Consider the following 56337-nt stretch of genomic DNA (forward strand, 5'->3'; position numbering starts at 1 on the left):
TTGACGTACTCGGCCTGCAGGCGGCGGAGGTCATTCCTGAGCTCCTCCGCCTCGGCAGCGGGCGCGCCCTGGGCCACAGATTCCGCGGCGGGCACCTCAACACTGTTGAGGATGTCCTCCGCCTGGGACAGTGCGTCCCCGGAGTCTGCCGCGGCAGCTGCGTGCTCCTGGCCGGGGTGGCGGGCCTGGCCGGTCTTCGGATCAACCTTGCGGTTGTCGTGGATCACCGGCTTCTGCGGCTCGTTCTCCTGCTGTTCCGCGTCGCGCCGGCTCTCGGAAGAACCGTGCTCTTCTTCGTTACCGTGATGCGGCATGATTACTTCTTCTCGTCTTCGTCAACGATTTCGGCGTCGACGATGTCCTCGTCGGAGCCGGCTGCCGGCTCGCCTGCGGGGGCACCCTGCGCACCGGCGTGGCCGTCGGGGGAACCGGCCTGGGCGTAGATGGCTTCGCCGAGCTTGGTCTGGGAAGCCTGCAGCTTCTCGAACGCGGTCTTCACGGCGGCGTCATCGGTGCCTTCGAGGGCCTTCTTGAGGGCGTCGACGTCGGCCTTGACCTCGGTCTTGACCTCTTCGGGCAGCTTGTCGGCGTTGTCGGCGATCAGCTTGTCCACGGAGTAGGCGAGCTGCTCGGCCGTGTTGCGGGTGTCGGTTGCCTCGCGGCGGGCCTTGTCCTCGGCTGCGTGCTCTTCGGCGTCGTGGACCATGCGGTCGATGTCTTCCTTGGACAGCGCGGTGCCGCCGGTGATGGTCATGGACTGTTCCTTGCCGGTGCCCTTGTCCTTCGCCGAAACGTGCACGATGCCGTTGGCGTCGATGTCGAAGGTGACCTCGACCTGCGGAACGCCGCGGGGGGCCGGCGCGATGCCGGTCAGCTCGAACGTGCCCAGCGGCTTGTTGTCGCGGGTGAACTCACGCTCGCCCTGGAAGACCTGGATGGCCACGGACGGCTGGTTGTCATCCGCGGTGGTGAAGGTTTCGCTCCGCTTGGTCGGGATGGCGGTGTTGCGCTCGATCAGGTGCGTCATGATGCCGCCCTTGGTTTCGATGCCAAGGGACAACGGGGTGACGTCGATCAGCAGCACGTCCTTGCGCTCGCCCTTGAGGACACCGGCCTGCAGGGCGGCGCCGACGGCGACGACCTCATCGGGGTTGACGCCCTTGTTGGGCTCCTTGCCGCCGGCCAGTTCCTTGACGAGGTCGTAGACGGCCGGCATGCGGGTGGAGCCGCCGACGAGCACGATGTGGTCGATCTCGGAGAGCTTGATGCCGGCTTCCTTGATGACGTCCTGGAACGGCTTCTTGGTGCGGTCCAGCAGGTCCTTGGTGAGGTCTTGGAACTTGGCGCGGGTCAGCTGCTCGTCCAGGTGGACCGGGCCGTCGGGGGTGACGGACAGGTACTGGAGGGAAACGTTGGTGCTGGAGGAGGAGGAGAGTTCCTTCTTGGCCTGCTCCGCGGCTTCACGGAGACGCTGCAGGGCAATCTTGTCCTTCGTGAGGTCGATGCCCTTGACCTTGAGCTGGTTCAGCAGATATTCCACGACGCGCTGGTCCCAGTCGTCGCCGCCGAGGTGGTTGTCACCGGCGGTGGCGCGGACCTGGATGGTGGAGAAGTTGTCCTCATCCTTGCCGACCTCCAGGAGGGAGACGTCGAAGGTTCCGCCGCCGAGGTCGAAGACCAGGATGAGTTCGTCTTCCTTGCCCTTGTCCAGGCCGTAGGCCAGGGCGGCCGCGGTGGGCTCGTTGACGATGCGCAGGACGTTCAGGCCGGCGATTTCTCCGGCCTCCTTGGTGGCCTGGCGCTGGGCGTCGTTGAAGTAGGCCGGCACGGTGACGACGGCGTCGGTGACCTTTTCACCGAGGTAGGACTCGGCGTCGTTCTTAAGCTTCATGAGGATACGGGCGGAAATTTCCTGCGCCGTGTACTTCTTGTCGTCAATGGCGACGGTCCAGTCAGTGCCCATGTGGCGCTTGACGGAGGCGATGGTGCGGTCAATGTTGTTGACGGCTTGGCGCTTGGCGATCTCGCCGACCAGGACCTCGCCGGACTTGGAGAAGGCAACAACCGACGGCGTGGTGCGGCCACCCTCGGCGTTGGCAATGACGGTGGGCTCGCCACCTTCGAGAACGGAGACGACGGAGTTAGTGGTTCCGAGGTCAATACCTACTGCACGTGACATGGATTGTTTCCTTACTTCCTTGGAATCTTGCGGAGATGGCCGCGGACCCGCAGTGGCTCCAACCGCAAGGGCTCTAACCGCAGTGGGTCCGACCGTTATTGAGCGATCTACACTCAACTTTACCCAGAGGGGGACATAAGTCAATTTAAAGTTGAGCGAAGTCGACTCAACTTTGCTTTCCCGCTTCGCCCGCGGCAGCTCCTCGCCGCCTAAATTCCCCTCAATCCAGCCCTTCCGGCGCGTCCCGGGCGGCGTTTCGCCCTGCGCGAACCTGCCCGCTGGGCGCAGGGGCGCAGACCTGGGCAGGGGACCAGCCGGCGCCCGCGCCGGCTGGTCCCGCCAGCTTTGATCCCGTTAGTTGTCGCCCCGAGCCGCGTCGCCGTCGGCAGGTTCTCCTGTTGCCGGCCGGGCGGATCGCTCGGGACGGGACATACCGGCGCTCCCGTAGTCACCCTCGGGGTATTCACCTTCCTCGGCGACGCCGGCGGGCTCACCGGAGACCCCGCCCTCGCCGTAGTCGCCCTCGGGATAGTCGCCTTCCACGTCGCCGACGACGGCGGCTCCGGCCACGCCGGCCTCGCCGTAGTCCCCCGCGGCGTACTCCCCCTCGACGGCGGTGGGCGGGACTTGGCCTGCCGTGCCGGCGGAGCCGTAGTCGCCCTCAACGTATTGCCCCTCAGGTGCCGCGGCCTCTGCCTCATCTTCCGCGGGACCGGTATCGACGTTCCGCGGCGCCGCTTTTCCGGGGACATTCTCTTCAGGCGTGTTCTCTGCAGGCCTGTTCTCTTCAGGCCTGGTCTCTTCAGACATGGATGGATCCTTCCTGGACGCATCTGGCGCGCCCGTGCGGGCGCAGGGGCAGTCTATCGAGCGCCACGGCAAGGCAACAGGGGAACCTGGTTTACCGGGCAGCGCCGGCCGCCGGCAGACCCGCGACGTCGGCCAGCACCGCGAGGTGGTGGCCGAAGAGCTCCTCCCGGGCTGTGAACGTGTCTGGGCCATACTGGCCGAAAACCTCGAAACTGACGGCACCGAAGAGCGAGGTCCAGGCCAGTGCACCGCCGGCCAGGAGGTCATCCGGCACCGCCAGGCCGAACTCGGCGCGGATTTTCGCCAGGTCCCCCGCCAGCCCGGCGGCCACGGCAGGACCCCGCTGGCCGGTCACGGCGAGCCGCCCGGCCCGGAAGGCGCCGTCGAGGATTCCCATGAGGGCAGTAATCACCCTCGTCCCGGGGCCGGTGGTCCGCCCCGCCGGAGCCTGGTAACCGGGCACCGGACTGCCGAAGAGCAGGGCGTAGCGGGAGGGCTCGTGCAGCGCCCAGTCCCGCACCGCGCGGCCCAGCGCCGTGAAGCGCCCGCCGAAGTCATCCTCCGGCACTGCCCCGACGGCGGCATCCACCGCATCGCCAAGTTCGTTGTACGCATCAATCAGCAGAAGGGTCAGCAGCTCATCGCGGCTCTCCACGTAGCGGTAGACCGCCGAAGAGACAACCCCGAGATCACGGGCCACGGCGCGGAGGGACAGCGCGGCGGCCCCGTGCAGCGCCAGATGCTCCCGGCCCAGCCGGACGATATCGGCCACCGTCTGGGCGCGGGCACGCTCGCGCGGGGTGCGCAGCCGCGCCGCCGCCGGGGCCGCTCCGGCCGCTCCGGCCGGGCCTGCCGCAACGCCGACGTCTATCGCGCCCGCAATCCTGTCCTCTGGCATGAGTCCAGCATTCCACATCCAAGAGCACTGTCAACAAATGTGAGCACCGCTCTTGACTTGCCGGCCACGGCGGCGCATCCTGAATGGGAGAGCACTGCTCTCGTTATTTCAAAAGGAGATCGGAATGTCCCAACCTGCAGCCTCCGGACACCAACCGTCCAGGCTCTATGTCGTCACAGGGGCCGGCCCGGTGGGCTGGACCGTCGCCGAACAGTTGGCAGCGGCGGGCCACCGGGTGCGCCTCCTGACGAGGTCCGGCAGCGGACCCGCCCACCCGCTGGTGGAACGAGTGTCGATCGACGTGTCCGAGCCCGCCCGGCTCGGCGAGGCCGTCCAGGGCGCCGCGGCCGTTTTTCACTGCATCCACGGCTCGCGCTACAACGCCGAGGTGTGGGCCAGGGAACTGCCGGCCGCCGAGCTGAATGTGCTCGCCGCGGCGGGCGCTGCGGGCGCCGTCGTGGTCTTCCCGGAAAGCCTGTACTCCTACAGCACCCCGGAAAACATCATGACCGAGGACAGCCCCCGGCAGGCGCAGGGCGGCAAGCGCGGAGTCCGGACCGCACTGCTCGCGGCCCGGGCGGCCTCCCCCACCGCCACCGTGAGCATGGTGGCCGGCGATTTCTTCGGGCCGCGGGTCCGCAACTCGCACGCCGGCGAGCGCATGGTCCGGCCCGTCGCGGCCGGCAAGCCAATGCAGGTGATCGGGCGGGCGGACCGGCCGCATTCCTTCACGTACGTCCCGGACCTCGCGGCCGCCATGATTGCGGCGGCTGGCAGGCCTCAGGTGTGGAACCGGGTATGGCATGCGCCCACCGGACCTGCACTGACCCAGCGCGAGATCGCGGGGGCATTCGCCAAGGCGGCCGGCGCCCGGGCACCGCGTGTCACCGGCGTTCCCGGGTGGGCGGTGAGGGCAATGGGAGTGTTTTCTCCGGATATGCGGGACCTGGCCGAGACCCTGTACCAGTTCGAGCACCCCTTCGTCATGGATTCCACGGCGAGCCAGGCCGCGCTGGGGCTGACACCGACCCCGCTGCACGAGGCAGCCGCCGCCACCGTCGCCTGGTGGGGGGACCAGGGACAGTGACGGCGGCTGCGGTTTTCGGTTCCGCCTAGCGGACCCCGGCCTCCTCGTTTTCAGCCGGATCTGCCTTCGGATTTTCGGCGGACAGCGTGGCCCGGGCGCCGTCGCGGGCCACAGCCCCGCTCCCTGGCCGGCCGAGCTTGCCGGGCCACCAAAGCCGCGGGCCGATGTCGTAGGCCAGCGCGGGCACCAGCAGGGAGCGGACCAGCACCGTGTCCAGCAGGACGCCGAACGCGACGATGAAGGCGAGCTGGACCAGGAACATGATCGGGATGACGCCGAGGGCCGCGAAGGTGGCCGCCAGGACCACCCCGGCAGAGGTGATGACCCCGCCTGTCACTACGAGGCCGCGCAGGATGCCGGCCCGGGTGCCGTGCTTGAGGGATTCCTCCCGGACCCGGCTCATCAGGAAGATGTTGTAGTCGACGCCCAGTGCCACGAGGAAGACGAAGCCGAACAGGGGCACCGTCGCGTCCGCGCCCGGGAAGCCGAAGACATTGTTGAACACGAAGGCGGAGACGCCCATCGCCGCGGCATAGGACAGGACCACGGAGGCGACCAGCAGGACCGGCGCGAGCACCGAGCGCAGCAGCAGCATGAGGATGACCAGGATGACGCCCAGGACCACCGGGATGATGGTGACGAGGTCGCGCTGGGCAGTGGTGTTGGTATCCAGCGCCGTGGCCGTCACACCGCCGACCAGCACACCGCTGTCTATCTTCTTCAGGTCCTGGCGGAGCGACACCACGGCGTTTTCGGCCTCGGCGGAGTCCGCGGCGTGGTTCAGCGTCGCGTTGATCAGGACCTTCCCGTCCCTGATTGCGGGGGCAGCCGGCGCGCCCGGGGCGCCGGTGATGACCGGGGCGCCGCCTTCGGCCAGCAGATAGGCGTCTCCGACGCCGTCGCTGGTCTGCAGCTTCGCCAGAACGTCCTGGGCGTTTGCCTCGTCGGCCACGATCACCGCGGGGCTGCCGGACCCGGCGTCGAAGTGCCGGCCCAGGGCATCCTGCCCGTCGACGGCATTGGAGGAGGTGAGGATGACGTCGGTCTGGGCGACGCCGTTGGCTTTAAGCTGCAGGAGGCCGGTAGCGGCTACCAGGAGCAGCAGCACCGAGGCGACCCAGACCGTGCGCGGCCGGCGGGATACGAGCGAACCGGTGGCCCGCCAGAGTCCCTTCTGGCCCTCGAGGCCGGTGACCAGTTCCGGTTCCCGATCGGTTTCCGGGAGCAGTTTGGGCCGGAACGGCCAGAACGCTGCCCGGCCCAGCAGTGCCATCAGGGCCGGCAGCAGGGTCAGGGCGGCGAAGAGCGCGCAGAGGATGCCCGCCGCCGCCACCGGGCCGAGGGCCTTGTTGGAGTTGAGGTCGGAGAACAGCAGGCAGAGCAGCGCGATGATTACGGTGGCGCCGGAGGCCAGGATCGGTTCCCAGGCCGCCTTCCATGCGGTGACGGCGGCGGCCGTCCGGTTGGTGGTGTGGGTCAGGGCTTCGCGGAACCGGGCCACATACAGCAGGGCGTAGTCGGTGGCTGCGCCGATCACCAGGATGGACAGGATGCCCTGGCTCTGGCCGTTCAATTGGATCCAGCCGGCCTTAGCCATGCCAAACACCAGCAGGATCGCGGCGCACAGCGCGAAGACCGACGTGAACAGCACCATGACGGGCAGCAGCAGGGAACGGTAGACAATCAGCAGGATCAGGAACACGGCGCCCAGGGCCACGAGCAGCAGGATGCCGTCAATGCCGGCAAAGGCACTCACAAGGTCCGCGGTGAGGCCGGCCGGTCCGGTGACGAATGTCTGCATTCCGGCCGGCGCGGACGCCCGGACCTCGTTGCGCAGTTCCTTGACGACTGTTTTCACTTCCGCCGAGGAAGCAATGGGCACCACGAACTGGACTGCCTTGGCGTCCTCGGAAGGGATGGGACCGATAACCGTGCTCCCGGCCTGCAGGGCCTCTAGCTTGCCCTTGAGGGCCGCGGTCTCGCGGAGCTGGGCCGGGGTGAAGGCGGAGTCGCTCTCAACCACGATCACTGCCGGGATCTCCTTGGAGTCCCTGAACTTTGCCTGCCAGTCCGCAGCCTCGGTGGCCTCGGCCCCGGCGGGAAGGAACGATGCCTGGTCATTTGATGACACCTCGCTCAGGCGGCCGAATGTAGGGCCGCCGACGCCGGCGATCGCCAGCCAGGCCAGGACGAGCACTGCGGGGACCAGCCAGCGCAGCCAGAACGGGACACGGGTCGCCGCGGACGAAGTCGTTTTCATGTTTCCTTCCAGGGTGCGCCTCGGAGTGGGAGCAGAGATCAACTCCATAGTAGACTATCTCCATCATGGAGATAACCCATTTGCCAGGGGCACCGGAGGAGAATGGAAAGACAGCCGGCGTCAGGCCTCTCCGCAGACCCTGCAGTAGACTCCCGAAGGCGCCGTCGACAGCGCCGACCTGCCGCGGTCAGACCACCGGGGCAGGATCAAGGGACGAAGGAGGTCCGCCGTGTCAGCCGAATCCCCGGGCCTATCCGAAGACGCGGTCTCGCCCAAGAACACAGTCCCGCCCGAAGCCGCCGGTCCGCCGCCCCTCGTCCGGCTCCTGCAGGAATTCACCCTCGAAGCCAACCGCTACGTGGACTCCGCCGGCGGCCGCAACGACATGCACCGCACGGACCTCAACGCCCTCGCCGTCATCATGCGGCACGCGGCGCGGGACCAGATTGTCACTCCAGGGGTGCTGAGGAAAGAGCTGAACCTCAGCTCCCCGGCCACCACCGCACTGATCGACCGGCTCCACAGTTCCGGCCACGTGGTCCGTGAGCGCGAGGGCGCGGACCGCCGCCAGGTGCAGCTGCGCATGACGCCCAAGGCCTACCGGGACGGCGGCGCAATGTTCCTGCCGCTGGCCCGCCACATGGGTGCAGCCATGGCGACCTTCACGCCCGAAGAACTGGAGATCGCCACCCGCTTCATGAACTCCATGATCGATGCCACTGTCCGGGCCGGTGAGGAAGCGGCCCGCGGCCCCGGGCCGGAGCAAGCGCCGGGGCAGCGCCCCGGCTGACTCGCGGCCCCGGCGCAGCGGCGACTAGTACCATCGGGACCATTAGGGCCAGCCGCTGAAGAGCAGGACGGCCACAGCCCCGATCTGGAATCGCATGTCGGTGACGACGGCGGCGACGCCGGTGAAGGCTCCCTTTCGTCGATATATTGCTGGTCAGTAACCTAGTCGCTCATCCCAGCCACAGTGAGATCGAGTGAGCAGAGCCTTATTGGAATGGGCTTCGGCATCATCCACCTGAGCTACGGTGCACTCGTCGAAAATACAGGCAGGATGCTGAATTGGTGACGTCGACGAATGATGTCGATGCCATCTAATTCGCGCTGGGGGCGGATTTACCACCGCGCCGCACTCTGCGCAGGCGCTTCACCGTGCGAGAAAGCACTCGGGTTCCGACGAGGAAGCCAAGAAAATGTACAGGTTGGATACCTAGCCTTGCGACGTGGCACAGCAACGCAGCCAACGTCACGCCACAACGTCATTTTCCCCCCAAGAATAGCGAGGCTCGACCCCGGCAAAGCGAGCTCTCCGCACCCACCCAACCAACATGCCGCGACTCAAGCGACTTGACAGCTTTCTTTCGATGTGACGAATCCGGCGAAATTCTGCATGACAATTCGGGCACTTCATTATCTTGCGTGGACACTCTCGACATACTTTGTCGACTGCAATAGCGCAAGTACACAATTCAGGGGGACAAATTGGCATCACATGGGATCGGCGCCATACGTCGCATTTTCAGTCCGGCACGCACAGCACTCATAGCACTCCTGGCGGTGCTTCTTTCACTTCTGACAGCTGCGCCCTCCCTGGCTGCGACGTCCGAGGCTGAACCCAACGGCACCACCGCAACCGCAACAGTGGTGCCCCTGGGAACCACCATTTCCGGTTCAACACTCAGCGCAAACTACTACGACACCGATTACTACGCGATCGACCTGCCCAAGGCAGGCAGGGCCSGCCTGAACTTCAAGTTCCCCACCGGGCTCGGCACCGGAACCACCTACACACTCAGCATCTACAGCGCYAACGGCACCGAGCTCTWCGCCTTCGACCTCGACAGCACCGACGCTGACGGAACCTCGCTCGCCAGCCTGGGCACGTTCCTGCCCGCAGGCCGCGCCTACATCAAAATCTACGGCGAAAACAGCCAGGCAAGCTGGGGCAAGACCTACACCCTCAACACCACCCTGACCGCGGGGACCGTCGAACTCGAACCCAACAGCACCACCGCAACCGCAACAGTGGTGCCCCTGGGAACCACCATTTCCGGTTCAACACTCAGCGCAAACTACTACGACACCGATTACTACGCGATCGACCTGCCCAAGGCAGGCAGGGCCGGCCTGAACTTCAAGTTCCCCACCGGGCTCGGCACCGGAACCACCTACACACTCAGCATCTACAGCGCYAACGGCACCGAGCTCTACGCCTTCGACCTCGACAGCACYGACGCTGACGGAACCTCGCTCGCCAGCCAACAAATCAACCTCCCTGTTGGACGCGCCTACATCAAAATCTATGGCGAAAACAGCCAGGCAAGCTGGGGCAAGACCTACACCCTCAACCTGGGCTGGATTTGGTCGACAACTCCGGCACCAGGCATCTCCGGGACTGCCCAGGTGGGCCGGACCCTGACCGCGGTTACTGGAACCTGGTCGCCCACGCCGGACGTACTGCGTTTCCAGTGGTTCCGCTCCGGAACCGCCATCACGGGGGCGACAGGGAAGGCCTACACCCTGCTTGCCGCCGACTACGGCAAGACAATCACCCTGAAAGTAACCGGGAGCAAGGCCGGGTACCCCAGCATCACCAAGACCTCCGCCGCCACAGCAGCAGTCGCGAAAGGCTCCCTCGTAGCGCCTGTACCGACCATCACGGGCTCGGTTAAGGTCGGCTCGCCCCTTACCGCGGCCCCGGGAACCTGGGGACCATCACCGGTGACCCTGACGTATCAGTGGAAAGCCAACGGCGTCGCTATCACCGGCGCGACCGCCACAACATACAAGCCAATTGCAGCCGACGCCGGCAAAACCCTCACCGTCACCGTCACCGGAACCAAGACCGGCTATACCACCGCCGCGAAGACCTCCACCGCCACGGCAGTGGTCGCGAAAGGCTCGCTCGTAGCGCCTGTACCGACCATCACTGGCACGGCTAAGGTCGGCTCGACCCTTACCGCGACGCCGGGAACCTGGGGACCATCACCGGTGACCCTGACGTATCAGTGGAAAGCCAACGGCGTCGCCATCACCGGCGCGACCGCCACAACATACAAACCCGCCGCAGCCCAAGCGGGCAAGACCCTCACCGTCACCGTCACCGGAACCAAGACCGGCTACACCACCACCGCGAAGACCTCCACCGCCACGGCCGCGGTCGTTTGACGGCGGTAGATGGATCCGGCCGCCTAAATTGACGGTCAGCCCCACTGATACCTGCGGGTCCAGATCAAGGCGTAGGAGCCAGCCCGATTTGCAGCTCGTAAGCCTTCCCTCGGAGTGGAAATCTGTGGTGCTGCGTCGGCGCCGCCTGGGCGAGCCGCACGTGCATGCCTTGGCCGCCCAGATCCAATCCCACCGTCTGGGCGGGGCCCGCCTCATCGCTGCGCTACCCCGGCACTTGTCGGGAATGGCGGTGGTTGGGGTTCCACCCTTTTCCGGGCAGGGGAGGGTAGCGTTCCATTATGAGTGCGCAGCAGCCTGACGATGTGTACACGCACGGCCACCACGAGTCGGTGGTCCGTGCCCATGCCTCCCGCACGGCGGAAAACTCGGCAGCGTTCGTGCTCCCGCATCTGATGCCCGGGACCTCCGTCCTCGACGTCGGCTGTGGGCCTGGCAGCATCACCTGCGACTTCGCGGAGCTGGTGGCGCCGGGCAGGGTCACAGGCTTGGACCGCTCCCCCGACATCATCGCCCAGGCCGCGGCCCTCGCCGTCGAGCGCGGCGTGGACAATGTCGGCTTTGCCGCCGGCAACATCTACGACCTCGATTTCCCGGACGAATCCTTCGACGTCGTCCACGCCCATCAGGTCCTCCAGCACCTCACGGACCCCGTCGCGGCGCTGCGGGAGATGCGGCGGGCGGCCAAGGCAGGCGGGATAGTGGCGGTGCGCGACGCCGACTTCCACGGCATGAGCTGGTACCCGGCCATCCCCGAACTCGACGACTGGATGGAGCTCTACCAGCGGATCGCCCGCCGCAATGGCGCCGAGCCCGACGCCGGCCGCCGGCTCGTGTCCTGGGCGCAGGCCGCCGGCTTCACGGATGTGGCGCCGTCCAGCAGCAACTGGCTCTACGCCACTGGGCATGAGCGGCGCTGGCAGGCCCGGGTGTGGGGCGAGCGGGTGCTGCATTCGTCCTTTGCCGACCAGGCGCTCGAGTACGGCCTGGCCAGCGAGGCGGACCTGGCCCGGATTTCCGCGGGCTGGCACCGGTGGGGCTCCACCGACGACGGCTGGTTTCTGATTCCCAACGGCGAGGTCATCGCCCGGGCGTGAGCGGCGGCCAGCGGTCACAGCACCGGCACAGCCCGCCGAAAGTGCAGCCATAACTCCGCGCCTGAGGCTGGGTACAGGCCGAATCCTCGGCCGGCCCGGAAGCCCGGGCCCCAGCAAAGGAGTTTCAGCATGGCAAAGATCAACAAGACCACCGCGGGCATCATGCTCGCTGCGGTGATCGGCGGCGGCGCCATCGGCGCATCGGCCATCCCCGCGATGGCTGCCGATTCCACCGGCAGCTCGTCCTCGACCCAAGCCACCGACGGCTATGGCACCGGGGCCCAGCGCGGCCCACACCAGGCCAACGGAAAGACGGAGGAGGTCCTCACCGGCGACACCGCCACGAAGGTCGAGGCGGCGGTGAAGGCCGCCCAGCCGGATGCGGCGATCGAGCGGATGGAGACCGACGCCGACGGCGCCACCTACGAAGCCCACATCACGAAGGCGGACGGCACGCGCGCCACTGTCCTGCTGGATGCGAACTTCACGGTGACCGCAACCCAGGAAGGCCAGGGCGGACCCGGCGGCGGCCATGGCGGCCCAGGCGACACCGCCACGGATGGCTACACGTCCAACGGCTAACCCTTAGCGGGTCTTGGGCGTGCCCCTTGCACGCCCAAGGCCCGCGATCCTTGGCGGCACAGCCGACCTCCGGGGCGTTCGCCGTCGAGTTGCCGGCAGCCATTCCCTGCTTCCGGGTCTGCGGATAGGGTGCATTAGATATCTGCACTGGAGACCCACGGCAAGGAGATACCCATGCGCAAATTGACGGCCGGCCTTTTCTGCTCTGTGGACGGCGTGGTTGAAGACCCGTTCAAGTGGCAATTCGACAGCTTCGACGAAGAGCTCGGTGCCGGGATGGGCGAGATGATGGGCCGGATCGACACCGCGCTCCTCGGCCGCGTGGGCTACCAGCAATGGGCAGAATACTGGCCCAACGCCGAAAGCGACGCGGACTTTGCCGGATTCATCAATCCGCTGCCGAAATTTGTCGCGTCCCGGACCCTGACAGGCGAGCTGGAATGGCAAAATTCACGCCTGGTCCAGGGCCCGCTGGAAGACTTCGTCGCGGCTCTGAAGAACAGTGACGGCGGCGAAATCGGGATCTTCAGCAGCATTTCGCTGGTCCACCAGTTGCTGTTCGCCGGGCTGCTCGACACCTTGATGCTGATCGTCCATCCGGTGATCGCGGGCAGCGGGCGGCGGCTGTTCAACGACGGCGATGCCCTCACCCGGCTGGAGCTGCAGTCGTCCCAGCAGACCAGCAAAGGCAACATGATTCTCAGCTACGGCCTCCGCCGCGACTGACTCCCGTCATCAATCGGACCCGCCACGGCCGGGACCGTAAACTTACCTGGTGCAACCCTCCCTTTGGCTGGCCCTGGCCGGCGCCGGCGTCCTGATCAGCTTCACTCCCGGCGCGGGCGCCATCAACACCATGAGCAACTCCCTGAACTCGGGATTCCGCCGGTCCCTTTGGGGCATCCTGGGCCAGCAGGCCGCCCTCGTTGTGCACATCCTGATCGTGGCCCTCGGCGTCGGGGTGCTCGTGGCGAGCTCACCGGTTGCCTTCAACGTGATCCGCTACGCCGGCGCCGCCTACCTGGTCTACCTGGGCATCCGGCAGTTCCTGCACAAGCCGGACCTGGACCAGGAGAAGGCCGCGGCCCTGCGCAACGAGCCGGGCCTGTCCATGTTCCGCCGTGGCCTCTGGGTCAATCTGCTCAACCCCAAAGCCGTGGTCTTCTTCCTGGCCTTCATGCCGCAGTTCATCCGGCCGGAGCAGCCGCTGCTGCCGCAGTACTTGGTCCTGGCCGCTACCGTGATCGTGATCGACGTGGCGGTCATGTGGTTCTTCTTCGCGGCTGCGGCCCGGTCCTTCCAGCGCTTCACCCGCGACGCCCGCGGACAAAAGGTCCTGAACCGGACGTTCGGCGGGCTCTTCGTCGGCGTCGGCGTCCTGCTGGCCGCAATCCACTAGGCACCGCGGCCGCCGGCGTCCCGGCACCGGCGGCCGGCTCACCGTCCGGGACCGCTCCCCTGTCAGACGTGGCCGGGCGCCAGCTTCCGAAGGTCCGCTTTCCGGATCTTGCCGCTCGCTGTCCGGGGCATCTCGTCCACGAAGACGACTGATTTGGGGATCTTGTACCTCGCCAGCCGGCCCTCCAAGTGGGAGCGCAGCTGCTCTTCCGTGAGCCGGGCGCCCTCCCGCAACAGCACCACGGCCCGCGGCACCTCGCCCCATTTCTCGTCCGGCACCCCGATCACCGCGACGCTTCCGACGGCGTCGAGCTCGGCGATCGCCTGCTCCACCTCGGCGGGATAGATGTTCTCCCCGCCGGAGATGATCATGTCCTTGAGCCGGTCGGAGATGAACACGAAACCGTCCGGGTCCTTGTAGCCCATGTCGCCGGACTTGAACCAGCCGTCCCCTGTGTAGGAGTCCGACGAGGCCTCGGGCCGGTTCCAGTACTGGTGGATGACGTTGGGACCCTTGATCTGGATCTCCCCCACCATTCCAGGCGCAGCGGGCCCGGACGCCGGGTCGAGGGGATCGGCCACCCGGACATCGGTGAAGAAATGCGGCAGTCCGGAGGACCCGGCCTTGTCCCGGGACCTCGCCGCCGGCAGCGTAGTGGCGCCCGGTGCCGTCTCGGTCATACCGTAGCCGTTGGAGAAGCGCAGCCCCCTCCGCTCGTAGGCTTCCAGGACCCGCATCGGCACCGCGGATCCGCCGCAGGTCAGTTTGTTCAGCGAACTGAGGTCCGTGGCGTCCCAGTCCGGGTGCTCGCACAGCATCTGGTAGGTCGTGGGCACCCCGCTGATAGTCGTTGCGCGGTGCTGCTGGATCAGCTCGAGCGTCCGGCGGGGATCGAACTTGGCCTCCAATATCACGGTGCCACCTTTGAGGAGCGTGGGCAGGACGCCCATGTCCAGGGAGGCGACGTGGAACATCGGGGAGATCATGAGGGCCACGTCGGTGGAGGCAAAGTCGAAATCGACCAGCACGTTGATGCAGTTCCACGTGATGTTGCCGTGGGTCAGGAGCGCGCCTTTGGGGTTTCCGGTGGTTCCGGAGGTGTAGAGGATCATGGCGGCGTCGTCCAGGCCCACGGGCTCGTCCGGCGCCAGCGCCGCACCGGAGGCAATGACGGCCTCATACGCCTCCACTGCGGTTCCCCGGCCAACGCCGCCGTCGGCCCCGCCGTCGGGCAGCGTTGAATCGGGCAGCGTTGGATCGGGCAGCGTTGGACCGGGCACCGTTTCGGCTGGCACTGTTGACTCGTCGACGACGATCCGCGAACCCACGGCGGTCTCCGCCGAGCCGCGTTCGGCGAGCACCGCGAGCGACGCCGAGTGGACCAGCACGACCGCGCCGCTGTCCCGGAGCTGGAACTGGATCTCGGGCGGGGCGAGCCGGGTGTTCAGCGGGACGAAGACCGCCCCGGCCAGGCCGGCGGCAAAGAGGGTCTCCAGGAAGGAGGGATCGTTTTCGCCCAGGTAGGCCACCCTGTCGCCTTTTACTACGCCGCGGTCCCGGAGGGCGTTGGCGAGCCGGGTGGAGCGTTCCGCGAGCTCGCTGTAGCTGAGACTGCGTTCCCCGGCGATGATTGCGGTCTTGGTGCCCGACTTCGGGCGGCGCCGTTGCAGCCACGAGCCGATGCCAAAATTCTCCACGGAAAATCCTTTCTAGTTAGACGGTAGCGCCAGCGGGCCTGGTTAGGACCGGACAGTCTGCAGATCGTTGTTCTTGGGCTCTCGCGTCAGCAGGATGAAGACGATCGACACGACGGACATGATGGCCAGGTACCAGACCACGGCGGCGGTGTCCTGTCCGGAATCCTTGAAGATCTGCGCCACGATGCCCGGCGTGAATCCCGCGCCGAGGAGCGTGGCGAGCTGGTAGCCCAGCGAGGCGCCGGTGTAGCGCGATGTGGTGCCGAACTGCTCGGACACGAACGCCGCGAGCGGGCCGAACAGGGTGGAATGAATCATGAGGCCCACGGCGAAGGCCACGAAGATCAGCCCGATGTTGTTGGAGGACAGTAGCTGGAACATCGGCGTGAGGTACAGGATGAAGAGCACCAGGCCGCCGATCATGACGGGCCGCCGTCCCAGCTTGTCGGAGAGCCGGCCGCCCATGATCACGAAGGCGATGGACACGAAGGAGGCGGCCGCGAAGGCGTAAAGAACGCCCTGCCGGTCCGCACCCTTGGACACGGCGTAGGTCACGGAGAACGTGGCCAGCACCACCTGGAGCGCAAACCCGGCCGCGCCGGCCAGCATGGTGAAGATCAGGGTCTTGGGCCGGCGCAGGACCTGCAGGAGGGGAATCTCGCGGCGCACCGGCACGCGGCCCTGCGCCGCCTGCCGCGGCTGGGTGTTGTCCCGTTCGGCCTGTTCCCGCTCGGCTTTCTCTTGTTCCAGTGCCGCCTTGAAGATGGGGCTTTCGGAGACCTTGAGCCGGACGAACATGCCGATGCCCAGCAGGACGAAGGACAGCAGGAACGGCACGCGCCAGCCCCAGGCCAGGAACTGCTCGTTGGGCAGGGCCGCGAACGCGCCCATGACCAGGGTGCCCAGCACCGCGCCGGTGGGGGCGCCGGCGTTGACGAACGAGGCCGCGAAGCCGCGCTTGCCCGATTCCGAATGCTCCAGCGCCATGAGGGCGGCGCCGCCCCACTCCCCTCCGACGGCAATGCCCTGGCAGACCCGAAGGATGACGAGCATCACGGCACCCCAGGCTCCGGCCACCGCGGCCCCGGGCACCAGTCCGATCAGGGTGGAGGCGATGCCCATGACCAGCATCGAGACAATCAGCATGTTCTTGCGTCCCAGCCGGTCGCCGAAGTGGCCGAAGATGATGCCGCCGAGGGGCCGTGCCACGTAGCCGGCGGCGAACGTCCCGTACGCGGCCACCACCCCCACCCATTCGTCCGCGCCGGAGAAGAACACCTTGGGAAAGACCACCGCGGCGGCCGTGGCATAGAGCAGGAAGTCGTAGTACTCGATGGTGCTGCCGAGATAGCTGGAGGCAATGACGGTCCGTGCTTCACGGCGACGCGTACCCGCGTCCATGGCCTGCAACTGCGAAATTTGGGACATCGTTGTTCCTTATGGCAGAGGGGGGATGGTGAAGGGGTGTGGCGGTTTACTTGTAGAAGCGGGCGAGGAACTCGGCCACGACGGCCGGGCGTTCCTGGCCTTCGATCTCGATCGTGTTGGCCACCTTGATCTGGGCGCCGCCCTTGACCTCGGTGACTTCGGCGATGGTGGCCCGCATGCGGATGCGCGAACCCACCTTGACGGGGGAGGTGAAGCGGACCTTATCGAGGCCGTAGTTGACCTTGGTGGTGACGCCGTCGACGTCGAACAGCTCGCCCCAGAACGGGATGATGAGCGAGAGGGTGAGGAAGCCGTGGGCGATCGGGGCGCCGAACGGGCCGTCCTTGGCGCGTTCCGGGTCCACGTGGATCCACTGGTCGTCGCCCGTGGCGTCGGCGAACTTGTTGATCTGTTCCTGGGTGATTTCGCGGTAGTCGGTGGCGCCGAGGTCGGTGCCGGCGAGGGTGAGGAGTTTGTCGAAGTCGACGACGAGGTTGGGCATCTTTGGCTCCTGGAGCGGTTGGGTTTGGTTGTACGACGACGGCGGAACGCCGTCAGCGGGTAAAGAGCGTCAGCGGGTGAAGGCGCTGTGGCCGGTGAGGGCCCGGCCGACGATCAGGGCATTGATCTCGTGGGTCCCCTCATAGGAGTAGACGGCCTCTGCATCGGCATGGAACCGTGCGACGTCGGCCGCGAGCGTGATGCCGTTGCCGCCCACCACTTCGCGGGCCAGCGCCACGGTCTCGCGCATCAGCAGGGAGGTCTGCATCTTGGCCAGGGCCGAGTCCTGGTCCCGGTAGATGCCCTTCTCCTGCTGTTCGGTCAGCCGGACCACCAGGGACAGCGCCGAGGTGACGTTGCCGAGCATCCGGGCGAGCTTTTCCTGGACGAGCTGGAAGGACGCGAGCGGGCGGCCGAACTGCCGGCGCCCGGAGACGTAGCGCAGCGCGGCTTCGAAAGCTCCTGCAGCGATGCCGGCGGCGATCCCCGCGACGTCCGAGCGCATGGCCCGCAGCATCGCCGCCACGTCCCGGAACGAGTTCACGTTGTGGAGCCGCCTGGCCTCGGGGACGCGGACGCCGTCGAGGGTGATGTGGGCGTTCTGCATCATCCGCAGCGCGGTCTTGCCGTGGATCTTCTCCAGGGTCACGCCGGCCGCCTCGCGGTCCACGAGGAAAGCCTTGACCTGGCCGTCGGCGACGTCGCGGGCGAAGACGGCAAGGACGTCGGCCGTTGCCGCGCCGCCGATCCAGCGCTTGGCGCCGTCCAGGACCCAGGTGTCGCCGTCCGGGCCGGCCTCACGCCCCTTTTCCCTGCGGGCCGTCGTCGCGAGTCCGCCGGCGATGTCGGAGCCGGATTCCGGCTCCGTCAGCGAGAAGACGCCCTTGAGCGAGAAGTCGATGACCCTGGGCATCCATTCGGCCTGCTGTTCCGCGGAGGCCCCGACCCGGATGGCGGTCCGGAACAGCCCGGCCTGGGCCGTGTACCAGGTGGCCAGCGAGGCGTCCGTGCGGGCGAGTTCGAAGATCCGGAAGCCCTGGTAGATGCCCCGGGCCGGTGTCTGACCCGCACCCGGGGCGCCGGTCAGTTCCGCCGGTTCCATGAGGTCCAGGTCGATCAGCGGCCGCGCGAGCTGGTCCGGGAACTCGCCGCGCTCCCAGTAGTCTGCCAGGAGCGGCCGGGCCTGGGTGTCCAGGAACTCCCGCAGCCGCCCCAGCACTTTCCGCTCCGCGTCGGCGAGGAGGGATTCGGCGTCGTAGTAGTCGCATACGCCGTAGAGGCGCTCCTGGGCTGTTGTCTGGGGCGCGGTTTCCACGGACACCTCAGCCACCGAGCCCGAGCAGGCGGACGGCGTTGTGCTTGAGGATCTTGGGCCGGACCTCGTCCTTCAGCGGCAGGTCCGCGAAGGCGCCCAGCCATTTCTGCGGGGTGATGAGCGGGAAGTCGGTGCCGAACAGGACCTTGTCCTGCAGGACCGAGTTGGCCATCCGGACCAGGGACTCCGGGAAGTACTTCGGGGACCAGCCGGAGAGGTCGATGAACACGTTGGCCTTGTGCGTGGCGATCGAGTTGGCCTCGTCCTGCCACGGCACCGAGGGGTGGGCCATGATGATTTGCAGCTCCGGGAAGTCCGCGGCCACGGCGTCGAGCAGGAGCGGGTTGGAGTAGGCCAGTTTGATGCCGTACCCGCCCGGGAGCCCGGCCCCCATGCCGTTCTGTCCCGTGTGGAAGATGGCCGGCAGGCGCAGTTCCTGCAGGGTTTCCCAGAGCGGGTAGAACTGCTCGTTGGAGGGGTCGAAGCCCTGCAGGCTCGGGTGGAACTTGAACCCGCGCGCGCCGAGGTCGATTGCCTGGTGCTTGGCGCCCTGGATCGCCTCGGCGCCGGTGCGGGGGTCCACGCTCCCGAAGGGGATCAGGACGTCGTTGTTCCGCGCCGCCCCGGCAATGAGGTCCGGGATGCTGTTGGGCTCGTGCTTGAGCTGGGTCCGGGCGTCGACGGTGAAGACGACGGCGGCCATGTTCAGTTCACGGTAGACCTCGGCGATCCGGTCCAGCGAAGGGCTGCGGTCCTCGGCCTTGAAGTACCTGGCGGAGGCCTCGGTCAGGGCTGCCGGAAGGGACTCGTGGCCGTGGCCGTCCACTTCGAGGTGGACGTGCATGTCGATCGCATCGAGTGAGGCGGCGTCGATGCCGGGTTCGTAGCGCTGGGCAGCCATCTCAGCGGACCTCGGCCGGTTCGGGCTGCAGTTCCGCCGGCAGCGGCAGGAAGTCCTCGCCGACGCTTTGCAGCTTGTCCCCGAAGAGCGCGCCGAAGTTGTCCACGAGATCCTGGTAGCCCCAGCCGCCCTCGCGGTATTCGGTGGCGGCGGCGTCGGGGTGGGTCCAGAGTTGCAGCCGGTCACCGCCCGCCCCGATTGCCTGGCCGGTGACGCCGGCGGCCGCGTCGGAGGCCAGGAAGGCCACCAGCCCGGCGACGTCGCCGGCCGTGCCAAACCCGAGGTCGTGGCGGAAGAAGGCCGGCATCGCCTCGCCGCGCTCGTCGGCCTCGACGGCCTTCTGGAAGTACGGGACGGTCTTGGTCATGGCGGTGGCGGCCACGGGAATGACGGCGTTGGCGGTGACGCCGGCTTTCTTCATTTCCAGCGCCCAGGTGCGCACCATGCCCACGATTCCGGCCTTCGCGGCGGCGTAGTTGGTCTGGCCGAAGTTGCCGCGCTGGCCCGTCGGGGAGCCGATGGTGATGATGCGGCCGGGAATGCCGTGCTCCTTGAAGTGGCCGAAGGCCTCCCGGGCGCAGGTGAAGGTGCCGCGCAGGTGGACGTTGATCACGGCGTCGAAGTCCTCGTCCGTCATCTTCAGCAGGCTCTTGTCCCGCAGGATGCCGGCGTTGGTGACCAGGATGTCCAGCCGGCCGAACTCCGTGACGGCCGCCTGCACGAGCTTCTTGGCGACGTCGGAGCTGCCCACCGGGGCGACGACGGCGGCTGCGCGGCCGCCGTCGGACTGAATCGTCCGGACAGCGTCGGCGGCGACCTCGGCGTCCACATCGTTGACGACGACGGCGGCGCCCTGGCGGGCCAGTTCCCTGGCGTAGGCCAGGCCGAGGCCCCGTCCGCTTCCGGTGACGATTGCTACTTTTCCTGACAGGCTCATTGCCGCTCCTTTGCTAGCTGCCTTGTGCATCCGGCCCCGCGGCGTGGGATGCTGTTCTGTATCCATGAAAATATGGATAGTTGAAAAAGTCAACGATTTATTTTTTGGACTATTGGAGTTGGGCATGGCGACCGAAGTTGACGACGGGCCGGGCACCGAGCCTGCGGAGAAGCTCACGGCGGCAACCATCAGCCTGGACGCGGGTTTCCTGCTGGCCAAGCTGCATGCCGGCGGGTCGGTCCTGAACAACCGCGCCCTGGCCGTGTTCGATCTCAAGGAGCGTTCCTATTCGGTGCTGGCCCTGGCCAACAGCGGGCTGGAACCAACGCAGCGGGAGATGGCCGAGTTCCTCAGCCTGGACCCGAGCCAGATTGTCGCCCTGATCGACGAGCTGGAGAAGCGCGGGCTGGTGATCCGGGCGCCCGGGAAGCTGGACCGGCGCGCCAAGATTGTTTCCTCGACCCCGGAGGGGGAAGCCCTCTTCCGGCGGGCCGAGGCCGCGGCGCGGGACGCGGAATCCGCCGCCCTGGCCGGCCTCAGCGCCCCGGAGATCGCAACCCTCAAGGGGTTGCTCCGCAAGGCGCTGTGGGGGCCGGCGGCCTGATCGCGGCCGCTCAAGCACTGGGGGAATACCCTTGGGGCAGGAGGGAGCCATGACCGTTCGCAGCGCCGGCCTTCTGCTGTACCGGCTAAGGGGTGCATCACCGCCCGGCGGGGCGCCGCCATCCGGCAGCACACCGCAGCTTGAGCTCTGGATAGCCCACATGGGCGGACCGTTCTGGGCCCGCAAGGACTCCCGCGGCTGGTCCATCCCCAAGGGGGAATACCTCGCCGACGAGGACCCCCTGGCGGCCGCGCACCGCGAGTTCACGGAGGAAATCGGCACACCGGCACCCGCCGCCGACTACCACCGGCTTGGCGACTTCCGCCAGCCCTCCGGCAAGATCATCACGGTCTTCACGGCGGAAGCGGACTTCCGGCCCGAACGCATCGTGAGCAACACCTTCGAGCTGGAGTGGCCGAGGGGATCCGGCACGATCGGCAGCTTCCCCGAGATCGACCGCGCGGAATGGACCGCCGAGCCCGCAGCCCGGTCCAGGCTGGTCAAGGGCCAGCTGCCGGTCCTCGACGCGCTGGTCCGGCACCTCGGGCTGGAGCCGGCCGCACCCGGGCCCGGGCATGACAACAAGTAAAAGTCAGTTGACATCTTTTGTAATACTTCGCGGCGGCCAGCTAGCCAAGAGGCCCGGGATCGTTCATGCTTAGCTATGACCTCAATGTCGAGCCAGTACCGGATCATCGCGGTCTGCACCGGAAACATCTGCCGGTCCCCGATGGCGGAACTTATGCTGGCGGAGGCATTCCGGGCCGAGCGCCTCACGGGGGCCGTGGTCGATTCCGCCGGCACCACCGCGTATGAGGCCGGCCGGCCCATCGATCCCCGGGCAGCGCGCAAACTCACGGCGCAGAACATCGCTTCGGACCGCCACGTGGCGCGCGAATGGCGGCCCGAATGGTTCGCGAGCCGGGATCTGATCCTGGCCCTCGACGTCGACCACTACGGCTGGCTCCGGCAGGCAGCACCGGACCGGGTCTCGCTGGCCAAGATCCGCATGCTCCGCAGCTTCGACCCCGCCGTGGCCGACGAGGACCCGCTGGAGCAGGGCATCGAGGACCCGTGGTACGGCGGCCACACCGACTTCGACACCACCTGGAACCTCATCCGGGCCTCCCTTCCGGGGATTGTGCAGCACGTACGCACCGAGCTTGGGCGGCAGGACGGGCAACATCACGGCAGTGATCAAGCCAATGCACAGCAGCCGGTACGCTCTATTTCATGAGCCCCGCACCCGTCATCATCGCAATCGACGGGCGCTCCGGCTCCGGCAAGACCACCCTGGCCATCGAACTGGCGGCGCGGTTGAGGGAACACCACAAGGTCTCGCTCTTCCACCTCGAGGACATCTATCCCGGCTGGAACGGGCTGGCGGCGGGGATCGAGCGCTACGTCACCACCGTGCTTTCGCCCTTGCGGCGCGGGGAGAACGCGGAATGGGTCAGCTGGGACTGGGCACGGCACTACGACGGCGAGGCCCGCACCACACGCCCGGCCGAAATCGTCCTGGTGGAGGGCGTCGGTGCCGCCGCGGCGGCCGCAGTGCCCCTGCTGGACGCCGTGATCTGGGCGGACTCCTCCGACGCGGACCGCCGGGCCCGGGCGCTGGCCCGGGACGGCGACACCTACGAACCGTTTTGGGACCAGTGGGCTGCGCAGGAAGCGGAGTGGCTGGCGGCCGATGACGTCCCGTCCCGCGCGGATCTGCACGTGCTCAACCTGGCGGACGGCACCGCCCCGGACGACGTCCTGCAGGCCCTTCAGTACCTTCCCGCCGTCGCCCCTGCCCTGCTGCCCGAACTCGCCGCCCGGCGCGGGCTGCAGTTGCTGGCAGAACGGATCGAGGCCCGGCCCGAGGCCGGGCAGCTGTTTGCGGCGCTCTTTGGCGGTTCACCCAACGCCGTGTGGCTCGACTCCTCCCTGGACCCGGCAGGGCTGGCCCCGGAGGCAGCGGAGCGGAGCCGCTTCAGCATTTTGGCCGACGACGGCGGCCGCTTCGGCCAGGCCGTCCGGCACAGTTCCGGACGGACCCGCGTCAGCACGGGCCAGGCCACCGTGACCACCGATGGCCCGTTCTTCCGCTGGCTCGACGGCGTGTGGGGCCGCCGCGCGCTCCGCGCACCCGAGGCCTACCCGTGCGAGTTCACCCTGGGCTGGCTCGGGTACCTCGGCTACGAGCTCAAGCGCGAAACCGGCGGGAACGACGTCACCGCCGCCACCCCGGACGCCTGCCTGATCTTCGCCGGCCGTGCCGTGGTCCTTGACCATGCCGAGGGCACAGCCTGGCTGCTGACCCTGGACGCACCCGACGCCGGGGACTGGCTTCAGACGGCACGTACGGCCGTCACCGCGGCCGCGTCGGCGCAAGCGGCCGCTCATGCCTCCCCGGCCCAGCGTGTCAGCGCCCCGCAAACCACCGCCCCGCGCTTCGCCGCCCGGGACACGGAAGTCGGCTACAAGGCGAAGGTCACCGAGGCCCAGCGTGAGATCGCGGAAGGAAACACCTACGAGGTCTGCCTGACCACGGTGCTCACGGCGCCCTCGCCCGCGGGGCCTCACGGCGTGGATCCGTGGCCGGCCTACCTGGACCTGCGGCACCGGAACCCGGCCCCGTTCGCCAGCTTCCTGCGGTTCGGCGGGCTCGCCGTGGCGAGCACGTCGCCGGAGCGGTTCCTGCAGATTGCCGCGGACGGCAGGATGCGGGCCGAGCCGATCAAGGGCACGCGCCGCCGGGACACAGATCCAGGCACGGATGCCGCCCTGCGCCAGGAGCTGGAGTCTTCGGCCAAGGACCGGGCGGAAAACATCATGATCGTGGACCTGTTGCGCAACGACTTGAGCCATTTCGCCGTCCCGGGTTCGGTGGCCGTCAGCCGGCTGTGTGCGATCGAGAGCTACGCCACCGTGCACCAGATGGTGAGCACCATCGATGCCCGGCTGCGGCCCGGGATGCCGCGGGCAGAGGCGGTTGCGGCCTGCTTCCCCGCGGGTTCGATGACCGGTGCCCCGAAGGTCAGCACCATGGCCATCCTGGACCGGCTGGAGGCCGCGCCGCGCGGCGTGTACTCCGGGGCGATCGGTTACTTCTCCCTGAACGGGGCCGCCGACCTCGCCGTGGCAATCCGGACCCTCGTGGTCAGCGCCCTCGGCGAGGGTGCCGCGGAACTGAGTCTCGGCGTCGGCGGCGCTGTCACCGCCGACTCGACCCCGCAGGAGGAGTACGACGAAATCCGGACCAAAGCGTTCGGCGTCCTCTCGACGCTCGGCGCCGGGTTTCCCACGGGCTGAGTCGGCTGTCCCGCCGGCCCCGGCTACTGCAGGGTGGCCGTCAGCCGCGCGACGTTGTCCACGTATTTGACGCCCATCGGACGTTTCATCCAGTCCTCGAGCGTAAGTTCGCGCGAAATGCCCCGGTAGGTGTCCTCCACGGCGCTGATCCGCCGCACGATGTCCTCCCCCAGGAGCATCACCGAGACCTCCAGGTTCAGCGAGAAGGAGCGCATGTCCATGTTGCTGGAACCCAGCACGGCAACGTCGTCGTCGATCGTGAAGTGCTTGGCGTGCAGCACGAAGGGGGCCTTGTAGAGGTAGATTCGCACCCCGGCTTCAAGCAGCGCCTCATAGTAGGACTGCTGGGCGTGGTGGACCAGGAACTGGTCGCCTTTTTCCGAGACGAAGAGTTCGACGTCGACGCCGCGCTGCGCCGCCGTCGTCACCGCATACAGCAGCGAGTCATCAGGGACGAAGTACGGGCTGCAGATCGAGATCTTGCGCTGAGCCGAGTAAATCAGCGTGTTGAAGAGCCGCAGATTGTTTTCGGTGATGAAGCCGGGGCCGCTGGGCACCACCTGGGCGGTGATGTTGCCGGCGTGCAGTTCGGGCCGGTGCGCCAGCTGTTCCTCAATGGATTCGTCGGTCTCGCTGAGCCAGTCCGTGGCGAAGACGACGTTGAGCGTGGTGACGATCGGTCCACGCAGGCAGGCCATCAGCTCGACCCATTCGCGGCCGATCTTGCGGTGCTTGGGGTTGTTGTAGGAGGGCTCGATCAGGTTCTGCGATCCGGTGAAGGCGATCTCGCCGTCGATCACCATGATCTTGCGGTGGTTGCGCAGGTCCGGTCGGCGCCACTGCCCCTGCAGCGGGCTGAGCGGCAGCATGGGCCGCCAGCGGATCTTGCTCGCCTTGAGCCGGGCGATCAGCTTGCGATAGCCCTTGATGCGAAGCGTGCCAAGGTGATCGAACAGGACACGGACCTCGACGCCGCGCTCGGCGGCCTCTTCCAGCGCGGTCAGCAGATCGTCCGTGACGTGGTCCGAGCTCATGATGTAGAACTCGGCGTTGACGAAGGACTTTGCGCCGCGGACCGCCGCGGCCATCGCCTTGATGGAGTCGGGGTAGCCGGGCAGCAGCTCCACTTGGTTACCGTCCACCATCGGCAGCGAGCCCAGCGTCTTGTTCAGTTCCGCGGCGGAAGCCACCCATTCGGGTCCGGCGTAGCGGCTTTCCAGCATCGCCAGTTCCGAGGTCCCGGCGCGCACTCGGGTATTGACCGCGTCCTGCTGCGCGCGGCGCTTGCGGGAGAGCCGGAAGTTGCCGAACAGCAGGAACAGGAGCAGGCCGATGGTCGGCACGATGAAGATGCCCAGCAGCCACGCCATCGCGGTGGTGGGCCGCCGGTTTCCGGGGATGATGCCCAGTGCCAGCACTCGGATGGCGAAGTCGATCACCGTCAAAATCAGAATCGCCCAGGACGGTAAAGTCTCCGCCAGCGGAAATGGCCACAGCACAGGCGAACCCCTCAACGTACAAGCCACGCGGAACAGTTCCGAACGGGCAGTGACCAAATCCTATCCCGGGACCACCGAGACTAAGCTTTAGCCATGACCACTCCTGCCCCTGTTCCCGCGCCCGCGACCGTTCTGGTCTTCCTCGACCCGGCGTTCGACGGCGGCCGCGTTGCCGACGCGTCGCAGCCGCAGCTGATGGCCACGGACCTGGGCGCCACCCGCGGCGACGGTGTTTTCGAATCCCTCCTGGCCGTCGGCGGCCGGCCCCGCAAGATCCAGGCACACCTGACCCGTCTGGCCGGCTCTGCCCGGCTTCTGGAGCTGGACATCCCCGCCGAGGATGCATGGCGACGGGCGGTGGAAACCGCCATCTGCGAGTTCCGCGGGCAGGAACCCGCCGCGGCTGCACCGGGCGGCGCGGCGCAGGACGAGGTGGTGGTGAAGCTGATTGTCACCCGCGGGCCGGAGGGCGCGGCTGCCCCCACGTGCTGGGTCCAGGCCTCCGCCCCGGCCGCCGCGGGACGGCGGCAGCGCGAGACCGGGATCGACGTCATCCTGCTCGACCGCGGCTACGACAGTGAAGTCGGCGAGCGCGCCCCGTGGCTCCTGCTCGGCGCCAAGACCCTTTCCTACGCCGTGAACATGGCGGCGCTGCGCTACGCCCACCGGCAGGGCGCCGACGACGTCATCTTCACGTCCGCGGATGGCCGGGTGCTGGAAGGTCCGACGTCGACCGTTTTGCTGGCCCATCTGGAAACCTCGGACGACGGCGCCGGCGGCGTCAGCACCATCCGGCGGCTCATCACGCCCCAGCTGGACAGCGGCATCCTGCCCGGCACATCACAGGGCGCCCTGTTCACCGCCGCCAAGGCCGCCGGCTGGGAGCTGGGTTACGGCCCGCTGGAGCCGAAGGACCTGCTGGACGCCGACGCGGTCTGGCTGATCTCCAGCATCCGGCTCCTGGCCCCGGTCAACCACATCGACGGGCAGGAAATCGGCACCCCGGAACTCCGGCGCCAACTCACGGCCGAACTCAACGCCCTCTTCGCGACCATCGAATAGCAACGCGGGGTCAGTTACGGCCCATCCCATGTCCCCGGATGGGCCGTAAGTGACCCCGCGTTGGTGTTGCGCTCACCCCAGGGCGTCCGCGGGCACTGCCGGGCACAGGCGGAACGAGGCCGGGTTGAACGCCGGGAGCATGAACGTTGCGAGCACGGCGCCGAGCATTTCCGGGGCCCAGGTGCTGTTCTCCCCCAGGGTCGCGCAGACACCCAGCACCACGGGCGTTCCGTCGGTGCGGCGGCGGATCTGGACCTGGACCGGCCCGGTCAGCCCGAGCGCGCGGACGGCGGCCAGGCCCAGCTTGCGCACATCCCCGGCCTGGTTCGCCGGCACCCTGCGGCTGACCTCGTCGCTGCCGGCGCGTCCATACGGAGTCCTGGTCTTCTCGAGGACCACCGCCACCGGCGCCATCGCGTTGCGTGCCGGGGTGCCGAACACCAGGCACACATAGTCGGCGCCCGGGATAAATTCCTGGACCAGTTGCCCCGCCGGCATGTTCTTCCAGCTAACGGAGTCGGTTCCGGCCAGCAGGTGGATACCATGGGAGCCTTTGAAGACCCGCGGCTTGACCACCACGGGGCCGCTGAGGCCGGCGAGGGAAGCCGGCGCGGCGGCGAGGTCGCCCGGAACCGCGAACCGGGGCACCGGGATGCCGGCCGCTTGCAGCGCCCAGGTGGCGAACAGGTGGTCGTTGGCGAGGGCAACCGCGGCGGGGTCGGCCACGATGATCCGCACGTCCTGGGCGAATCCCGCGCGGGCCGCGGCCAGGACCGGGAGTTCCACGGTGAGGGTCGGAATGATGACGTTGATGGCTTCGCGGTCCACCACCCGGCGCAGGTCCAGGACCATGTCCGGGTTCGTCGCCGGCAGGAGCCTGACCGCGGCGGCGGGAGCCTCCCCGGCCTGGCGGGTGTCGGCACGGGCGTCGGAGCCGAGGTACGGGAGGCCCCGGGCTTCGAGCTGGGCCGCGACGGCCCGTCCGGCGGCGCTTGTAATCCCGGTAACGAGTATGCGCGGGCCCACGATTGCTCCATTCCGCCGTCACCGGCCGGACCGCGGCTGCGGCTCCGACCGTTCCAGCCTCCGATTCCCAGACAGCTTGTTGATGGACAGACGAGTCGATTCCGGGACTGCTTGATTCACACATTGCTCGAATCACCTGCAGCTCCGGCCGACTCGTCGGACCTAATCCCCCCAGTAAACGGCGAAACGTCCCGGCAGACACGAGTGGGCTGTACCCGAAACTGGAGCCCGCCACTACTCGCCCGGGCCGCGGTCCGGTTACGGAACATGACGACGGCGGCGGTGCGGGCCGGCGTCGCAGGTGTTACGTTTTTGGGGAGTAATGAGAACCGGTGCCAAGCCCTGACTGGCCGGTCGGCAACCCTCCCTTTCGCGGCGGGGTGCCTCAGGTGAATACTCGGCAATCGAGAATTCGAGCTGCAAGCGTGAAAGAGGAGATCCGTCGTGACCGACACGTCAATACCCACAACAGCCGCGCCCGGCACAGCACCCGGTACCGCACCCGGGGGCGAGGAGAGGCTGGCCTACCGCCTGTTCACCGGGGCGGATGACCGCGCCTTTTGCGAGCGGGTGTCAGCCGCCCTGGCCGAGGGCTACGTGCTGCATGGAAGCCCCGCCGCCAGCTTCAACGGAAGCACCGTGATCGTGGCGCAGGCGCTGGTCCTGCCGGCCGCGATTGCCAGTGCGGACGCCGCCGTGGCCAATGCGGTTGATGAGCTCGACGCCGACGAATTTGGCGCCGACGGGGCCTTCGCGGGCCACGCATGAGCTACGCCGGAGACCTCAGCCCGCAGGAGGCGTGGGCCAAGCTGGAGGCCGGAGCCATCCTGGTGGATGTCCGGACCGAGGGCGAATGGGCCCACATCGGCATCCCGGACACCGCGGCCGCGGGCGAGAGCCGCAACGATCCGCTCTTCATCCAGTGGAACCTCGCTGGCGGCACGCCGAACCCGCACTTCGTGGAACAGCTAAGGCAGCAGGCGCCGGAGGACACCGCCGTCGAACTGGTGTTCCTTTGCCGTTCCGGGGCCCGGTCGATCGCGGCCGCGACGGCCGCGACGGCCGCCGGCTACACCTCGTACAACGTCCTTGAGGGCTTCGAAGGCGAGACCGACCGCTTTGGCGAACGCACCGTCAATGGCTGGAAGAACCGCGGCCTGCCCACCAACCTCGGAAAGATCTAAGTGACTTTCAATCCCGACGCCGCCGGCTGGGCGGCCGACACCCAGGCCGTCCGTGGCGGCCTTGACCGCACCGGCTTCCAGGAAACCACCGAGCCGATCTTCCTCAATTCAGGATTCGTCTACGAGTCCGCGGCCGCCGCCGAGCGCGCCTTCACCGGTGAGGACGAGCGCTTCGTCTACTCCCGCTACGGCAACCCCTCCGTCGCCACCTTCCAGGAGCGGCTCCGGCTGCTCGAGGGAACGGAGGCGTGTTTCGCGACGGCGTCCGGCATGTCCGCCGTCTTCACCGCCCTGGGCGCGCTGTTGGCGGCCGGCGACCGGGTGGTCGCGGCCCGCTCGCTGTTCGGCTCGTGCTTCGTGATCCTCAACGAAATCCTGCCGCGCTGGGGTGTCGAGACGGTCTTCGTGGACGGCCCGGACCTGGAGCAGTGGAAATCCGCGCTGTCCGAGCCGACCACGGCGGTGTTCTTCGAGTCGCCGTCGAACCCGATGCAGGAAATCGTGGACATCGCCGCCGTGAGCAAACTGGCGCACGCGGCCGGCGCCACGGTGGTGGTTGACAACGTCTTCGCCACCCCGCTGCTCCAGCGCTGCGGCGACCTCGGCGCGGACGTGGTGGTCTACTCCGGCACCAAGCACATCGACGGCCAGGGCCGCGTCCTGGGCGGGGCCATCCTGGGCACCAAGGAATTCATCGACGGGCCCGTCAAGCAGCTCATGCGGCACACCGGTCCGGCGCTTTCGGCGTTCAACGCCTGGGTGCTCACCAAGGGCCTGGAGACCATGGCCCTGCGCGTCAACCATTCCTCGGCCTCCGCGCTGCGGCTGGCCGAATGGCTCGAGGGACAGCCCGCGGTCGGCTGGGTAAAGTACCCGCTGCTGCCGTCCCACCCGCAGTACCCGCTCGCAGTGCAGCAGATGAAGGCCGGCGGGACCGTGCTCACCCTGGAGCTGCAGCCCTCCCCCGGGCGCACGGCGAAGCAGGCCGCGTTCGCACTCCTGGACGCGCTGCGGATCATCGACATCTCCAACAACCTGGGGGACGCCAAGACGCTCATCACGCACCCGGCCACCACCACGCACCGCGCGATGGGCCCGGAAGGCCGCGCGGCGATCGGGCTCAGCGACGGCGTGGTCCGGCTCTCGGTGGGCCTGGAGGATGTGGAGGACCTGATCCGCGACCTCGGCCAGGCGCTCAAGCAGGTCTAGGCGCTCAAACAGGTCTAAACACTCAAGCAGGTCCAGGCGCTCAAAGCAGGTCCAGGGCCATGGCCGCTCAGGCCCAGGCCGCCTTGAGCGCCCGCCAGGCGTCGTCGTCCAGCATGCTGGACGGTGTGACGGCGACGGCGGCCGCCCCGCCGGAGACAGACGCCTCCAGCCCGGCCGCCAGGTCCGCGGCGGAGATGCGCCCGTCCTTGGCCCACATCCCGACCGAGATGGCGAACTTCCCGGACCGCTTCGCCATGGCCGCGGCCAGCTCGGCGGAATAGGCGGGAGCGGCGTCGTTGAGCCCGAAGTAGTCCCACAAGACCAGCCGGTCCGCGGCCGCGGCGAGCAGCCCGTAGTCATGGCCGCTCTCCGGCCGGTCGCCGGCGGGATCGTCCCACGGCGCCCGGACGTCCATGTCGAGCGTGGCACCGTTCGCGTGGGCGGCCGCCGCCGCCTTGGCCACGATGGCCGCCACCGCCTTCGACCGCCAGGCCCCAAGGCTCGGGTGTTCGACGTCGATGTCCCCGTTCGCGAGCCGCGGCCAGTCCGTCCCGCCGCTGGCCAGCCGGTAGGAATCGCGGTCGTCGCCGCCGTAGGTGTTGTTATCGAACATCAGTTCCGTCAAGGCCACGGCGTCCGGCTGGTACCGCCTGGTCACCTCGGCCACCAAGTCGACCAGCCGCTCCCCGACGGGTCCCGTCGTGAGTGCGCTGACGCTGGCGAACTCCGTGGAGCGGGTGCCGTCGAAGTTGATGCCGGCCAGGCCCGGGTTGGTACGGATCCAGCCGGGGATCAGCAGGTCGATGGTCAGTGTGATCCTGCGTTTCCTGCCATCACCGCCGGTCCCCAGTGCCTTGACCGCTTCGGCCACGTGGTCACGGCCCGGGACGGCCTCCACCTCGGGGTGGGCGTCCCAAGGGAACGCCGTCCAGTCCAGCCGCCCCACGCTGATGGTGACGCTGTTGGCGTTGACCTCATCGAGCCGTCTGGCCAGTTCCGGCAGCGTCGAGGCGGCGTCGACCACAGTTTCGTAGCCGACGCCGACAGTGCGCTCCGCGGCGGGCGCCGTGGGTCCCTGCGGCCCGCCGCACCCAGTGGCAGAAAGGGCCAGCACCGACAGGAGCACGAGGGCAGGGAAGGCAGCCGGTCTGCGCCTCAAACGCTGACGTCCGGGCGCACCGCCGGGGCGGTGACGCTGACCACACCGGTCCGCGTCAGCTTGTTCCAGTGCGCCTCCTTGCCACGGAGTTCCTGCACCAGCGCGGCCACCATAGTCAGGCTCGTAAACACGGAATAGAGCGGGATGAGCGGGAGCGCCCAGGCGTGCCGCAGGTCCTTCCACGCCCTGTTCATGGCCAGGGCAAACACCGTGAGCAGCAACGTGATGAACAGGCCCACCCAGCCAAGGATTGCCCAGACGTCCGCGCCGAACGGACTGCGGCCCAGCGCCGTGAGGAAGACCAGATCCACGAGTACCAGGATCTGGAGCACCGGGAGCACCACCATGGTGATGGTGTTGAACAGCAGGTACGCGCCGAACTGTCCGTGCCGGAGGTTGCCGATCATGCGCTTGTGCACACCCATGGTCTGCAGCAGCCCGCGGGCCCAGCGGACGCGCTGGCGCCAGAGCGCCCGGACCGTTGACGGCGACTCGGCATAGACCAGCGCGCGCGGGGCGAAGACCACCCGGTAGCCTGCCTTGTGCACCCGCCAGGTGAGTTCCAGGTCCTCGCCTACCGTGTCTTCGCGGAACGGCCCGATCTCCTCCAGGATCCGGCGGGGGAACGCCCCAATGTTGCCGGAGACGATCGGGAGGCAGCCGATCATGGTCAGGGCGCGCCTGACCATCCCGGTGCCGACATGGCTGATGAAGGCCAGCATCCGGGTCTGGACCCGGTCCAGGTTTACCGGCCTGTCGTCGCCGCACACGGCCCCGGTGCGCTGGTCAGTGAAACCCTGGAGCATCCGCTTGACGGTGTTCTGGGAGAAGATCCCGTCAGCGTCGACAAACATGAGGACCTCGCCCGTGGCGTGGCGGATGCCCAGGTTCAGGGCCGCCCCCTTGCCGGCATTGGCCTGGGTCAGGACCGTGATCCGGGGATCCGTCGCGGCGAGCGCGCGCATCAGCCCGGCCGTGTTGTCAGTGGAGCCGTCATCCACGAGCACCACCTCGTACCGCTCGTACAGGGTGAGCTGAATGGAGCGGACGCAGTTTTCGATGACGGTCGCCTCGTTGAAAGCCGGGACGATGATCGACACGCTGGGCCGCTCATCCAGCAGGGTGGGCGTTGCGCGGCGGCGGCGCCCCGCACGGAGTTCAAACCAGACGGACAGCGGCAGCACGAGCATCTTCACGAGCCCGAACACCAGAATCGGCAGGCCGATGAGGAGCAGGAGGTACTCGGCCCCGGGGACGGCTGATGCGGAGGCGGAACTAAACCAGGACATGGGCGTACGCTCCTGTGCTTTGCCGGAAAGAGGCCGGGTTGAAGGAGGGAAGGGCAAACGACGCCAGCACGGCGTCGAGCAGTTCCGGGGCCTGCCCGCTGTTCGCGCCGAACCGTGCGTTCACTTCAAGGACCACCGGGGTCCCGTCGGCACGCCGGCGGACGTCGACGTCGACCGGGCCCGTGAGGCCCAGCGAGCGGACGGCCGCCATCGCCAGATTTCCGACGTCCATGGCCTCGCCGGCTTCGGCGCGGCGGGTGCTCACGGCGTTGCCCACGTTGCCCTGCGCCAGTTCGGTCTTCTCCACGACGACGACGAACGGCGCGGCCCCGTTGTGCGCCGGGGTGCCGAAGACCATCGGGCCGTATTCGGTGCCCGGGATGAACTCCTGGACAATCAGTCCTTCCGGCAGGCGGTGCCAGTCCACCTGTTTGCTGCCGTCGATGACCATCACGCCGCGTCCGCCGCGGGAGACCCGCGGCTTGAGAACTATGGGGCCGCCGAGCGCGGCCATGGCGGCACCGGCATTGGCGAAGTCCCTGGGCACGCCGAATCTCGGCACGGGGACCCCGGCGGTCTGCAGCTGCCAGGCCGTGAAGAGCTTGTCGTTGGCGAGAGCCACCGGACCGGGATCGCCGATGATGACCCGGACGTCGGTCCCGAAGGCGGCACGGTACCCCGCAAGCTGCGGGAGTTCCTCACTCACCGTGGGGATGACCAGGTTGATGCCCTCCTGGACGACAAGCCGGCGCAGAGCCGAGACCATGTCCGGGTCCGAGGCCGGCGGCACCGGGACGACGGTGAGGCCCGCCCCGGCGGGCAGTTCGCGGATGTCCGTGCCCAGGACGGGAACGCCACGGGACTTCAGCTGGGCAGCTACGGCGCGGCCCGCGGGGCCTCCGGCGCCGGTGACCAGCACGCGGGGCATCACAGCTTTTCCATTTCCGTGCTCAGTAGACGGACTGGTTCGTAGGCTTCGGCGACCCGGCGCCGCGCCTGCCCGCCGCGGAACGAGGCGATGCCGCGGACCCGCTCGGGCGTCATGTACGGCTTGGCGAGCTGGTCGCTGTGCATCCTCACGGCCTGGACCTTGGCGTCAAGGTAGTCGTCGATGTCAATGAAGACGCTCGGGCTGAAGTCCCGCGTTGCCGACGGGCTTTCATAGCAGAGGATTGAGTGGTGCTGGCGGGCGGCCCGCAGCGTCGCCATGTGGACGGCCTGATGGTCCTGGTGCTGGTCGTGGTTGGAATGCGTGAGGATGATGTCCGGGTTGTAGCGGGCGATGGCGGCTTCAATGACACCCACCATTTCCTGGCTGTGCCGGAACAGGTCCGTGTCTGTGAAGTTGTAAAGGGTCATTCCGGTGAGGCCCATGAACGCCGCGCCGCGCCGCGCGTCGAGTGAGCGCTCCAGGGGATCCCCTCCACGGGTGCCATCGCTCATGACGAGCCCCTGCACCTCGTGTCCGGAGTCTACGAACTTCGCCAGGGTACCGCCGCAGGCAAGTTCAAGGTCGTCGGGGTGGGCGCCGATGGCCAGAACTCTGCGCGGCTGGCGGGCCGGGGCTCCCCCGGTGCGCAGGGCCGTCAAAGCAACGCCCAGGGACGCGAGCGCGCCAAGGGTGAGCGTGAGGTCGGCAGTCCGCCACAACTCGGGCGCATCGAGGAAAACGCTGGCCAGATTTGCCACCAGCAGCGTTGAGCCGGCAAGAAGGCAAATCCTGCGGAGCAGTTCGGGACGGCGCAGGCGGCGGTGGAACCAGGACCGGCCAAGGGCGGCGGCGGCCACAAAAGTAATCAGGAAAACGATGAGCAAGACATAAATCGAGACCATGTGAATTCAATTCCTATGTTGTTCGGCACCCCAGTGCCGGGCCGGATTTGATCTTCAGGGCCGGGCGCATAAGCGAACCTGGCTTTGGGAAGTGGGAGGGGCAATTTTCTGAATCGGTTTGCGGCACCCTTGGCAGGGTGCCGCGTCGGCGAAAGGTGCAGCCGCTGCGGGCTGTGCGAGCATTGCAGGACGTTGACCAGCGCATATGTGGCACAGCACAACCGCCCCCCGGCGTGTTACGTGACATTGTGAGACCTTCTGGGAAACCTTCGGAAAACCTTGAACTTGCTCTTCCAGTAAAGGCGAGGGGCCTATCAGGGCGCCCGAGTAGGCAATACCCGAACCTCAGTGAATGGAATTAAAGGCGGTCACGGGTAGTACTCATATTTCTTGTTTCGACTACCCGGCTCCGGCTTTCGCAAGGCGAACGGGGGCGTGCCGCCCTTGCCCGGAACGGTTAACTGAAAAGGGCCGGGCGGCAATCATTAAACAACCGTGATTCCCTATCAGCATTCGGCAATAAATGCGGCGACTCTTCGGCCTTTTTTCTTTTGGCATCCCGCACCCGCAACTGTTGCGGGCTCCCGGTCAGGCCGGGCGCAACCGGCCCAGGGCCGAACGATTGTCTGCCGGCCCCTCGGTGACGGGCCCCTGGGTGGTCAGTTCGATGGCCCGCTCGACGACGGCGGGCAGGCCGCCGGCCCGGAACGGGCCGCGCTGCAGCTGGGAACCGGTGCCCTCTGCCAGAATCCGCTCGACGCCCTCGCGCGCCAGCTCCAGCTCGCCCTGTTCCTCAAGCACCGGTGCCACGAAGTCCACGAGCGCCCTGACCACGTCCGCGGCCGGGGCCGGGGTGAAGGTTCCGAAGTCCAGGAGCTCCCCGCGCAGTCCGCAATTGCTGGCCTGCCAGGCGGCCATCCGCAGCAGCAGCGTGGGCACCGGGGCGGGATCGACGCCGTCGTTCCATTCCCGCGCGGCCGACTCCACGAGGGCGCGCACCAGTACGGCAATCAGGGCAGCATCCTCGGCCCGCAGGCAGACATCCGCGACCCGGATCTCCACGGTGGGATGCTGCCGGGCCAGCCGCGCGTCGAAATAGACCATCCCCTCATCCATCAGGACGCCGCTTTCGACCAGCCGAGTGACCACGCGGCGGTAGACGGGCAGGCTGCCGAAGATCATCGTGGGACCCGAGCCCGGCCAGCGGTTCCAGGCCTGGGTGCGGTAGCTTTCGAATCCGGTCTCGGCCCCGTTCCAGTAGGGGGAATTCGCGCTGAGTGCTATCAGCACGGCCAGCTTGTCGCGGATCCGGTCCATTACCGCCACGCCCTCCTCCGGGGACTCCACAAAGGTGTGGACGTGGAGGCCGCAGGTCAGCTGGTTCCGGACGGTGAGCCCGAAGCGCTGCTGCATGGTCATATAGCGCGGATTCGGCGTCAGGTGGGTGGCTGAGCCTTGGGGCGACGTGGCCAGGGCCGCGACCCGGCCGCCGTGCGCCCGGGCGGCCTGGTCCGCAAGGGACCGGCCACGCCTGAGCTGCCGGAGCAGTTCCGTGTATTCCAGGCACGGATGCGTCTGGGTCTCGATCTGTTCGAGCTTGAGCTCGTAGCTGAAGTCGGCGCCTTCGTGGACCGGTTTCTGTGCCGGGAGAACCCTGGCGGCTTCCTGTTGCGGCGGCACCAGACTCGGCAGCATGAGGTCAGCGAGGGCAAGCAGCATCCCCGATTCGGGGTCCACTATCAGCAGTTCTTCCTCCACGCCGAAGGTGCGCATGAATCTATTGTGCGTCAGGATCCGCCGAAACGCCCCACACCAACGCGGGGCTCAGTCCTGGAAATACTCGATCTTCGCCCCGATGGTGTTCAGCCGCTCAGCCAGGTCCTCATAGCCGCGTTCAATGACATAGATGTTCCGCAGCTCCGAGACGCCACGGGCCGCCAGCATGGCCAGCAGCAGGCAGGCGGCGGGGCGGAGGGCAGGCGGGCAGCCCACCTCTGCCGCTCGCCACTTGCTGGGCCCGTTGACGTAAATGCGGTGCGGATCGAGCAGCTGGACCTGGGCGCCGAGCTTGTTGAGCTCGGTCAGGTAGATGGCCCGGTTCTCGTAGACCCAGTCATGGATCATTGTCTGGCCGTGGGCGTTGGCGGCGATCACCGCGAAGAAGGGCAGGTTGTCGATGTTCAGCCCGGGGAAGGGCATGGGGTGGATCTTGTCCTCCGGCGCCCGCAGCTCCGAAGGCTTGGTGGTGACGTCCACCAGGCGGGTGCGGCCGTTGCGGGCAAAGTACTCCCCGGAAACCTCGAGCCGCTGGCCCATCTGCTCGAGCGTGGCGAGTTCGATTTCCATGAACTCGATCGGGACGCGGCGGATGGTGACTTCCGAGTTCGTCACGATGCCGGCGGTGATGAGGCTCATCGCCTCGATGGGGTCCTCGGACGGGAAGTATTCGATGTCGGCGTCGATCGACGGGCGGCCGGTGATCTTCAGCGTGGTGGTGCCAACCCCGGCGATGTCCACGCCGAGCATCTGCAGGTAGAAGCACAGGTCCTGCACCATGTAGTTCGGGCTGGCATTGCGGATGATGGTGGTGCCACGGCGGTGGGCTGCGGCCATGATGGCATTCTCGGTGACGGTGTCGCCGCGTTCGCTGAGCACGAAGGAGCGGTCGTGACCGTCCGACGGCGGCGCCTGCACCGCGTAGAACCCGGACTTCGCCTCCACGCTAAGGCCGAACTGGCGCAGTGCCTGCATGTGCGGCTGCACGGTGCGGGTGCCGAGGTCGCAGCCGCCGGCGTAGGGCAGCCGGTAGGTGTCGGCCTCGTCCAGCAGCGGGCCCAGGAGCATGATGACGCTGCGGGTCCGTCGGGCCGCCTCCACATCCATGGAGGCCAGGTCCAGGACGGCGGGGCGGCGGATCTGGAGGTCGTTGGCGTTGAGCCAGGTGCACTCGACGCCGATGCTGGTCAGCACCTCCACGATCCGGTTGACTTCCTCGATCCGGGCAAGCCTGCGCAGCGTGGTGGTGCCGCGGTTGATGAGGCTGGCGCACAACAGCGCGACGCCGGCATTCTTGCTGCTGTTGACGTCCACCGCGCCGGCGAGGGTGCGGCCGCCCTCGACGCGCAGGTGGGTCATCTGGGGCCGGCCCACCTTGACAATGCTGTGCCCGACGATCGCCTCCAGGCGCTGGATCATCTTCAGGCTCAGGTTCTGCTTGCCCTGTTCCATCCGGGCGATGGCGCTCTGGCTGGTGCCCAGCTCGGCGGCGAGTTGCCCCTGGGTCCAGCCCTTGGCGCCGCGCGCCTCGCGGAGCAGGATGCCTACGTGTTCAGCAGTCGGTTGAGTCATGCTCCCGAAAATATCACGCATGATTTATAAACCACGGCAATTCCGGCCGGAATGGCGCCAATCTCACACGGATACCCACGCCATGCGATAACCGGCAGGCCACCGGAACTCCCGGGCCGCCCCGCCGAAACTCCCGGGCCGCCCCGCCCCGCCGGGCTGCCCGGGCTGCCCGGCCGGCGGCGCCGGTCTACTGGCGGGTGAGGAAGACGAGGTTCCAGGTGCCCGCGCCGAGGGCCGCGGCGACGGCGGCGGCGGCGATGCCGAGCCCGCCCAGCAGCACCCAGGCATCGAGTCCGCTGAACGTGGAGGGCCGCGCCCAGGTCCGGGCGGCACCGCCGAACCCGCGGGCCTCCATCGTCACCGCGAGCCGCGAGGCGCTCCGGATCGCCTGCACCAGCAGGCCGAAACTCTGGCCCAGCGTGGCGCGGAACCGCTGATAGGGGTTGCCGCTCGAGCCCACGCCGCGGGCCCGCCGGGCCATGCCGATGGTCTGCCATTGCTCGGCCATGATTCCGACGAGCCGCATCGCGGCCAGGGTGCCCAGGACGAACCGGTGCGGCAGTTTCGCGTTCTGGGCCAAGGCATCGGCCAGGTCCGTGGGGTCGGTACAGCTCATCAGCAGCACCGCGGGCAATGCGATCGCGAGCCCGCGGAGCATGAAGCCGATCCCCAGCTGCAGGGAACCGGCGCTGACGGACCAGATCCCCGCATTGAGCAGGACGGGTCCGGAATCGGCCGCCAGGATGGCCGTGCTCCAGCCGCCCAGCGCCGCGGCGAGGATCAGCGGCCAGCCGCGCTGCCACAGCAAGGCCACAGTCAGGCCCGCCAGCGGCAGGAGCAGCAGTTCGAACGCCAGCGCCACCGACGCCGACACCCAGTCAATGGAGAGCGCCAGGACCAGGGTGATCAGGGTGACCGCCGTGAACTTGGCGAGCGGGTTGGCTCGGGTCAGCAGCGCATGGTTGCCGCGCAGGCTCAGCGCGTCCCTCATGGCGAGGCCCCCTCCGGCAGCTCGAGATCCGGGCCGGGAGCGTCCGCGGCGGCGGTTTCCCGTGGCCGGAGGCGGAGTTCGGCGCCGCCGAGGACGGCGCTGAATTCGGCGTCATGCGTCACGGACACGACGGCGGTGCCGGCGTCGAGGAGCTCGGAGAGGAACGAGGCGAGTTCGGCCCAGGTATTGGCATCCTGGCCGAAGGTGGGCTCGTCCAGGACCAGCACCTGGGGGTGCGCCGCCAGCACAGTGGCTACCGAAAGGCGCCGCTTCTCGCCGCCGGAGAGCGTGTAGGGGTTGGCGTCCACAAGCTCCGTCAGCCGCAGCCGCTCCAGCAGTTCGTCCACGCGGTCTTCGCCGTAGCCGAGGTGGCGCGGTCCGAACATGAGCTCGTCGAGGACCTTGCCGGTAACGAACTGGTGCTCGGGTTCCTGGAAGACGGTTCCGATCCTGGCGATCAGCTGCTGGGCCTTCCACCGGTAGGGATCGGGTCCGGCGCCGTCGCGTACGCGGCCGTCGCGTACGCGGCCACTGGAGCGACCGCTGGAGTGACCGGTGGCGGGGCTGCTCAGCTCCGCCGTGGCCGAGACTGTTCCCGCGACGGGCCGCAGGAGACCGGCCAGCGTCAGCGCCAGGGTGGACTTCCCTGTGCCGTTCTGTCCGGTGATGGTCAGCGCCTCGCCGGCGCGGACCCGGACCGAGACCCCGGACTGGACCGGACGCGGCGCGATGGTGCGGAAGCCGTCGCGCAGCCCGGCCCGCCGCGGCCGTTCGCGGGACACCGCGAGCGCGTCGGCCGCGAGCAGAGTCTGTCCCGCGCCCCGCGCCGGTGTGCGCATCCGCGTCGCCGGGACGTAGCCCGGCACCCAGACGCCCGCACCGATGAGCATGTCCCGCGCCTCGGCCAGGACCCGGTCCGGCGGTCCGTCAATCAAGACCGCGGAGTCCGTGGCGGACCCTGGCTGCAGCACCACGATCCTGTCCACCAGGTCTTTCCAGACCCCCACCCGGTGCTCCACGACCACCAGCGTGGCGCCTGTCTTGTCCAGGCAGCGGCCCACAGCGTCGCGGACCTCCAGGACGCCCGTGGGGTCGAGGTTGGCGGTCGGCTCGTCGAGCAGCAGCAGCCCTGGCCGCATCGCGAGGATCCCGGCGAGCGCGAGCCGTTGCTTTTGGCCGCCGGAGAGGGCCGCCGTCGGGTGGTCCAGCGGCAGCTGTCCCAGCCCGACGTCGTCGAGGGCCTCGCGCACGCGCGGCCAGATCTCCGCCGCCGGGACGGCGAGGTTCTCCGCCCCGAAGGCGACGTCGTCGCCGAGGCGGGAGAGCACCACCTGCGTTTCCGGGTCCTGCTGCACCAGCCCGGCGCGGCCGCGCTGCGCCCGTGGCGCGGCACCGTCGATCAGGAGGCTGCCGGTCTCGTCTGTGTTCTCGGCGTCGCCGGAGTCGCCGGGGTCCCCGGAGTCGCCGGCCGCGCCGTCGCCCAGAACGCCGGCCAGGGCGTGGAGCAGCGTCGACTTGCCGGCGCCGGAGGGCCCCAGCAGGAGCACGCGCTCCCCCGGCCGGATGTCCAGGTCAAGGCCGCTGACGGCGGGCCTGGTCCGTCCGGCATGCCGCCAGCCCCAGCCGCGGGCCGTGACGGCGGCCGGCCGGACGCTCGGTGAAGATCTCATGATTCTCTGCAGGATTCAGCGACGGGGCTCAGGAGAAGACGGGCTCCGTGGCGGCCTTGCGGGAGGCAAAGGAGCCCAGCACTCCGGTTTTCGCCAGGCCGCGGGTGGCGAGCCAGGCCAGTCCGCCGGCAATCACTGCGCCGGAGATCGTGGTGAAGACGATGTAGGCGAGCTTGTCGCCGGCTTCGTAGGCGATGTTCCAGCCCCACGGCAGGAAGGAGTCGTTCAGGCCGCAGAAGAGGCCAGCGCCGGCGCCGGCCAGCACGGAGACGGGCAGGTTGAACTTCTTGTAGAGGAAGGCCGCGAAGACCAGTTCGGCGCCGAGGCCCTGCAGGATGCCGGAGATCAGCACCGTGGTGCCGTACTGCGAACCCATGATGAGCTCGCCGGTGGCCGCGACGGTTTCGCAGAAGAGTGCGGCGCCCGGCTTGCGGATGATGAGCATGCCCAGCACCGCCGGGATCATCCAGCCGCCGGCGTAGAGTCCGCTCAACGGCGGGTAGACCGCGTTGACCGGAGTCGAGATCAGGTTCGCGCCCTGGGACCAGGCCCAGAAAATGACGCCGCCGGCAACGGCGATCAACGCGGCCACCACAATGTCCACCACGCGCCAGCTGTAGTTGCGCCGGGCGGATGAACGGCTGGCGGAACCATGCTGTGCTGAAATATCTGTCATGTCGTCCTCCTGAGGAACAGGAGGGGAGGGTGCGCCGGCCGGTCTCGGCTTCCGCCGCCCTCCGCGCACCCTGAGAACTCGACTCCCTTGCGCCGGTACTAACCGGATCAGGTTCGAGGGTCTGCGGCTGTCCGCACTCTCAGCGCCCACCAAAGGTTTCCCCGGATTGTTCCGGCGATGCCCGACGGCGGCGCTCCCCTGTCGTAACTATTTTCGCCCTTGTGGGCTGGCTCAGTTTACACCCGGACGGCCGGGTTTTCAGTGGTGTGCCGTCACAATCGTGGACCGGACGGCGGCAGTCCCGGCGGCCCGGAAATCCCTCTTGGTAGAGTCGTCGTGCCGGACCCCCGGACCCGCCAGCGGGCGGCCTCGTCACCCACCGGAAAGCTGGAACATTTTGTCGCACACACCGGTCACCCAAGATCCCTCCGGGGAATACGATCCCGACTCGAGTGAGCCGCAGCCGCGGGGTTCCCTGGCGGCGCTTATCGGCCGCGTGCTGGCCGAGATAGAGGCGCTCCAGTTCGCGTCGTTCAGCAAGGATGACGCCCTGGACCTCGGGCTCCTCCTTGTCGAGCTGGGCAGGCAACGCTCGCTGCCCATCGCCGTCGACATCACCAAAGGCGAGCAGGTGCTCTTCCACGCCGCGCTGGACGGCGCCACACCGGACAATGAGCGCTGGATCAACGCCAAGAAGCGCACCGCCCTGCGGTACGAGGTCCCGTCCCTGCTGGTGGGCCTCCGGGCCCGCGCTGCCGGCGGAAGGATCGAGGACAACGCCTGGTGGGATCAGTCGGAGTTCGCCGCCCACGGCGGGGCGTTTCCCATTTACGTGCGCGGCACGGGCGCCGTCGCCGTCGTCACCGTCTCCGGCCTGCCCCAGAAGGCGGATCACGAACTCGTGGTCGAGGCCCTGCGGATGGTCCTCACCCCGGAACGCTAGGCTAGGGGAAAACCGTTCCCGTCCCAAGGAGACCGAAGAATGAACATCCTCATCAAGCTGCTCGGCACCGGCGTCAGCCTCCTGGCCGGCTTTGCCGGCACCAAGCTGGTGGACACCATGTGGGAAAAGTCCACGGGCAACAAGCCGCCCAAGGGCCAGGAGGACGACGTTCCCACCACCCTGCGCTCGGCCCTGACGTTCGCCCTGATCTCCGCCTCGGTCAGCGCCATCATCCAGGTGCTCGCCAACCGCGGCACCCAGCGCGCGATCACCCGCTTCGCCAAGACCCAGGACGTCGTCTGACCTGACCCGACCGGCCGCGGCGCCCGCCGCGGCCGTCGAAGGCCCCGGCCGCGTCCGTCGACGTGCCGGCCGGGCCGGACGGGGCTCAGCGGTCGTCGTCGTCCGCTCCGTGCGTGGCCGCCTGCTGGGCGGCCTTCTGGACTACCGCCTCGAGCTCGTCGGAGCTCAGCAGCTCCGGGTGCAGGTGCTTGGTCCGGTAGCCGGCCCGGCCCACCATGTGGGCGGACACGGGGACGGTGAGCAGCTGGAAGAGCCAGGCCACCAGCAGGACGGGCCACACCGACCAGGTGCGCATCTGCAGGCCGAGGGCCGCCAGCAGCAGGAACAGGCCGAGGACCTGCGGTTTGGTGGCCGCGTGCATCCTGCTCATGAGGTCCGGGAATCGCAGCAGCCCGATGGCGGCCGCGAGGGACATCAGGGCTCCTGTCACCATGAACACGGCGGAGACGGCGTCGATCACTGTGTCAGGATTCACGGACGCCCTCCCGCCTGTCGGCCACGAACCGGGCCACGGTGACCGAGCCGACGAAGCCGATCAGGGAAATCGCAACGAGCAGCATCAGGTTGTTCAGGTGCCGGTTGGCGGCCATGTCGATGCACAGGGCCGCGCCGAAGATGGCCAGCAGCACGTCGGCGGCCAGAACCCGGTCCAGCAGCGAGGGCCCCCGCGCGATCCGGACGATCGCCCCCGCGGCGGCCAGGGACAGTACGACGGCGGTCACCGTCAGGACGGTCTGCATCATGCGGCGGTCTCCTGTGTCAGGGCGGAAAGTTCGGCTTTGGTCCCCATGATCCGGATCAGCCCGGCCTCGGTGTCCCGGACCTCTTTGCGCAGCTTGGCCGCGTCCTCGGCATTGCGGACGTTGATGCCGTGGATGTAGAGCGTGGACGTCGACCTGTCCACCTCCACCACGAGGGACCCGGGAATCAGCGAGATCACGTGCCCGGTGGCCGTGACCAGGAGGTCCGAATGGCTTCGGAGCGGCACGGCTACGACTGCGCTGACCACGTTGGGGCCGCGGACGACGGCCAGGTACAGGACCTGGAAGCTTGCCGCGACGACTTTTCCGAGGAAGATGAGGGCGAACGGCACGGCGCGGAGCACGTTGAAGCGGCCGCCGAGTTCCACCGGGGGCAGATAGAAAATGCGCGCCACGAGCACCGCGATGAGGGCGCCGAAGAGGAGATTGCCCGGGCTGAAGTTCTGCCAGAGCGCGCCCCAGACAAAGACGAGCCAGACCAGCAGCGGCAGTTCCTGGCGCAGCGAGATCCTTTTCCGGTTCATTTTCCGCCGCCCTCCCGGACCTGCACCGGGTGGAGCGACGGGGGCACCGGCGGCACGGGCGCGTCCGGGCCGAGCACGGCCTGGATGTAGGAGGTCCGGTCCAGCATCTCCTGGGCGGACTGGTCGGCCACCCTGAACAGCGGCCCGGCAAAGACCGTCAGGGCCACGCCAAAGACCACCAGGCCCAGGGTGGAGCCCACCATGGTGCGGGGCAGCAGGGTCACATTCGTCTTGCCGGCCCGGTCACCCGTGGCGGAGTCGGCCGGCGCTGCCAGGAGCACCGGATCGGGGTGTTCGGCGTCCCCGGGCTTGCGCCAGAACGCCCGGTTCCAGACCCTCGCGATCGCCAGCAGGGTCAGCAGGCTCGTCAGCACGCCGCCGATCACCAGGGCGTAGGCCAGCGGCGTCCCCAGTTCCACGCCTGCCTGAAGCAGCCCCAGCTTGCCCAGGAAACCCGAGAACGGCGGGATTCCGGCGAGGTTCATGGCGGGAATGAAGAACAGGACCCCCAATACCGGGGAGAGCTTGGCCAGTCCCGCCACGCGGTCCATGGACGAGCTGCCGCCGCGGCGTTCAATCAGGCCGGTCACCAGGAACAGGCTGGTCTGGACAGTGATGTGGTGGGCCACGTAGAACACCGCGGCGCCCAGACCGGCCACGGTGGACATGGCCAGGCCGAACACCATGTAGCCAATATGGCTGACCAGGGTGAAGGACAGGAGCCTCTTGATGTCACTTTGGGCCAGGGCGCCGAGGATGCCCACCACCATGGTCAGCAGCGCCGCGACCATGAGCGGGGCGTTGAGCGCATCCCCCGGGAATAGCAGCGTTTCCGTGCGGACCATCGCATAGACGCCCACCTTGGTCAGCAGCCCGGCAAACACCGCGGTGACCGGGGCCGGGGCGGTGGGGTAGGAGTCAGGGAGCCAGAAGGACAGCGGGAAGACGGCGGCCTTGATGCCGAAGGCCACCAGCAGCATGACGTGCAGCAGCGTCCGGGTGCCCTGGTCGAGGTCGCCGAGCTTGATGGCGAGGTCCGCCATGTTGATGGTTCCGGTGGCGCCGTAGATCATGGCGATCGCGATCAGGAACAGCACCGAGGACACGACGGAGACCACCACGTAGGTCACGCCGGCCCGGATGCGCGGGCCTGTCCCGCCGAGTGTGATGAGCACGTAGCTGGCCGTCAGCAGGATCTCGAAGCCGACGTAGAGGTTGAAGAGGTCTCCGGTGAGGAAGGCGTTGGACACCCCGGCCACGAGGATCAGGTAGGTCGGGTGGAAGATCGAGACCGGCGCGTCGCGGTCGCCGTCGGCCATGCCCTGTCCCGTTGCGTAGATCAGCACCGCAAGGCTCACGGCCGAGGACACCACGAGCATGAGGGAGGAGAACTGGTCCACCACCAGCACGACGCCCCACGGCGGCAGCCAGCCGCCGATGTTCACCGCGGCCGTGCCGCCATCCCAGACGGAGGCCAGCAGCCAGCATTCCAGCAGCAGTGTCAGCGTCAGCACGGCGATGCTGACCGCGCGCTGGACCCTGGGGTGATGGATGAGCAGAAAGGTCAGGGCGGCGCCCAGGATGGGGAGTACGACGGCGAGCGGGGCAAGGCTGGTGATGTTCACTCTCCGCCTCCTTCCGGGCTGGGGTCAACGTTGAGGGAACCGGGCTGTTCTTCAGAGGCGGCCTTGTCGGCCCGCACGGGGCGGTCACCGGACATGACCGTGGCCAGCGGGAACTCCGAAGTCTCGACCGGGATCACGGAGTCGTCCTCGGCATCGAAGCTTGGCGTTTCCGCGACGCGGCGGTCCTCGGCGTCGTCCTGGATTTCATCCTGGCGGGCCAGGACCCAGGTGCGGTAGATGATGCCCAGCATGAACGCCGTGACGGCGAAGGAGATCACGATCGAGGTCAGGATCAGGGCCTGCGGCAGGGGGTCGTTGTAGTCCCCCGCCGGGGTGTCCTTGTCGAAGAGCGGCGCCAGCCCGGCGTAGCCGCCGGTGGCGAGGATCAGCAGGTTCGTGGCGTTGGCCAGCAGCATGAGGCCCAGCAGGACCCGGGTGAGGCTGCGTTCGAGGAGCAGGTAGATGCCACAGGCGTAGAGGGCGCCCATGACCGTCAGCAGGGTCAGGTTGACGCTCATGTTCTCCCCTTGGCAGTGGTTTCCGCGTCGGCGGACTCGGCGGGGACCCCGCCCGGGAGTCCTCCGCTGTCCTGGTCTTCGGCGGGTCCCTCTTCGGTCGTCTCGGGTTGTTCTTCGAAGTGCTCGTCGATCTCCGCGCCGAGGCTGCGCAGCACGTCCAGGGCCAGTCCGACGACTACGACGTAGACACCGATGTCGAAGATGGTCGAGGTGACGAACTTGATGTCGCCGAAGACGGGCAGCCACAGCTCCACGATGGCGCTCTGGAACACTTCGCCGCCCAGCAGCAGCGGCGTCATTCCGGCGGCAGCCGCCGTGGCCAGGCCGATCCCCAGCAGGGTGCCGGCGCCGACGGGTGTCGCTTCGCGCAGTTCGAAGCGGCCGCCGGCCAGGTAGCGGATGGTCAGGGCGAGGCCGGCGGTGAGGCCGCCGGCGAAGCCGCCGCCGGGCAGGTTATGGCCGGCGAGGAGCAGATAGATGGAGAACACGATCATCGAGTGGAAGATGAGGCGGGTGACCACCTCGAAAATGATCGAGCGGCGTTCGGGTGCCAGGGTCCGGCCGGCCACCAGCCAGGCGTCGCGAGTGGCGGCAGCGAACCGCCGGTTCATCGCCAGGGCGGCGTCTTCCCTGGTGCTGCCCCTGGCCCCGGTCCGCCGGCCCACGGTCCCTTCCGCGACGCTCGCGGATGTCCGGATGCGGTCACCGCGGCCGCGGACGAAGATGAGGCTTGCGACGCCGGTGGCGGCCAGGGCCAGGACCGAGATCTCGCCAAAGGTGTCCCAGGCCCGGATGTCCACCAGGGTCACGTTGACGACGTTGAGTCCGCCGCCGCCCTCATAGGCCAGTTGCGGGAACTGCAGGGAGACCGGCGGCGCCACCCGGGCGCCGAGGGCGTGGATGGCCACGAAAATCATGGTGACGCCGAATGCCAGGCCGATCACCACGCGGATGACCCGGTACTTGCCGCCGGTGCGGTCCCGCAGCCCCGGCGGAAGGCTCCGCATGGCCAGCACGAACGCCACCAGGATCATGGTTTCGACCAGCATCTGGGTCAGGGCGAGGTCCGGGGCTCCCTGCAGGGCGAACATCATGGCAATCCCGTAGCCGGTGACGGACACCATCAGGACGGCCAGGAACCGTTTGTTGGCGCGCACCGCGGCCAGCGCCCCGATCACGATTCCGGCGCCGGCCACCAGCTGCAGCGGAGAGCCGGGATCGATGACATAGAGGCCGGGCGGCAGCGGTTTGTTGGCCAGCAGCAGCGCCGTCAGCGGCAGGACGAACGCCACGGTCAGGATGACGGACAGGTAGAAGAAGAGCGAACCTCGCTGGGTCCGGCCGGTGATCCATACCGCGGTGTCGTCCAGGGCGCCGATCGTCAGCTGGTAGGCACGGTCGCTGTCGATCCAGCCCGGCACCAGCGCCTGCAGCCGGGCCACGGCGTTGCGGCCGTAGAACATCGCCAGGCCCAGGACGAACGTCACTGCGGTCAGGCCCAGGGCCGGGGTGATGCCGTGCCACAGCGCCAGGTGCCCGGGCGGGGCCTCGGAGCCGTGCACAAAAAGCTCCGCGTAGGGCTGGATCCAGGCGTCAACGGTGGCAGGCCACAGCCCGTAAAGGATTGTGAGGAGGCTCAGGATCGCCGGTGCGGCGAGGAACGCCGGTTTGACCGGCTTGAAGGCCGTGGGCTCCACGCCGGGCTTGAGGGCGAAGGCTCCCCACATGAACCTGGCGCTGTAGGCGAAGGTCAGGATGGAGCCCAGGACCACACCGGCCAAGAGCCAGGGTCCGGTCCCGGTCTCCGACTTGTACTGGAGGAAGGCCTCGAACACCGATTCCTTGGCGACGAATCCGGCCAGCGGGGGCACGCCCGCCATCGAGGCCGCGCCGATCGCCGCGACGACCGCCAGTGCCCTGGCCGATCCGTAGACGCCGGAGAGCTCGCGGATGTCCCGGGTCCCGGACTGGTGGTCGATGATGCCCACCACCAGGAAGAGCGTGGCCTTGAACAGCCCATGCGCCAGGAGCAGGGCTATTCCGGCGAGTGCCGCGTCGGGAGTGCCGAGGCCCACCACCATGGTCATGAAGCCCAGCTGGCTCACGGTGCCGTAGGCGAGGATGAGCTTGATATCTGTCTGCCGGAGGGCCCGGTAGCCGCCCACCAGCATGGTGGCCAGGCCCAGGCCGAGCACGATCGGCAGCCAGGCCGCGGTGTCCGCGAATCCGGGGGCCAGCCGGGCCACAAGGTAGATCCCTGCCTTCACCATGGCCGCGGCGTGCAGGTAGGCGCTCACGGGAGTGGGGGCAGCCATTGCGCCGGGGAGCCAGAAGTGGAACGGCACCAGGGCGGATTTGGTGATCGCACCGATCAGGATGAGGACGACGGCGGCGTTCACGACCCCGCCTGCGGGGCCGGCGACCAGGGTGGGAGCCAGGTCCATGATGGCCTGGATCCGGTAGGTTCCGGCCGTCGAACCGAGCATGATGAGCCCCACGAGCATGGCCAGGCCGCCGGCGGTGGTCACCACGAGTGCCTGCAACGCCGAGCGCCGCGCGGACAGCCGGGTGCGGGCGTAGCCGATCAGCAGGTAGGACAGCACTGTGGTCAGTTCCCAGAAGATGAACAGCAGCAGAAGGTCATCAGCGGTAACGAGGCCGAACATCGCCCCGGCGAAGGCCAGGAGCTGGGCGCCGAAACCGCCGAGGTAGTCGTCCTTGTCCTTGAAGTAGCGGGCGCAATAGACCAGCACCAGCGCACCCACCCCCAGCACCAGCAGGGACATGACCCAGGCCAGGGCGTCCATCCGGAACGCGAGTTCGAGCTGCAGCCCGGGAATCCAGGGGATGACTTCGGTAATCGCCCCGTCAGAACCTGAATAGACTGTGCCTGAATAGACTGCGTCGTGCTGCAGCAGCAGCCAGATAAAGGAGGCCGCGGGGACCGCGGCCAGCGCGAAGAACGAATTCCTGCCAAACTTTCGGAACAGCAGCGGGGCCACAGCAGCCACCGCAAAGTGCACGGCAAGGACTGTGATCACTGGTATCTCCGCAACGTCAGAAAGTCGATTGTCAGCAAGTTGGAGCAGGCGGGTCATTTGTTAGGTTCGGTGCCGTCAGTTTACCAAGCGTGTACAAATTCTTTTGGCCGGGACACCGGTCACTGAACAATTCGACGCAAATGTGAAGCCGGGGCTAAACCCTGCCTGGCAAAACCCCCTGCCGCTCCCCCTCGGAGGACGCCCGGGGCGGCTACGATTCTGGCTATGAACACTGCCGCCGCCCCAGAGGCCATGCGCCCCTCGGAACTGGAATCGGGAAGTCCCGTCCCGCACCGTGGCCGGATCCTCGCGTGGGCCTCGTGGGACTGGGGTTCGTCAGCCTTCAATGCCGTCATGACAACGTTCGTTTTCACCGTCTACCTGACCTCCAAGGCATTCGGCGGGGAGGACCAGGCCTCGGCAGTCCTGGGCGCCGCGCTGGCCGTCGCCGGCGTGGCCGTTGCCCTCCTGGCCCCGGTCACCGGGCAGCGCTCGGACACGGGCGGCCGGCGGAAGCTGTGGCTAGGGGTCAACACGGCCGCCGTCGTCGTCCTGACCGGGTTGTGCTTCTTTGTCTTCCCGCGGCCGGACTTCCTGATCCTGGGCGTCACGCTCATAGCGCTGGGCAACGTCTTCTTCGAGTTTGCCGGGGTCAACTACAACGCCATGCTCACCCAGATCTCCACCCCGCGGAACATCGGCAAAGTGAGCGGCTTCGGCTGGGGAATGGGGTATCTCGGCGGCATCGTCGCGCTGCTGGTTGTGCTCCAGCTTTTCGTCCAGCCCAGCGTGAACTGGTTTGGCGCCTCCACCGCGGACAGCCTGAACATCCGGCTGGTGGCGGTGTTTTCGGCCCTGTGGTTCCTCGTCTTTGCACTGCCCGTGCTGTTCGCGGTCCCGGAGCTGCCGCGCTCGGACCGGGGCGCCGGGCTGGGGTTCCTCGCCTCCTACGGCCTGCTCGTACGGCGCATCAAGGCGATCTACCGGACCAGCCCGCACACTATCTACTTCCTCCTCGCGAGCGCCATCTTCCGGGACGGGCTGGCAGCTGTCTTCACCTTCGGCGGGGTGATCGCGGCCGGCACCTTTGGCTTCGAGCTCAAGGACGTCATCTTCTTCGCGATCTTCGGAAATGTCGTGGCGGCCGCCGGCGCCATCCTCGGCGGCTTCCTGGATGACAGGATCGGGCCGAAGACCGTGATTATCGCGTCTCTGGCCGGCCTGCTGGTCGCGGGTACCGCGATCCTGGTCCTCGGCAACGGCAGTTACATGTTCTTTGGCATGGCCTGGGCCGGGACCACCACGTTCTGGGTCTTCGGCCTGCTGCTGTGCCTCTTCGTGGGGCCGGCCCAGTCGTCCTCCCGCGCCTACCTCGCCAGGCTCGCCCCGCACGGCGAATCCGGCGAGCTCTTCGGCCTCTACGCCACCACGGGCCGGGCCGTAAGCTTCCTAGCCCCCGCGCTCTTCACGCTGTGCATCGCCGTCGCCGCACCCTTCGTAGCGGAGGGCGAGGCCCAGCGCTGGGGCATCCTCGGCATCATGGTGGTGCTGCTCGTGGGCCTGCTCGTGCTCCTGCCGGTCAAGGCCCCCGATCAGACCGAAATCGCGGTGGTCCCCGAGTCCTGAGGCGGCCGAATCAACGGTTCGCGCACTAGGCTGAGGGTATGAACGTGGATGAGACGGACCTCCCCGGCCTCGGCCGGCGCAAGGACTTCATGACTGCCTCCGGACGCCGGATCGGCGTTGTCGAATACCGCGAGGGCCAGACGGAACTCATCGTCTCGACCTGGGACGATCCTGACACCTGCCAGGCCTCTGTCCCGCTGACTGCGGATGAGGCCGCCGCCCTGGGCAACCTCCTGGGCGGCCAGCGCATCGCCATGCAGCTCTCGGAAGCCCACCGGGAAATCCCGGGTATTGTCACGCGCCAGTTTTCGATCAGCGCTGAGTCACCCTTCCAGAACCAGCCGATGGGGAAGGCGTGCATCCGGACCCGGAGCGGGGTCTCGATCGTGGCTATCATGCGCGAAGGCGAGGTCGTGCCCTCCCCGGGACCCGACGTCGTCCTCCACCCCGGTGACCTCCTCGTTGCGGTGGGTACGCAAGAAGGCCTGGACACGGCGGCCGGCATCCTGCGCAACGGATAAGCCGGATGGATCCGCTCGCGCTGACCCTGATCGAGCTGGGGGCCGTCGTCTTCTGCCTCGGCCTGCTGGCCAGGTTGGCCGGGCGGATCGGCATGTCCCCCATCCCGCTCTATCTGGTGGGCGGGCTGTTCTTCGGGGCCGGGGGCCTGGTCAAGCTCGAAGGCATGCACGAGTTCGCGCACCTTTCCGGCGAGATCGGCGTAATTCTCCTGCTGCTTATGCTTGGGCTGGAATATACGGCGTCCGAGCTCGTCACCGGCCTGCGGCGGTCCTGGCAGGCCGGCGTCCTGGACCTGCTGCTCAATTTCCTGCCCGGTGCCGGGCTCGCGGTGATGCTGGGATGGGGCGTCGTGGGGGCCATGGTGATGGGCGGCGTCACCTACATTTCATCCTCCGGGATCGCCGCCAAGGTCATCACGGATCTTGGCCGGATCGGCAACCGGGAAACCCCGGTGGTCCTGTCCATCCTGGTGTTCGAGGACCTCGCCATGGCCGTGTACCTGCCGGTCCTGACCGCGACGCTGGCCGGCGTCAGCATCCTGCTGGGGCTGCAGACGGTGGGGATCTCCCTGGCCGTCGTCAGCCTGGTCCTGGTGGTGGCCCTGCGGCACGGACACCACGTGTCCAAGGCCGTGCACAGCGAAAACTCCGAGGTTTTCCTGCTCAACCTGCTGGGCGCGGCACTTCTGGTCGCGGGGCTCGCGGCCGCGATGCAGGTTTCCGCGGCAGTGGGCGCCTTCATGCTCGGCATCGCGATTTCCGGCGCCACGGCCCACAGCGCCACCCGCGTCCTGGAACCGCTCCGTGACCTCTTCGCAGCCATCTTCTTTGTGGTTTTTGGCCTCAACACCGACCCCCGGTCCATCCCCCCGGTCCTGGGCTGGGCCCTGCTGCTGGCCCTGGTGACGGCAGCCACCAAGGTGGTCACCGGGTACTGGGCGGCCAAGCGGGCCGGGATTGGCATTCCCGGCCGCTACCGCGCGGGCGCGGCCCTGATCGCACGCGGCGAGTTCTCGATTGTCATCGCCGGCCTGGCCGTTGCCTCCGGCGTGGTGCCCGCCGATCTGGCAGCCCTCGCCACCGCCTACGTTCTGATCATGGCGATCGTGGGGCCGCTGGCCGCCCGCTTTGTGGAGCCGCTGGTCCGGCTCCTGCGCCGTCCGGCACGGCGGCCCGCGTTCCGGACCTCGGGCCCGGCGTAACGCTGCCGCCCTGCGACTCAGCGCACTGGGTGCCTGGCCAGGAGGCTGGCTTGGCCGGCGCGGCCGTCCGGCCTGGCAGCCGTCCCGCCTAGATGTTGGTGAGGTGGAAATTCAGGTGGCTGCGGCTGGCCGTGGGCCCGCGCTGGCCCTGGTAGCGGTTGCCGTATTCCCCCGAACCGTACGGGTGCTCCGCGGCCGAGGACAGCCGGAAGAAGCACAGCTGGCCGATCTTCATACCGGGCCAGAGCTTGATGGGCAGCGTGGCCATGTTGGACAGTTCCAGCGTGACGTGGCCGGAGAATCCGGGATCGATGAAACCCGCCGTCGAGTGCGTCAGCAGGCCGAGCCGGCCGAGCGAGGACTTGCCCTCGAGGCGGGCCGCGATGTCATCCGGCAGCGTCACGGTCTCGTACGTGGAGCCAAGGACGAACTCCCCCGGGTGCAGGATGAACGGCTCGCCGGACTCAACTTCCACCAGGCGGGTCAGCTCGGGCTGTTCCTCGGCCGGGTCAATGTGGGCGTATTTGTGGTTGTCGAACAGCCGGAAGAACTTGTCGATCCTGACGTCCACCGAGGACGGCTGGACCATGTCGGGGTCGAAGGGTTCGAGGACAATCCGCTGGGAGTCAATTTCGGTTCGAATGTCGCGGTCAGAGATCAGCACAGGTTCAAAAATACCGCACGGGGCCCTGCCCGGCTTCATGAACGGGTGCAGCCGCCAAGTGTTACTCCAACGGGGCGTCTATTCCGTACCGGGCATATCTTCGAGGAGGGACTTGAGCCGCTCGAGTTGGCCGACCTCGGCCTTCATCCGCCGGCGGAAGGGTTTAGTCAGGCGGACAATGAACCCCCTGGGCTCGTAGTTCAGGGCGAATCGGACGCGGGTGCTGGGACCCTCGGTGCTCAGGTAGTAGCCGCCGTGCGGCCGGGCCGGCCCGACGATGACCTGGTACTGGATCTCAGCCCCCGTCCGGGCTTCGACGATTTCGAAGTCTGCGGCCACGGGTCGTCCGCCCGGTCCGGCGACCGTCTGCCGGTACACGGCACCTTTGGCGCCGGCGGCACCGGAGTGTAGTTCCACGCTCCGGACCCCCTCCCGCCAGAGTGGCAGGTGGCCCGGGTCCAGGAGGAAGTTGTACACGCTCATGGCGTCACGGTGGATGACGACGTCGTACTCTGCGAATGCCACGAAAATCCTTGCTTGGCGGACGGCAATGGACGTAGCCCGCTTCCCCCACACTGCAGCTAACCAATTCAGGATATTCGCCAGAGCCGCCAGTACCGCGGCGGCTCCAGGTCCTTTACCGAAGAGTTACGGGGCCACCCCAGGGCGGTCGTCGCTCATCGCCCTGCGGGGCCCGCCAAAGAAGACCCGCCAAAGGGCCCCGCCAAAGGCAGGGCCCGGACAACCCGGCAGTCATCATCAGGTTTCCACACTCGCGAACTTGCCACGGCGAACGTGGGCGGGCCGAAAGGAACCGTCGTCGCGGTTCTCGACGGGAGGGATGCGATCGGGATGTTCGGCGCCGTATCCGGCAACGTACGCCGTGTTGGCGTCGGGGCCCCGACGGGGGATCCTGTTTTGGACGACGCCGAGAATGTTGGCGTCGACGAAATTGAGCTGGTCGATTGCCTTGGCCAGGCTGTGTTGGCTCACCCTCTTCGTTCCGACCACCAGCAACACGCTGTCGGTGCTCTTGGTCAGCACACTGGCGTCGGTGACGGGGAGGATGGGCGGGGAATCGACGATGATCACGTCGAACTTTTTCTGCAACTCCTCCAGAAGGCGGCTCATGGCTGCTGAACCGAGCAGTTCACTGGGATTGGGCGGCAGAGGACCCGAGGCGAGCAGCGCCAAACCGTCGTCGGACCAGTACTGGATGCTGTCGTCGAGGCTGGACGTTCCGACAAGGACAGTGGTGAGTCCGATGCCCCCCTCGATTCCAGTCGCTGAAGCAACTGAGGGAAGACGAAGATCAGCATCCACGAGGATGACCTTCTGGCCGCCCTTGGCGATAGTGACGGCAAGGTTCAGCGCGACCGTGCTCTTCCCCTCCCCCGCTGACGCGGAAGTAACAACGATCGAGCGCATCGGCCGGTTCACACCTGCGAACTGGAGGTTCGTTCGAAGCTTGCGGAACGCCTCCGCGCCCGAACCGCCCAGGACCGAGGGAGGGGCCCCGGGCAGACGGCCGGCAGTCTGTTCAGTGATTCCTGCCAAGAGCGGCAGATCAGTCATCTTGCGCAAATCCGATTCCGTCCGGATGTTGCGGTCCAGGACATGGCGCAATACGGCCGCCGCGATTCCGGCTGCGAGCCCGTACAAAAGGCCCAGGCCGAGGTCCAGCTTCGCGTTGGGGCTCGACGGCTCGGTCGGCGTGGTGGCGTGGTCCACCGGGCTGAGCCGGACCGGGGTCGGCGTTCCGTTCGTGGGCCGCTCCAGGTCAGCGACAGCCGTGATGAGGCTGGCAGCGACGGCGTTGGCGATGTCGGCGCTCCGCTGGGCGGAGCCGTCCCTGGCTTCGATTTCGATGATCACCGTATTGCGCGCGGTGGATGTCTTGATCTTGGCGGCCAAGGCTTCCGGGGTCATGCCGAGGTTGAGCTTGTCGATGACGGGTTGGAGCACGGTCGGTTTTGAGGTGACGTCCACATACGATTGGACGCGCGCCAATGCGAAGACACTGCCCTGTTGCAGTTCCGCGGACGTTTCCGAGTTCTGCGTCGAAACGAAAAGGCTCGTCGATGCCGTGTAGGACGTGGGAGTCAGCAAGGATGCCACGCCCGCGAGTATCGTTCCCAGCAACGCCAGGACAGTGATCAGGCGCCAGCTTCGGCGCAATATAAGCAATTGTTCACGGACGTCCATTGCGGGTCCTTTCACAGGCGGTGGTTGCTGCATTCCAGGCGAAGCGGCGCGGTTTCATGCGGCCAGCCAGGTGTAGCATCCATCCGACACGACACGGGCGGTGCCGGCCGGGATGGCGAAGGCCGACGTACCGTTCGATTGCGCAATCGACCCGCCTGCTGCGTCGTAGGCCACCAGTGTGCAGTTCGGGGAGGGATTCCATGCCTCGTACTTACCCACGGAGATTGAACCACCGCCTTCCTTGGGCGCTGCCGCACCGATGGTGAAGTCGCCGTCGGTGAAGCCGCGGCGCGCGGCATCGAGCTCGGGCTGGAGCCCGGGACAGAGATCATTAATGGCAGCGACCACCTCCGCGTCCACCTTCTCGATCAAGTGGGACACCACGGCCTTCTGGTCCGTGGCTTTCACATTTTCCAGTTGGGCGCAGCTTTCCTGTCCGACTTGAAGGACAGCGTTCGGGTCGGTGCCCTGGGGGACCCGTGAAGCGAGATACCGCTGCTCGGGAGGCGCAAAGGTGGGCTTGGGTGCAGCCTGCGGGGCTTGCGCCTCGCCGGAGGCGGCGGGGGTGTTAGCAGGTGCCGCTGTCTTGGCTCCCGTGGCGGGAGCCGAGGGGGAAGCCGCCGGAGGAGCGGCCGGAGCCTCTGAAGCTGAGGCGGACGGGGAGGTTGAGTTGGCGGACGCGGACGTGGCGTTGGGATTTCCGGGGGAGGTGCAACCGGCGGCTGCGAAGACCGCAGCCGCCAGAAGCACCATTCCCAGGGATTTCGAGAGACCGTTATACATGGGATGTTTTCTTTCGAGAGCTATTTTTACTTAGGGATTCGGCTCGAAGTTCAGTACCAGGGCCGGACGTTTGGCAGCAGAGGCTTCCCGCGAGAAGAACCACATGTTGTCGGTTCCAGCGCTCTGCATCGAGAAGTTGATGTCACCTGCGAGCGCTGCCGAGATTGCGGCCGCATCGAGCGAAATTGAGTACGACGCGTTCGGTGCCGTCGGACCGGTCAGCGTTCCCAGCAAGGTGCTGCTGGTTTGCGGGCGGTTGTTGTAGGTCGTCGTCGCCTCGGACCAGTCACCGGCCATCGCCACCGTCTGCTGCGGATCGGCGGACCCGGCAAAGGAATCCGCGGTAGTTGAGAACTTCAAGGTCGCCGACACGAGGTGCTGGCCCGCAGGAACCTGCGAGGACGCATTGAACCTCATGTAGGTGATGTAAGCCGACGTACCCCTGGTGGCCAGGGTCGTGAAGGACCCTGTTGCGGTATTCGGCGCTC

The 56337-nt window shown here is 67.7% G+C and carries 53 protein-coding genes and 2 riboswitches (2 of these 55 only partly in view); of the genes, 20 read left to right on the top strand and 33 right to left on the bottom strand.

All coding sequences use genetic code 11. The features are described 5' to 3' along the window. The 4 genes from AC1DDH_RS12370 to AC1DDH_RS12385 form a co-directional block, all read right to left on the bottom strand. Positions 1-314, bottom strand: the 5' end (the start) of a protein-coding gene (locus tag AC1DDH_RS12370; protein ID WP_230009328.1) for a nucleotide exchange factor GrpE. The gene continues 358 nt to the left of window position 1, outside the view; only the first 314 of its 672 coding nucleotides appear in the window; it begins with the start codon at positions 312-314; its stop codon lies beyond the left edge, outside the window. A 2-nt stretch (positions 315-316) separates the two neighbouring features. Then, on the bottom strand, positions 317-2179 hold the full coding sequence (dnaK, locus tag AC1DDH_RS12375) for a molecular chaperone DnaK (protein ID WP_079550752.1): 1863 nt from the start codon (positions 2177-2179) through the stop codon (positions 317-319). A 354-nt stretch (positions 2180-2533) separates the two neighbouring features. Continuing rightward, a complete protein-coding gene (locus AC1DDH_RS12380; RefSeq protein WP_476857027.1) occupies positions 2534-2989 on the bottom strand; it encodes a hypothetical protein in 456 nt (151 codons plus the stop codon). 91 nt (positions 2990-3080) lie between these two features. Further along, entirely contained in the window at positions 3081-3887 is an 807-nt protein-coding gene (locus AC1DDH_RS12385; RefSeq protein WP_476955534.1) for a TetR/AcrR family transcriptional regulator, read from the bottom strand. A 124-nt stretch (positions 3888-4011) separates the two neighbouring features. On the opposite strand from AC1DDH_RS12385, the gene AC1DDH_RS12390 reads away from it, so the two are divergent. Continuing rightward, on the top strand, positions 4012-4974 hold the full coding sequence (locus AC1DDH_RS12390) for an NAD-dependent epimerase/dehydratase family protein (protein ID WP_476857029.1): 963 nt from the start codon (positions 4012-4014) through the stop codon (positions 4972-4974). Positions 4975-4999: 25 nt separating this feature from the next. Here the strand turns inward: AC1DDH_RS12390 and AC1DDH_RS12395 are convergent, their stop codons facing one another. Then, positions 5000-7234: an MMPL family transporter gene (locus AC1DDH_RS12395; RefSeq protein WP_476887100.1), complete on the bottom strand. Its 2235-nt coding sequence runs from the start codon at positions 7232-7234 to the stop codon at positions 5000-5002. A 229-nt stretch (positions 7235-7463) separates the two neighbouring features. Between AC1DDH_RS12395 and AC1DDH_RS12400 the strand changes: the two genes are divergently transcribed. The 6 genes from AC1DDH_RS12400 to AC1DDH_RS12425 all read left to right on the top strand — a co-directional run bounded on the left by AC1DDH_RS12400 (position 7464) and on the right by AC1DDH_RS12425 (position 13504). After that, positions 7464-8024: a MarR family winged helix-turn-helix transcriptional regulator gene (locus tag AC1DDH_RS12400; RefSeq protein WP_230010948.1), complete on the top strand. Its 561-nt coding sequence runs from the start codon at positions 7464-7466 to the stop codon at positions 8022-8024. Between the two features lie 773 nt (positions 8025-8797). Further along, positions 8798-10408 carry a hypothetical protein gene (locus tag AC1DDH_RS12405; protein WP_476955535.1) on the top strand — a complete coding sequence of 537 codons (1611 nt, stop codon included), beginning with the start codon at positions 8798-8800 and terminating at the stop codon, positions 10406-10408. A 299-nt stretch (positions 10409-10707) separates the two neighbouring features. Further along, positions 10708-11523, top strand: coding sequence for a methyltransferase domain-containing protein (locus AC1DDH_RS12410; protein WP_243180592.1), 816 nt, complete (start codon positions 10708-10710; stop codon positions 11521-11523). Between the two features lie 129 nt (positions 11524-11652). Then, the gene (locus tag AC1DDH_RS12415; RefSeq protein ID WP_476955536.1) at positions 11653-12105 is read left to right on the top strand and encodes a hypothetical protein; all 453 of its coding nucleotides are present in this window, start codon (positions 11653-11655) and stop codon (positions 12103-12105) included. A 174-nt stretch (positions 12106-12279) separates the two neighbouring features. Further along, positions 12280-12831: a dihydrofolate reductase family protein gene (locus AC1DDH_RS12420; RefSeq protein WP_476955537.1), complete on the top strand. Its 552-nt coding sequence runs from the start codon at positions 12280-12282 to the stop codon at positions 12829-12831. A 49-nt stretch (positions 12832-12880) separates the two neighbouring features. Then, on the top strand, positions 12881-13504 hold the full coding sequence (locus AC1DDH_RS12425) for a LysE family transporter (protein ID WP_476850752.1): 624 nt from the start codon (positions 12881-12883) through the stop codon (positions 13502-13504). A gap of 62 nt (positions 13505-13566) precedes the next feature. On the opposite strand, the gene AC1DDH_RS12430 is transcribed toward AC1DDH_RS12425, so the two are convergent. From AC1DDH_RS12430 to AC1DDH_RS12455, 6 genes are all read right to left on the bottom strand, one after another. After that, positions 13567-15201 carry an acyl-CoA synthetase gene (locus AC1DDH_RS12430; RefSeq protein ID WP_476955538.1) on the bottom strand — a complete coding sequence of 545 codons (1635 nt, stop codon included), beginning with the start codon at positions 15199-15201 and terminating at the stop codon, positions 13567-13569. Between the two features lie 42 nt (positions 15202-15243). Next, positions 15244-16629: an MFS transporter gene (locus AC1DDH_RS12435; RefSeq protein ID WP_476871731.1), complete on the bottom strand. Its 1386-nt coding sequence runs from the start codon at positions 16627-16629 to the stop codon at positions 15244-15246. A 46-nt stretch (positions 16630-16675) separates the two neighbouring features. Then, the gene (locus AC1DDH_RS12440) at positions 16676-17131 is read right to left on the bottom strand and encodes a MaoC family dehydratase (protein ID WP_090952699.1); all 456 of its coding nucleotides are present in this window, start codon (positions 17129-17131) and stop codon (positions 16676-16678) included. 69 nt (positions 17132-17200) lie between these two features. Beyond that, complete coding sequence (locus tag AC1DDH_RS12445) at positions 17201-18445, bottom strand: acyl-CoA dehydrogenase family protein (RefSeq protein WP_476955539.1); 1245 nt, start codon at positions 18443-18445, stop codon at positions 17201-17203. A gap of 7 nt (positions 18446-18452) precedes the next feature. Beyond that, the gene (locus AC1DDH_RS12450; RefSeq protein ID WP_476887096.1) at positions 18453-19346 is read right to left on the bottom strand and encodes an amidohydrolase family protein; all 894 of its coding nucleotides are present in this window, start codon (positions 19344-19346) and stop codon (positions 18453-18455) included. A gap of 1 nt (position 19347) precedes the next feature. Further along, positions 19348-20283: an SDR family NAD(P)-dependent oxidoreductase gene (locus AC1DDH_RS12455; protein ID WP_476955540.1), complete on the bottom strand. Its 936-nt coding sequence runs from the start codon at positions 20281-20283 to the stop codon at positions 19348-19350. Positions 20284-20407: 124 nt separating this feature from the next. Here AC1DDH_RS12455 and AC1DDH_RS12460 point away from each other — a divergent pair, with 124 nt between their 5' ends. From AC1DDH_RS12460 to pabB, 4 genes are all read left to right on the top strand, one after another. After that, positions 20408-20887, top strand: coding sequence for a MarR family winged helix-turn-helix transcriptional regulator (locus AC1DDH_RS12460; RefSeq protein ID WP_476887094.1), 480 nt, complete (start codon positions 20408-20410; stop codon positions 20885-20887). A gap of 49 nt (positions 20888-20936) precedes the next feature. Next, entirely contained in the window at positions 20937-21476 is a 540-nt protein-coding gene (locus AC1DDH_RS12465; protein WP_476955541.1) for an NUDIX hydrolase, read from the top strand. Between the two features lie 75 nt (positions 21477-21551). Beyond that, positions 21552-22124 carry a low molecular weight protein-tyrosine-phosphatase gene (locus AC1DDH_RS12470; protein ID WP_476850760.1) on the top strand — a complete coding sequence of 191 codons (573 nt, stop codon included), beginning with the start codon at positions 21552-21554 and terminating at the stop codon, positions 22122-22124. Continuing rightward, positions 22121-24187 carry an aminodeoxychorismate synthase component I gene (pabB, locus tag AC1DDH_RS12475; RefSeq protein ID WP_476955542.1) on the top strand — a complete coding sequence of 689 codons (2067 nt, stop codon included), beginning with the start codon at positions 22121-22123 and terminating at the stop codon, positions 24185-24187. The genes AC1DDH_RS12470 and pabB overlap by 4 nt, the downstream gene beginning before the upstream one ends. 23 nt (positions 24188-24210) lie before the next feature. On the opposite strand, the gene cls is transcribed toward pabB, so the two are convergent. After that, positions 24211-25686, bottom strand: a complete 1476-nt coding sequence (gene cls, locus AC1DDH_RS12480; protein WP_028275402.1) for a cardiolipin synthase — start codon at positions 25684-25686, stop codon at positions 24211-24213. 93 nt (positions 25687-25779) lie between these two features. Here cls and AC1DDH_RS12485 point away from each other — a divergent pair, with 93 nt between their 5' ends. Next, positions 25780-26748: an aminodeoxychorismate lyase gene (locus AC1DDH_RS12485; RefSeq protein WP_476955543.1), complete on the top strand. Its 969-nt coding sequence runs from the start codon at positions 25780-25782 to the stop codon at positions 26746-26748. Positions 26749-26820: 72 nt separating this feature from the next. On the opposite strand, the gene AC1DDH_RS12490 is transcribed toward AC1DDH_RS12485, so the two are convergent. Continuing rightward, entirely contained in the window at positions 26821-27774 is a 954-nt protein-coding gene (locus AC1DDH_RS12490; protein WP_476955544.1) for an ATP-grasp domain-containing protein, read from the bottom strand. Positions 27775-28092: 318 nt separating this feature from the next. Continuing rightward, positions 28093-28206, top strand: a riboswitch (SAM riboswitch). Positions 28207-28233: 27 nt separating this feature from the next. On the opposite strand from AC1DDH_RS12490, the gene AC1DDH_RS12495 reads away from it, so the two are divergent. From AC1DDH_RS12495 to AC1DDH_RS12505, 3 genes are read left to right on the top strand one after another with little or no spacing between them, the layout of a single operon-like run. Continuing rightward, complete coding sequence (locus AC1DDH_RS12495; protein WP_230008543.1) at positions 28234-28542, top strand: DUF1737 domain-containing protein; 309 nt, start codon at positions 28234-28236, stop codon at positions 28540-28542. Next, positions 28539-28958 carry a rhodanese-like domain-containing protein gene (locus AC1DDH_RS12500; RefSeq protein ID WP_476850764.1) on the top strand — a complete coding sequence of 140 codons (420 nt, stop codon included), beginning with the start codon at positions 28539-28541 and terminating at the stop codon, positions 28956-28958. The genes AC1DDH_RS12495 and AC1DDH_RS12500 overlap by 4 nt, the downstream gene beginning before the upstream one ends. Continuing rightward, positions 28959-30167, top strand: a complete 1209-nt coding sequence (locus AC1DDH_RS12505; RefSeq protein ID WP_230008211.1) for an O-succinylhomoserine sulfhydrylase — start codon at positions 28959-28961, stop codon at positions 30165-30167. Between the two features lie 67 nt (positions 30168-30234). Here AC1DDH_RS12505 and AC1DDH_RS12510 read toward each other — a convergent pair whose 3' ends face one another. From AC1DDH_RS12510 to AC1DDH_RS12550, 9 genes are all read right to left on the bottom strand, one after another. Beyond that, a complete protein-coding gene (locus tag AC1DDH_RS12510) occupies positions 30235-31326 on the bottom strand; it encodes a hypothetical protein (protein ID WP_476947886.1) in 1092 nt (363 codons plus the stop codon). Continuing rightward, complete coding sequence (locus AC1DDH_RS12515) at positions 31323-32615, bottom strand: glycosyltransferase family 2 protein (RefSeq protein WP_476955545.1); 1293 nt, start codon at positions 32613-32615, stop codon at positions 31323-31325. Before AC1DDH_RS12515 ends, AC1DDH_RS12510 begins: the two co-directional genes overlap by 4 nt. Beyond that, positions 32602-33543, bottom strand: coding sequence for an ATP-grasp domain-containing protein (locus AC1DDH_RS12520; RefSeq protein ID WP_476955573.1), 942 nt, complete (start codon positions 33541-33543; stop codon positions 32602-32604). The genes AC1DDH_RS12515 and AC1DDH_RS12520 overlap by 14 nt, the downstream gene beginning before the upstream one ends. After that, the gene (locus AC1DDH_RS12525) at positions 33543-34448 is read right to left on the bottom strand and encodes a PIG-L deacetylase family protein (RefSeq protein WP_476955546.1); all 906 of its coding nucleotides are present in this window, start codon (positions 34446-34448) and stop codon (positions 33543-33545) included. The genes AC1DDH_RS12520 and AC1DDH_RS12525 overlap by 1 nt, the downstream gene beginning before the upstream one ends. Positions 34449-35036: 588 nt before the next feature. Continuing rightward, positions 35037-36221, bottom strand: coding sequence for a glutamate--cysteine ligase 2 (locus tag AC1DDH_RS12530; RefSeq protein WP_476955547.1), 1185 nt, complete (start codon positions 36219-36221; stop codon positions 35037-35039). 51 nt (positions 36222-36272) lie between these two features. Beyond that, positions 36273-37796, bottom strand: coding sequence for a UDP-N-acetylglucosamine 1-carboxyvinyltransferase (locus AC1DDH_RS12535; RefSeq protein ID WP_028275394.1), 1524 nt, complete (start codon positions 37794-37796; stop codon positions 36273-36275). A 187-nt stretch (positions 37797-37983) separates the two neighbouring features. Next, positions 37984-38787, bottom strand: a complete 804-nt coding sequence (locus AC1DDH_RS12540) for an energy-coupling factor transporter transmembrane component T family protein (RefSeq protein ID WP_476955548.1) — start codon at positions 38785-38787, stop codon at positions 37984-37986. Then, on the bottom strand, positions 38784-40457 hold the full coding sequence (locus tag AC1DDH_RS12545) for an ABC transporter ATP-binding protein (RefSeq protein ID WP_476955549.1): 1674 nt from the start codon (positions 40455-40457) through the stop codon (positions 38784-38786). The genes AC1DDH_RS12540 and AC1DDH_RS12545 overlap by 4 nt, the downstream gene beginning before the upstream one ends. A gap of 28 nt (positions 40458-40485) precedes the next feature. Continuing rightward, positions 40486-41133, bottom strand: coding sequence for an ECF transporter S component (locus AC1DDH_RS12550; protein WP_028275391.1), 648 nt, complete (start codon positions 41131-41133; stop codon positions 40486-40488). 66 nt (positions 41134-41199) lie between these two features. Next, positions 41200-41343: riboswitch (TPP riboswitch) on the bottom strand. A gap of 187 nt (positions 41344-41530) precedes the next feature. On the opposite strand from AC1DDH_RS12550, the gene AC1DDH_RS12555 reads away from it, so the two are divergent. Both AC1DDH_RS12555 and AC1DDH_RS12560 read left to right on the top strand, forming a co-directional pair. After that, entirely contained in the window at positions 41531-42076 is a 546-nt protein-coding gene (locus tag AC1DDH_RS12555; protein WP_476955550.1) for a heme-degrading domain-containing protein, read from the top strand. 39 nt (positions 42077-42115) lie between these two features. Continuing rightward, positions 42116-42379 carry a DUF4235 domain-containing protein gene (locus AC1DDH_RS12560; RefSeq protein ID WP_223915203.1) on the top strand — a complete coding sequence of 88 codons (264 nt, stop codon included), beginning with the start codon at positions 42116-42118 and terminating at the stop codon, positions 42377-42379. 85 nt (positions 42380-42464) lie between these two features. On the opposite strand, the gene mnhG is transcribed toward AC1DDH_RS12560, so the two are convergent. From mnhG to AC1DDH_RS12590, 6 genes are read right to left on the bottom strand one after another with little or no spacing between them, the layout of a single operon-like run. Beyond that, positions 42465-42812: a monovalent cation/H(+) antiporter subunit G gene (gene mnhG, locus AC1DDH_RS12565; RefSeq protein WP_043434548.1), complete on the bottom strand. Its 348-nt coding sequence runs from the start codon at positions 42810-42812 to the stop codon at positions 42465-42467. 31 nt (positions 42813-42843) lie between these two features. Beyond that, complete coding sequence (locus AC1DDH_RS12570; RefSeq protein WP_018774043.1) at positions 42844-43122, bottom strand: MrpF/PhaF family protein; 279 nt, start codon at positions 43120-43122, stop codon at positions 42844-42846. Continuing rightward, on the bottom strand, positions 43119-43664 hold the full coding sequence (locus AC1DDH_RS12575; protein WP_028275387.1) for a Na+/H+ antiporter subunit E: 546 nt from the start codon (positions 43662-43664) through the stop codon (positions 43119-43121). The genes AC1DDH_RS12570 and AC1DDH_RS12575 overlap by 4 nt, the downstream gene beginning before the upstream one ends. Then, complete coding sequence (locus tag AC1DDH_RS12580; RefSeq protein WP_476850770.1) at positions 43661-45289, bottom strand: Na+/H+ antiporter subunit D; 1629 nt, start codon at positions 45287-45289, stop codon at positions 43661-43663. Before AC1DDH_RS12580 ends, AC1DDH_RS12575 begins: the two co-directional genes overlap by 4 nt. Further along, a complete protein-coding gene (locus AC1DDH_RS12585) occupies positions 45286-45807 on the bottom strand; it encodes a Na(+)/H(+) antiporter subunit C (protein WP_230009245.1) in 522 nt (173 codons plus the stop codon). The genes AC1DDH_RS12580 and AC1DDH_RS12585 overlap by 4 nt, the downstream gene beginning before the upstream one ends. Then, on the bottom strand, positions 45804-48848 hold the full coding sequence (locus AC1DDH_RS12590; RefSeq protein WP_476860352.1) for a Na+/H+ antiporter subunit A: 3045 nt from the start codon (positions 48846-48848) through the stop codon (positions 45804-45806). The genes AC1DDH_RS12585 and AC1DDH_RS12590 overlap by 4 nt, the downstream gene beginning before the upstream one ends. 225 nt (positions 48849-49073) lie before the next feature. Here AC1DDH_RS12590 and AC1DDH_RS12595 point away from each other — a divergent pair, with 225 nt between their 5' ends. Genes AC1DDH_RS12595 through AC1DDH_RS12605 form a run of 3 tightly spaced genes read left to right on the top strand, consistent with a single transcriptional unit; the run spans position 49074 to position 52197 of the window. Continuing rightward, on the top strand, positions 49074-50474 hold the full coding sequence (locus AC1DDH_RS12595; RefSeq protein ID WP_476857319.1) for an MFS transporter: 1401 nt from the start codon (positions 49074-49076) through the stop codon (positions 50472-50474). 38 nt (positions 50475-50512) lie between these two features. Continuing rightward, a complete protein-coding gene (locus AC1DDH_RS12600) occupies positions 50513-50995 on the top strand; it encodes a cation:proton antiporter regulatory subunit (RefSeq protein ID WP_028275382.1) in 483 nt (160 codons plus the stop codon). Between the two features lie 5 nt (positions 50996-51000). Further along, entirely contained in the window at positions 51001-52197 is a 1197-nt protein-coding gene (locus AC1DDH_RS12605) for a cation:proton antiporter (RefSeq protein WP_028275381.1), read from the top strand. A gap of 88 nt (positions 52198-52285) precedes the next feature. Here the strand turns inward: AC1DDH_RS12605 and dcd are convergent, their stop codons facing one another. From dcd to AC1DDH_RS12630, 5 genes are all read right to left on the bottom strand, one after another. Then, complete coding sequence (gene dcd / locus AC1DDH_RS12610) at positions 52286-52861, bottom strand: dCTP deaminase (RefSeq protein ID WP_026538211.1); 576 nt, start codon at positions 52859-52861, stop codon at positions 52286-52288. 78 nt (positions 52862-52939) lie between these two features. Beyond that, complete coding sequence (locus AC1DDH_RS12615) at positions 52940-53386, bottom strand: SRPBCC family protein (protein ID WP_476955551.1); 447 nt, start codon at positions 53384-53386, stop codon at positions 52940-52942. Positions 53387-53620: 234 nt separating this feature from the next. Beyond that, positions 53621-55066 carry a tyrosine-protein kinase domain-containing protein gene (locus AC1DDH_RS12620; protein ID WP_476857316.1) on the bottom strand — a complete coding sequence of 482 codons (1446 nt, stop codon included), beginning with the start codon at positions 55064-55066 and terminating at the stop codon, positions 53621-53623. Positions 55067-55120: 54 nt separating this feature from the next. Next, a complete protein-coding gene (locus tag AC1DDH_RS12625) occupies positions 55121-55849 on the bottom strand; it encodes a hypothetical protein (RefSeq protein WP_476857315.1) in 729 nt (242 codons plus the stop codon). Positions 55850-55879: 30 nt separating this feature from the next. Beyond that, positions 55880-56337: the 3' end of a DNRLRE domain-containing protein gene (locus tag AC1DDH_RS12630; RefSeq protein WP_476955552.1), read on the bottom strand. 2467 nt of this gene lie beyond the right edge of the window; the window shows 458 of its 2925 coding nt (coding positions 2468-2925); the start codon falls outside the window, past its right edge; the stop codon is at positions 55880-55882.

This window comes from Arthrobacter sp. 10T425 (assembly GCF_056393985.1).

Bases quoted from the DNA above. Each gene is read 5' to 3' on its own strand.
- dnaK (WP_079550752.1), bottom strand. From the start codon at position 2,179: ATGTCACGTGCAGTAGGTATTGACCTCGGAACCACTAACTCCGTCGTC.
- AC1DDH_RS12380 (WP_476857027.1), bottom strand. From the start codon at position 2,989: ATGTCTGAAGAGACCAGGCCTGAAGAGAACAGGCCTGCAGAGAACACG.
- AC1DDH_RS12385 (WP_476955534.1), bottom strand. From the start codon at position 3,887: ATGCCAGAGGACAGGATTGCGGGCGCGATAGACGTCGGCGTTGCGGCA.
- AC1DDH_RS12390 (WP_476857029.1), top strand. From the start codon at position 4,012: ATGTCCCAACCTGCAGCCTCCGGACACCAACCGTCCAGGCTCTATGTC.
- AC1DDH_RS12395 (WP_476887100.1), bottom strand. From the start codon at position 7,234: ATGAAAACGACTTCGTCCGCGGCGACCCGTGTCCCGTTCTGGCTGCGC.
- AC1DDH_RS12410 (WP_243180592.1), top strand. From the start codon at position 10,708: ATGAGTGCGCAGCAGCCTGACGATGTGTACACGCACGGCCACCACGAG.
- AC1DDH_RS12415 (WP_476955536.1), top strand. From the start codon at position 11,653: ATGGCAAAGATCAACAAGACCACCGCGGGCATCATGCTCGCTGCGGTG.
- AC1DDH_RS12420 (WP_476955537.1), top strand. From the start codon at position 12,280: ATGCGCAAATTGACGGCCGGCCTTTTCTGCTCTGTGGACGGCGTGGTT.
- AC1DDH_RS12435 (WP_476871731.1), bottom strand. From the start codon at position 16,629: ATGTCCCAAATTTCGCAGTTGCAGGCCATGGACGCGGGTACGCGTCGC.
- AC1DDH_RS12440 (WP_090952699.1), bottom strand. From the start codon at position 17,131: ATGCCCAACCTCGTCGTCGACTTCGACAAACTCCTCACCCTCGCCGGC.
- AC1DDH_RS12450 (WP_476887096.1), bottom strand. From the start codon at position 19,346: ATGGCTGCCCAGCGCTACGAACCCGGCATCGACGCCGCCTCACTCGAT.
- AC1DDH_RS12455 (WP_476955540.1), bottom strand. From the start codon at position 20,283: ATGAGCCTGTCAGGAAAAGTAGCAATCGTCACCGGAAGCGGACGGGGC.
- AC1DDH_RS12460 (WP_476887094.1), top strand. From the start codon at position 20,408: ATGGCGACCGAAGTTGACGACGGGCCGGGCACCGAGCCTGCGGAGAAG.
- AC1DDH_RS12465 (WP_476955541.1), top strand. From the start codon at position 20,937: ATGACCGTTCGCAGCGCCGGCCTTCTGCTGTACCGGCTAAGGGGTGCA.
- AC1DDH_RS12470 (WP_476850760.1), top strand. From the start codon at position 21,552: ATGACCTCAATGTCGAGCCAGTACCGGATCATCGCGGTCTGCACCGGA.
- pabB (WP_476955542.1), top strand. From the start codon at position 22,121: ATGAGCCCCGCACCCGTCATCATCGCAATCGACGGGCGCTCCGGCTCC.
- AC1DDH_RS12485 (WP_476955543.1), top strand. From the start codon at position 25,780: ATGACCACTCCTGCCCCTGTTCCCGCGCCCGCGACCGTTCTGGTCTTC.
- AC1DDH_RS12500 (WP_476850764.1), top strand. From the start codon at position 28,539: ATGAGCTACGCCGGAGACCTCAGCCCGCAGGAGGCGTGGGCCAAGCTG.
- AC1DDH_RS12515 (WP_476955545.1), bottom strand. From the start codon at position 32,615: ATGTCCTGGTTTAGTTCCGCCTCCGCATCAGCCGTCCCCGGGGCCGAG.
- AC1DDH_RS12520 (WP_476955573.1), bottom strand. From the start codon at position 33,543: ATGCCCCGCGTGCTGGTCACCGGCGCCGGAGGCCCCGCGGGCCGCGCC.
- AC1DDH_RS12525 (WP_476955546.1), bottom strand. From the start codon at position 34,448: ATGGTCTCGATTTATGTCTTGCTCATCGTTTTCCTGATTACTTTTGTG.
- AC1DDH_RS12530 (WP_476955547.1), bottom strand. From the start codon at position 36,221: ATGCGCACCTTCGGCGTGGAGGAAGAACTGCTGATAGTGGACCCCGAA.
- AC1DDH_RS12535 (WP_028275394.1), bottom strand. From the start codon at position 37,796: ATGACTCAACCGACTGCTGAACACGTAGGCATCCTGCTCCGCGAGGCG.
- AC1DDH_RS12540 (WP_476955548.1), bottom strand. From the start codon at position 38,787: ATGAGGGACGCGCTGAGCCTGCGCGGCAACCATGCGCTGCTGACCCGA.
- AC1DDH_RS12545 (WP_476955549.1), bottom strand. From the start codon at position 40,457: ATGAGATCTTCACCGAGCGTCCGGCCGGCCGCCGTCACGGCCCGCGGC.
- AC1DDH_RS12550 (WP_028275391.1), bottom strand. From the start codon at position 41,133: ATGACAGATATTTCAGCACAGCATGGTTCCGCCAGCCGTTCATCCGCC.
- AC1DDH_RS12560 (WP_223915203.1), top strand. From the start codon at position 42,116: ATGAACATCCTCATCAAGCTGCTCGGCACCGGCGTCAGCCTCCTGGCC.
- mnhG (WP_043434548.1), bottom strand. From the start codon at position 42,812: ATGGTGACAGGAGCCCTGATGTCCCTCGCGGCCGCCATCGGGCTGCTG.
- AC1DDH_RS12570 (WP_018774043.1), bottom strand. From the start codon at position 43,122: ATGATGCAGACCGTCCTGACGGTGACCGCCGTCGTACTGTCCCTGGCC.
- AC1DDH_RS12575 (WP_028275387.1), bottom strand. From the start codon at position 43,664: ATGAACCGGAAAAGGATCTCGCTGCGCCAGGAACTGCCGCTGCTGGTC.
- AC1DDH_RS12585 (WP_230009245.1), bottom strand. From the start codon at position 45,807: ATGAGCGTCAACCTGACCCTGCTGACGGTCATGGGCGCCCTCTACGCC.
- AC1DDH_RS12595 (WP_476857319.1), top strand. From the start codon at position 49,074: ATGAACACTGCCGCCGCCCCAGAGGCCATGCGCCCCTCGGAACTGGAA.
- AC1DDH_RS12600 (WP_028275382.1), top strand. From the start codon at position 50,513: ATGAACGTGGATGAGACGGACCTCCCCGGCCTCGGCCGGCGCAAGGAC.
- AC1DDH_RS12605 (WP_028275381.1), top strand. From the start codon at position 51,001: ATGGATCCGCTCGCGCTGACCCTGATCGAGCTGGGGGCCGTCGTCTTC.
- AC1DDH_RS12620 (WP_476857316.1), bottom strand. From the start codon at position 55,066: ATGGACGTCCGTGAACAATTGCTTATATTGCGCCGAAGCTGGCGCCTG.
- AC1DDH_RS12625 (WP_476857315.1), bottom strand. From the start codon at position 55,849: ATGTATAACGGTCTCTCGAAATCCCTGGGAATGGTGCTTCTGGCGGCT.